Genomic DNA, 56,544 nt, shown 5'->3' with positions numbered 1-56,544 from the left:
CAGCGTCAGGGCGACCACGACATTGGTGGGGTCGAGGATGCCCGTGCCGAGCACCAGGGGCATCAGGATGAACAACGCCAGGCTGGGGATCGTGTAGAGCAGGCCTGCCAGCGCGACCAGCGGGGTGTACAGCGCCGGGACGCGACGGGCCAGCCAGCCCAGCGGCAGCGCCAGCAACAGCCCGAACACCAACGGCAGCGCGGCGAGCCGGGCATGGTTGCCCATCAGCTCGGCCACCTGCGGCACATGGTCGAGGAACCAGTTCATGCGCTGGCCCCCTCCGCCGGGGTCCGCTCGATCTGGTCAAGCACCTCGTGGGCCAGCACGGTGCCCAGCAGGGCACCCTCTTCGTCGACGACCACGCCGCGGCGGCTGGGGGACGACAGGGCAGCGTCCAGCGCCGAGCGCAGGGAGCCGCCGCGACGGGCAACCGTCCCGCCTCGGTGCAGGTGCGTGCGGGTGATCGTCCCGGGCGCGGTCGCGGGTTCCGTCCAGCCCATCGGACGGTTGTCCTCGTCGACCACGAGCAGCCACTTCTGGTTCCCGGCGACGCGGCGTGCGGTCTCGGCGTCGGAGTCGAGCAGCACCGTCGGTTCGGGATTGATGGGAAGGTCGGGGACGTGGGCGAAGGCGAGCCCGCGGTAACCGCGGTCGCGGCCGATGAAGTCGGCGACGAAGTCGTCCACCGGGTCGGTGAGCAGTTTGTGCGGCGGGCCGATCTGGGAGACGGTTCCACCAACGCGCAGCACGGCCACCTGGTCACCGAGCTTGACCGCCTCGTCGATGTCGTGGGTGACGAACAGGATCGTCTTGCCGATGTCCGCCTGCAGCCGCAGGAACTCATCCTGCAACTGCTCGCGCACCTGTGGGTCGACGGCGCTGAAGGGCTCGTCCATCAACATCACGGGCGGGTCCGCGGCCAGCGCACGGGCCACGCCGACGCGCTGCTGCTGGCCACCCGACAACTGCGAGGGGTAGCGTCGCGCGAGCTTGGGGTCGAGGCCGACGCGTTCCATCAGCTCCATCGCGTGCGATCGCGCGGGCGCCTTCCCGACGCCGAGCAGCCGCGGGACCGTGGTGATGTTGTCGAGGATGGTGCGGTGCGGGAACAGTCCCCCGCTCTGGATCACGTAGCCGATGCCCCGGCGCAACTGGCTGGCGTCCATCGTGGCGGTGTCCACGCCGTCCACCTCGATGGTGCCGCTGGTGGGCTCGATCATCCGGTTCACCATGCGCAGCGAGGTGGTCTTGCCGCAGCCCGAGGGGCCGACGAAGACCGTGATCTGGCCGGTGGGCGCCGTCAGATCGAGGCCCCCGACGGCGGTCGTGCCGTCCGGGTAGACCTTCGTGACGTCGGTGAAACGGATCATCGCGGGCGGCCTCCTGGTGGGTGGGCGCCGACAGACCGCCTGGGGAGTGGCTTGGCCGCCGGTTCCCCGAGCGTACCGTCAGCGCGCGTGCGTCCGCTCGTCTGCGCTGAGAGCACAGGGCTACTTGCCGCCCTTGCCCTCCTTGTCCTTGCCGCCCTCACCGGTCTGCAGCGCGGCCACGAAGGCCTCCTGGGGCACCTCCACGCGTCCGACCATCTTCATGCGCTTCTTGCCCTCCTTCTGCTTCTCCAGCAGCTTGCGCTTGCGGCTGATGTCGCCGCCGTAGCACTTCGCCAGCACGTCCTTGCGGATGGCACGGATGGTCTCGCGGGCGATCACCCGGGAGCCGATGGCGGCCTGGATGGGCACCTCGAACTGCTGGCGCGGGATCAGCTCACGCAGCTTCGCGGCCATCGCGACGCCGTACGCATAGGCCTTGTCCTTGTGCACGATCGCGCTGAAGGCGTCGACCGGCTCGCCGTGCAGCAGGATGTCGACCTTGACCAGGTCGGCAGCCTCCTCGCCGGCGACGTCGTAGTCGAGGGAGGCATAGCCCTTCGTGCGGCTCTTCAGGGCGTCGAAGAAGTCGAAGACGATCTCGCCCATCGGCAGCACGTAGCGGATCTCGACGCGGTCCTCGGACAGGTAGTCCATCCCGGTCTGGATGCCTCGCTTGGTCTGGCAGAGCTCCATGATCGTGCCGATGTACTCGGTCGGCGTCAGGATCGTCGCCTTCGCGACCGGCTCGTAGACCTTGTCGACCTTGCCCTCGGGGAACTCGGACGGGTTGGTGACGATGAACTCCTTGCCGTCGTCCATCACGACCCGGTAGACCACGTTGGGCGCGGTGGAGATGAGGTCCAGGTTGAACTCGCGCTCCAGGCGCTCGCGGACGATCTCCATGTGCAGCAGCCCGAGGAAGCCGACGCGGAAGCCGAAGCCCAGGGCGCCGGAGGTCTCGGGCTCATAGGTCAGCGCGGCGTCGTTGAGCTGGAGCTTCTCCAGCGCCTCGCGCAGTTCGGGGAAGTCATTGCCGTCGATCGGGTACAGGCCCGCGAAGACCATCGGGTTCGGGTGGCGATAACCACCCAGGTCCTGCTGGGCAGGTCGAAGGGACGTTGTCACCGTGTCGCCCACGCGGGACTGGCGGACGTCCTTCACACCCGTGATCAGGTAGCCGACCTCGCCGACGCCCAGCGCGCCGGAGCGGATCGGCTCGGGGCTGATGACGCCCACCTCGAGCACCTCGTGGGTGGCCCGGGTGCTCATCATGAGGATCTTCTCGCGGTGGTTGATCTCCCCGTCGACGACGCGGATGTAGGTGACCACGCCGCGGTAGGTGTCATAGACCGAGTCGAAGATCAGCGCGCGGGCCGGGGCGGTGGCATCACCGACGGGGGCGGGGATCTGCGCGACGATCTGGTCCAGCAGTCCGGGGACGCCCTCGCCGGTCTTCGCCGAGACCCGGAGCACGTCCTCGGGGTCGCAGCCGACCAGGCCGGCCAGCTCGGCCGCGTACTTCTCGGGCTGCGCCCCGGGCAGGTCGATCTTGTTCAGCACGGGGATGATCGTGAGGTCGTTCTCCATGGCCAGGTAGAGGTTCGCCAGCGTCTGGGCCTCGATGCCCTGGGCGGCGTCGACCAGCAGCACGGCACCCTCGCAGGCGGCCAACGAACGGGAGACCTCGTAGGTGAAGTCGACGTGGCCAGGGGTGTCGATCATGTTGAGCACGTGCACCTCGCCGTCCACCGTCCACGGCATGCGAACGGCCTGCGACTTGATGGTGATGCCGCGCTCGCGCTCGATGTCCATCCGGTCGAGGTACTGGGCGCGCATCGCGCGGGGGTCCACGACCTCGGTCAGCTGCAGCATCCGATCGGCCAACGTCGACTTGCCGTGGTCGATGTGGGCGATGATGCAGAAGTTGCGGATGATCCCAGGTGCGGTCGAACCCGGCTGTGGCGCGCTCAAGGCACTCCTGTTCGTCGTGGTGCAGGTGTTCGCGGCGAGGCTGCTGCGGTGGTGGTCCCGATGGGACGACACATCTTCTCATGCCCGCACAACTTCCCCGTCCCCGCCGGGCGGCCCGCCTGCGGGAGTCGAGAGAGGCCGGACCCGGCCCGCGTCGAGCAGCCCGACCACGAGTTGGCCGTCGCACACCCACGCCACGTGTGCCAGCCAGCCCACCGCACCGCGTTGCCAAGCGACCAACACCCCCGCGCACGGCTCTTCGGCGTCGACGTCGACCTCGACGTGACGCCCTGCCCCGCGAGTGGCGTCGGCGCGCTGGCCCAAGGCCCCCAGCTCTGATCGGACTCTGCTCGACATGCCCCCGACGCTAGGCCCCGCCTCCGACGGTGCCTGTTCGAAACGGTGCCTGTTCGAAACGATGCCTGTACAAGGGCGATGCCAGACACGGACCACGCTGCGCAGCATCACCCCTAGGCTTCCGCCATGCGTGAGGACGAACTCGACCAGCTGATCACCAAGGCCCTGGGCACGGGCCCGGAGGCAACCACCTTCCGGCTCCGGTGGAACCGTTGGTCTCCCGCGCTGGAACAGTGCCTCGCCGCCGCCTACTCGGGCAGCCTCGAGGAGACGCTGCAGCGCGTGCTCGAGCTGACGCTCGCTGCCGCGGCACGCCGCCCCGAAGACCTGCGCGTGCTGGACGAGCAGCGCCTGCTCAACCCCGACTGGCTGCAGCGCCCCGAGATGGTGGGCTATGTCTGCTACACCGACCGCTTCGCGGGCACCCTGGCCGGCATCACCGACCACCTGGACCACCTGCGCGAACTGAATGTCGGCTACCTGCACCTGATGCCGCTGCTGATGCCCCGCGAGGGTGAGAACGATGGCGGTTACGCCGTGGCGGACTACACGCGCGTCCGCCCCGACCTCGGCACGATGGATGACCTGGAGAACCTCACCAGGACGTTGCGTGGGGAACACATCTCCTTGGTGGTCGACCTGGTGCTGAACCACGTCGCGCAGGAGCACGAGTGGGCCGACCGGGCCCGCGCCGGCGAGCAGCGCTACCTCGACTACTTCCTCACTTTCCCCGACCGCACCCAGCCGGACGAGTACGAGCGCACCCTGCCGGAGGTCTTCCCTGACTTCGCGCCGGGCAACTTCACCTTCGACGATGCCCTGCAGCGCTGGGTCTGGACGACCTTCAACTCCTATCAGTGGGACGTGAACTGGGCGAACCCGGACGTCTTCTGCGAGTATCTGGCGATCATCCTCGACCTGGCCAACCGGGGCGTCGAGGTGCTGCGTCTGGACGCGATAGCGTTCATCTGGAAGCAGCTGGGCACCACCTGCCAGAACCTGCCGACCGTTCACGACCTGACCGAGGCACTTCGCGCCGCCGCGCGCATCGTCGCCCCTGCCCTCGCCTTCAAGGCTGAGGCGATCGTCGCCCCTGACGACCTGATCCACTATCTGGGCACCGGCCGCCACACCGGCCAGGTCAGCGACATGGCTTACCACAACACCTTGATGGTGCAGCTTTGGAGCTCGCTGGCCAGCCGCGACGCAAGGTTGGCCGAGACCGCTCTGCGCCGGCTGCCGGCCAAGCCCACCTCGACCACCTGGGGCACCTATGTGCGCTGCCATGACGACATCGGTTGGGCGGTGATGGACGAGGACGCTGCCGCCGTCGGCCTCAACGGCCATGCCCACCGGCACTTCCTGTCCGACTTCTACTCCGGCGAGTTCCCGGGCAGCTTCGCCCGCGGTCTGGTCTTCCAGGCCAACCCGGCGACCGGTGACCGTCGGATCAGCGGCTCGCTCGCCTCACTGGCGGGTCTTGAGACCGCCGTCGAGTCCGGTGACCCCGGCGCGATCTCGTTCGCCGTGGACCGCATCTTGCTGCTGCACGCCGCCATCCTCGGCTGGGGCGGCGTGCCGCTGCTCTACATGGGCGACGAGCTCGGGCTGCCCAACGACGATGGTTTCGCTGCCGATCCGGCCCATGCCGCCGACAACCGGTGGGTGCATCGCCCGTCCATGCCCTGGGAACTGGTCGATGACATCCACGAAAAGCCGGACCAGCCCGCAGGTTGGGTCTTCCTGGGAATCCGACACCTGGTCGGCGTGCGCCGGCGCACTCCGCAGCTGCACGCCAGCGTGGAGTCGACGGTGCTGCCCAGCCCCGACCACCGGGTGCTGCTGGTGCTTCGCCAGCACCCGCTCGGCCCGGTGGTGCAGATGTACAACTTCGGTGAGGACGAGGTGTGGATCCCCGCGGGGACGGTCGGCGCGCACTGTGGAGCCGTGGCCGAGGAATTGATCAGCGGCGACCACTACGACCTGACCACCGGGCAGTTCAAGCTTTGGCCCCTTCAGGCGGCGTGGTTCGTTGCGCCACCTGTGTGACAGTGGTGGCTCCCGGGGCATCTGAGCGGTGCCCGGTGCGCACTTGGGTTGCGCATTTGGGCTGGGCCCCGGCTCGCTGGTAGTGTGTGCAGTCGCGTCCGCAGGGCGCACCAGATTTTGTTTCGATCTTTCTGATCCAGTCCAGTCCTAAGGATTTTCACGTGGCGAATATCAAGTCCCAGATGAAGCGCATCAAGACCAACGAGAAGGCGCGCCAGCGGAACAAGGCCGTCAAGTCGGGTCTGCGCACCGCCGTGCGCCGCTTCGAGGACGCCGTTGCCGCGGGCGACAGCACCAAGGTTTCCGAGCTGTCGCAGGCCGCCAACCGCATGCTCGACAAGGCCGTCTCCAAGGGCGTCATCCACAAGAACCAGGCCGCCAACCGCAAGTCCTCGATCTCCAAGAAGGCTGCGGCTCTCTGAACCATTCCCCTAGGGGTAACAACGACTTTTTCGACCTCAGGGGCGTGAGCTCCGGTCGGTCACACAGCCAGCGACTCGTCCCGACTGGGGGCCGGGCCGCTGGCTTTTGTCGTCAGGTGTGTCGCTGACAGGTGTGGGACAGCGCCAGTTCCCAGGTGACCAATGTCCCCTCGTGCTCGTCGATGCGCTCACCGATCGGCTTGAAGCCCGCCTTGCGCAGAACAGCCTGGGATGCGGCATTGCCGGTGCGCGTCTCGGCCGTGATGGTGCGCACGCCCTGCTTGCGAAGCTCATCCACCAGCACCCGGGTTGCGGCGGTGGCCGCCCCTCTGCCCTGGTGCGAAGGGTTCACGGCGTAACCGATCTCGACGGCGCCGTCCTGGTCGGCTGGCCCCTTGGTCCCGATCACCCCCACCGCCTCTCGGGCAGCCGCGTCGATGATCGTCCAGGTGCCATCCACCGGCATCCCGCGCGGGATACCGGCCAGGTAGAAGGGGAACAGAACCAGCAGGTCGCCTGGGTACTCGGCGCCGAAGTGCACCGGCCCGACGCCGTCCACGTCGATCGTGAAGTCGTCCTCGGCGAGCCGCCGCGCCACCGCGTCCGTGGTGAGCGGCGCGAGCACCAGGCCCGCTGCGACCAGACGTGTCACCGGCGCCCGGCCAGATGGGCCCGGTCCACCGCCAGCAGGAGTTGTTCGAGAGCGAACTCGGGGTCGCTGGCGGCGCCCTTGACCTGCGCATCGGCCTTCGCCACCGCCTGCAGGGCCTGCGAGACGGCGTCTGGTGACCAGCTGCGCGACTGGCGCGAGAGGTCTTTGACCTTCCACGGTGGGCAACCGATCTCCCGGGCCATCTCCCCCTCCGACATCCGGGCAGAGCGGACGTCGAAGTAGCGCCCCAGGCTGCGCAGGCTGCCTGCCAGCGCACTGGTGACCAGCACTGGTGCGACGCCGGTGTCCAGAGCCCACCGCAGCTTCTGCAGTGCGGGCCCGCGGTTGCCGGCCATGATGTCCTCGCAGACCGCAAAGCTGGTCACCTCGGCGCGACCGCCGAAGTAGCGCCCAACCACCTGGACGGTGATGGGCTGGCCGTCGTTGTCGCTCGCGAGCTGGGACAGCGCCCCCGCCAAGGTGCGCATGTCGCTACCGAGGGCATCGACGAGTGCCTCGGCGGCGGGCCGGTCGATCTGCACCTTGAGCCGGCGGGCCTCGTCAGTGACGAAGTCTGGCAGCTTCCAGGTCTTGGGGGCGATGGCCTCCACGACGGGGATCTTTGCCTTCTTGAGCTTGTCGAGCAGGCCCTTGCCCTTCTGGCCGCCGCCATGCACCAGCGTCAGGCAGAGATCCTCCGGCGGCGCAGAGGCGGTGGCGAGCACGATGCCGAAGAGGTCCTGGGAGAGGTTGGCCAGGTCGTCCACGACGACGACGTTGGACGAGCTGAACAGCGACCCACCGGTCAGTTCGGCGAAACGGTGCCCCTCCAGCTGGCCGGAGTCGACGCGCGAGAGCTCGGCGTCGGGACGCTCCCGGCGGGCGGAATGCACCCTGGCTGCGACGGCCCGTTCCGCCAACAGGCCCTCGGGGCCGAGCACCAGCGCGCAGGTTCCGAAGACGGGTTGTGCAGCCATGCGCCCAAGCATGCCAGCTGCCACCGACGCTTTCCGCCGCGTCCCCAGCCGGGCAGTCTCGCTCAGTCAGGCCCGGTCATGGGGCAGCCTTCTCGGTGCGCACCTCGAGCCGGTCTCCCGAGCGCCACATCGTGACCGTCCCCTCAAGATCGGTTCGTGCCACCGCCATCCCGCACCTGGACGCCAACCGCAGCGCCGCGGCCGCAGGGTGCCCGTAGTCATTGCGCAAACCCGCGCTGGCAACGGCCAGGCTCGCGCCCGAGTCGCACCAGAAGCGTTCGTCCTGCCGGGACGAGCCGTGGTGGGGCATCTTGAGCACCGACAGGCCGGGTGACCACCCTCGTGCCACGACAGCCTGCTGGGCGGTGGGCTCGGCGTCGCCCGGGATCACGACGCCGACGCCCTGCACCCGCGCCACGGCAATGATGGAGGTGTCGTTCTCTGCCGATGACTCACCCTCCCCGCTGCCGGCAAGCACCTGGCCCGCCGCCACCCCCGCCACCTCGAGGTGCACCTGTCCGACCTCCCAGCGCTGCCCGACGGACGCCACGTCGACGGGGATGCCACGAGCGCTTGCTGCCGCGCGCACCCGGTCAGCAGCAAAACCCGGGGAGGCGACGGGGTTCACCAGCAGTCGTCCAACATGCACGGCGCCGAGCACTGAGTCCAGCCCGGAGACATGGTCGTCGTGGAAATGGGTCAGCACCAGCAAGGGCAGGGACGTGACCCCGAGCGCGCGCAAGCACCGGACCACGCCCTCGCCGTCCGGTCCCGTGTCGACGAGCACGCCGTGGCCCGGGGCCGCCCGCAGCAGCGTTGCGTCGCCCTGGCCCACGTCGCAGAAGGCCACCTGCCATGGTCCGGGGAAGCCCGCCGGACGCGGCTGGTGCCAGCAGCCCCACACCAACGCCACGGCCAACCCCAGACAGGCCCAGCGCCGCGAGAGCAGCCCGGGCACCCATCCCTGCACCAGCAGACAAACGACCGTGAGCAGGGTGAGCGCCACCGGGCTCGTCGGCCACCGCCAAGCCGCCGCCGGGAGCGCCGCCCCGACCTGGGCGATCCAGATGACCGGTTGCACGCACCAACCACCGATGAAGCCGACGGCGGCGGCTGGCCAAGGGTGGACCAGGCCGAGCAGCGCAGCCACCAGCCCCAGCACGGTCGCCGGACCCACCATCGGCGCCGCCAGCGCGTTGGCTGCCAACCCGACGACGCTGAGCTGCCCGCTGATGGCGGTGACCACCGGTTGGGTTGCGAACTGGGCCGCCAGCGGGACGGCGATGCTCTCGGCCAGCCAGTGGGGTGCCCAGCCCATGGCGCGGGTCCAGTCACCGGCCCACCACAGGATGCCCACGGTGGCCAGTGTCGACAGCGCGAAGCCGAGCGAGCGCGCCAGCCAGGGGTCGACCAGCACCAGGACGGCGACGGCCACGCAGGCGTGCCGCAGGCCGCGGGCCCTCCCCCCGGCCACGCCGAGACCGGCCAGAGCGACCAGACCCATTGCGGCGGCGCGCACGACGGATGGCTCAGCCCGGCAGATCACGACGAATGCGACGACCCCGCCGATGGACATCCCGCGCACCCACCAACCCCGCAGGCCGACCCAGCGAGCTGATGCGAGCAGGAAGACCAGGGTGAGGGACAGGTTGGATCCGCTGACGGCCGTGAGGTGGGTGAGGCCGGTGGTCTTGAAGTCGGCCACCAGGTCGGCGTCGAGTCCGGAGGTGTCGCCCACCACCAGGGAAGGCAGCAGCGCTGCTTGGTTCGCAGGGTTGTGGCTTGCCGCGCGGCGCAAGCCAGCGCGAAAGCGGTTGACCTGCCGGGCTCCCCAGCCGGGCGCGCGGATCTGCTGTGGTGATGCGGTCACGGTGACCAGCGCCACTTCACGGGCACCCGGGTCGGCTGCCCGCAACCGTCCGTCCAGCTGGACGCGGGAGCCGACGGCGAGGTGCGCCAGCGCCTCGCCGCGCTCCCCGGAGGCCCTGAGCACCACCGGAACCCGTTGCCGCACCCGATTGCCGCGCGCGTCCCCGTGGACGGTCGTGGCAGGCACCAGCACCGACTCGGGGATCGGTCCGCGTCGTGGGATCCGCCGCGGATCACTGGTGATGTCGACGACCAACTGGCCGACGGCCCCCTGTTCGGCGAGTCGGTGAATGGGCGAGTGCGCCAACTGTTCCTGACGCAGCAGGGACACGCCCGATGCCAGCAGCAAGGCCCCCACCATCGCCACCACCTGCCAGCGTCGCCCTCGGAGCAAGCAGGCACCGACCACAGCCGCGGCCAGGATCACCAACGCCGCGGCCCAGGTGGGCGCCAGACCCCACCAGGCTCCGGCCCAGGCGGCGATGGCCACCGGGACGAGGCGGAGGTCCAAGGGCTCGGCCTCCTGCGCAACAGGTGCGGGGCGTCCGTCCTCAGACCCTGACATGGTCGGCCAACTGGGCATAGGTCTTGGGCCCGATGCCGTCCACCTCCTGCAACTCCTCCACCCGGCTGAACTTCTGGTGTTCATCGCGCCAGTCGAGGATCCGCTGTGCGGTGACCGGTCCCACTCCCGGCAGCCCATCCAATTGCTCCGAGGTAGCGGTGTTCAGGTTGACCTTCACTTCCGCGGCCGAAGCAGCGTTCGTTCCGCTGCCGGGCTCCGATCCGGACTGCCCCGGGACGGCAGCTACCTCGCCCGGGTGCCGGACCTCGCCCCGCGGTTCCTGCTTGGTGCCGATCACCACCTGGTCACCGTCTAGGAGCGGAGCCGCCAGGTTAAGCTCGCCCGGCGCCGCCTTCGACGTGAACCCACCGGCGGTGGCTATCGCGTCGGCGACCCGAGCGCCCGCCACCAACCGGACCACGCCCGGACGCCGCACGGCTCCCAGAACGTGGACCCGCAATGGCGCCTGGCTCGCGGTCGCCGAGGGAACCGGGGTGGAACCCATGGAGGCCGACGCCGACGCTGCGGTGGCCGCCGGGCCGGTGCTGCCTGGGTCCAGCGGGACGGCACTCAGCGGCACGCTGCGGCTGCCAGCGCGCAGGACGAAGACCCCGACCAGCAGGCAGACGAGCAGCGCCACCACGCCGAGCGCCCGCGCGTGCTGGCGCCCGAAGGTGACGGCCCGACCAAGCTGCGGCGACCGATCAGCCAGCGACGGCCTTGGTTCGTCCTCGACCTCGTCCGGCTGCAACTCGTCCAGCAACCACTGCTCGGCCAGCCAGTCATCCTCCTCCGCGCCGGCATACCTCGGGCCGCGGTGGGTGGCCGGTCTGCCAGCTCGCAGGTACTCCATCCGGGCCCGGTTGTAGTCGTCGGCGCGGGCGCTGCTCACCGCTCCCACCCGAGGCGGTCTGACACATTGAGTGGGCCGGGCAGGCCGAAGACCATCGCTGCGCGGCTCTCCTCCCAGACCTGGGGCGACAGGGCCTGACGGTTCACGTCCGAGAGCAGGTGCGCGAGCGAGCAGGTGGGGTCGAGGTCCAGCGCACGTTCGATGGCTGCGACCATCACCGCCCCCTGACCGGACACCCAGCTGGCGCAGCCGAGCAGCAACACCGGAACCAACGCCCACTCGGAGGGCGTGACTGCCACGATCCTCGACCAGAGCGACAGGTGTCCTTCTGCATGGGCACGGTCCATCGCCAGCCAGACGGCGTCACGGACGTCGACGTCCTGCACCATCACCACCAGGGCCGCCACCTGGTCCAGCGGCAGGTCCCCCGGCCGCTCCATCAGCTGACGTGCCAACCCCACCGCGTCGGCCGGACGCACATGACGCCCGTCCCAGGCCCGCTCGACCGCGTCGAACACCGCCGGGTCGACGGCGTCGGGGCCCAGGACGGCCCGCACGGCGTCGTCGCGGCTGCCGGCGACGCCGAGCCCGGCCAGCACCGCCTCGGCCGCCGCCCTGCCGTGCGCCAGCTCCTCGGTGCGACCGGCGCCCCACCCGTCCCGGGACCACCAGCGGTCAGAGGTGACCACCACCGAGTCCAGCAGGTGCTCGGCGCCAACCCACACTTCCGCCAATCCCAGCGCGTACTCGGCCAGCTCGGCGTCGTCTGTCCACGCCATCAGGGCGACCTTCGGGTCCCGTACCTGCTCGAAGGGCGGCATGAAGGCCTCGTAGGCATCGACGACGTCGTCGAAGGCGGCCAGCGGCATCGCCGCGGTGACGGCCAGCCGGCGCCCCGAGAGAACCACGGCCACCAGCCTTTCCTCGGGTTGGTAGCCGAGCAGGTAGGGCGCGATCGCGAGGAAGTCCTCGGTGTCGTGCAGGGTGAGGCGGGCCTGGGCGGATTCGGTCGTCGTCGTCATACCTCTACCAATAGGAATTCGCCTCGGGCTCCCACCACCAGCGCACATGGGCTGTGGACAATTCCTCCATCGCCCTGTGGGCTGTGGACAACCGGGCGTTACGCTGGCGCAATGAGCACCCCGCAGTCCGGCAACCAGAACACCTGGCCCCCGCAGGGCTCGGGGCAGCCCCCACAGCAACCCCAACAGCAACAGCCGCAACCACTCCCACCCGGCCAGCAGCCCTACGGCACCTACTCGGCGCCCTACCAGTCACGTCCGACCGGCCAGGACCCGCAGGGTGCCTACCAGCAGTCGACGTGGACCCCGCAGCCGCAGCAGCCCTTCACTCCCCCGAGCCAGCCGCACAACCCCGGCACCCCCTTCCAGGCCACCGAGCACCGCTCGGTCAGCATCGACGACTTCAAGCAGCCCAACAGCCGTCGTCCGCTGTGGCTGGGCCTGCTGGTGCTGCTCGCGGTGGGTGCGATCCTGGCGGCCATGTTCAAGTTCGGGGGCTCTTCACCCAGCGCCCCGGAGACCCCGACGCCCACTCCGACGGCCCGGGCCAGCACGTCGGCTGCCAGCGCGCCCACGAGCGTCGCTGCGACCCGCTCGGTCCCGTTCACCAACTCCACCGACCGGTCCAGTGGCACCTTCGAGATCCTCAACTACCGCTGGAGCGGCAATGTGCTCACCCTCAGCGTCCGGGTGACCCTCGACCAGGGGAACCAGCGTCTGGGCTTCTTCGCGCTCGACAACACCACGACCACCGACTACGACCCGGACGAGGTGCCGGATTCGTTGCAGGGACGACAGATCAGCGCTGGGGAGACGGTGACCGGCACCGTCCAGTTCACCAAGGACCCGGGCACCACGACCATCTTCTTCACCGATTCCGGTGGCCGTCAGGTGGCTGCGCTCAAGGTGACGGGCTGAGGTTCCGCAGCGCGAAAACGTCGTCCATGACCGCCAACAGCCGCGCCCGCGGGTCCCGCCACCGATCTACACCCTGGATTGTGAAGAACCGGTCCATGGCGCGGCTCGCAGTGTCTGCATGGGAGCAATTGACGACTATCTGATCCCGCATCTTCGACCGCTCCACCCGTCCGTCGCTGAGGCTCACAACCAGCACTGCTCGCAGTCGCTGTCGATGTCGATGAGCCAGGGCTCCTCGGTGGGTTGGTACGTGCCGTACGGAGAGGGTTGCTCCACGCCTCCCCGTACCGGACCAAACCGCAACGAGAGGGCCTCAGCGATTCTCCCAAGCGTCGGGGGCCTTGAGGGCCTCCTCGACGGCGGCAGGGAAGTCACCGCGCAGCACGTCGGCCAGGCTCGTCCCGTCGAGGACGGAGCGCACGCTCGACCGGACCGCAACCCAGACCGTCCGCAGGTGGGTGGCGGCGCCGTCGTAGGTCATGGCCTGGGGGCGTTCCCCCCGCACCTCGGCGAGCGGCCCGTCGACGGCACGGATCACGGCACCGATGGAGATCTGCGTCGCCGGCCGGGCGAGGAGATAGCCACCGCCGGCACCCATCCTGCTCACGACGAGCTCGGCCCGTCGCAGGTCGGCGAGGATCGCCTCGAGGAACTTGCGCGGCAACTCCTGCTCGTCGGCGAGCCGGACGACCGAGACCGGGGTTCCTCCGTCGGCGGCTGCGGCCAAGGTGAGCATGGCGCGCACCGCGTAATCGGATCGGGCCGAGATGTCCATGCCCTCAGTATGGCGGGCTGGGATCGCCGGTGGTGACCACGTCCTGAGACATCACGTGTCGCTGCTTGACCAACAGCAGGGGGTTCCCTGAAACTCCTACTTGTTACGTGGGACATATGGACCACGGAGCGCCGCACACTCCTCACGGAAAAGAGTCCTTGGTATGCGCAAGTTAGTCCTCCTGGCCATCGTCGGCCTGCTCGCCCAGCTCGTCGACGGATCGCTCGGCATGGCGTACGGCGTCACGACGACCACGCTGCTGCTCGCGATCGGGACCAACCCCGTCGCCGCCTCGGCCACCGTCCACCTCGCGGAGATCGGCACGACCCTCGTCTCCGGTGCCTCGCACTGGCGCTTCGGCAACGTCGACTGGACGGTCGTGCTCAAGATCGGCCTCCCCGGGGCAGTCGGCGCCTTCGCCGGCGCCACCTTCCTCGCCAGCCTCGACACCTCGACGGCCAAGCCGTTCATGTCGGGCATCCTGCTCGCGCTGGGGCTCTACGTCCTGCTGCGTTTCACCTTCAAGGGGCTGCGCAAGGACCGCATCGGCACCCCGCTGCGCAAGCGTTTCCTCGCTCCCCTGGGACTTTTCGGCGGCTTCGTCGACGCGACCGGTGGCGGCGGTTGGGGGCCTGTCGGCACCCCGGCGATCCTCGCCAGCGGCCGGCTGGAGCCGCGCAAGGTCATCGGCTCGATCGACGCCAGCGAGTTCCTCATCTCGGTCGCCGCGAGCATCGGCTTCCTCGCCGCCCTCGGCTCTCAGGGCATCAACTTCTCCTGGGTCGCGATGCTCTTCATCGGCGGGGCGATCGCCGCACCGATCGCTGCCTGGCTCGTGCGCGCGATCCCTCCACGGATCCTCGGCTCGCTGGTCGGTGGCCTCATCGTCCTGACCAACTCCAGGACGATCATGGGCAAGGACGGCCTCGCCTTGGACGACGCCGCGAAGTGGGTCGTCTACGGCCTCGTGTGGGCCGGATGGATCGCCGCTGTCGCCTACAGCGTGCGGGCGTTTCGGGCCGAGGTGGCCGCCGAGACGCCCGCGCCCAGCGGCAGCGACGAGCGCGAGCTCGTCGGCCAACCCGCCTGAGTGACGGGAGTAGTCCTTCCTGTCCACGATTCCCAGATCATCTCGCCTCCCAGCACCAGGTGCTGGTTGCAGCGTGCCCAGGAACCGGGGTCAGGCCCCGCCCCGTCCACGATCGCTTCCGAGCGAGTCGAGTACGTCCAGGAGCTGTTGCCGGATCACTGCCCCACGCTCTGCAAACCCACGCTGTTGCCTCACGTACTCAGCCCGTCCACCCGGAGTCTCGACCTCAACTGGCCCGTAGCCCCAATCGGCCAGGTCATAAGGACTGGCGCGCATGTCCAGCTCTCGAATGTCACGGGCCAGCATGAAAGCGTCAAGCACCAGCTCTGAGCTGTACACGGGAACCAGCTTGCAGGCAATCTTGCCGTAGAGGTCCATGTTCGCGTGCAGACACCCCGGCTGGTCCAGCTCGGGCTGTGACTCGCGCGTCGGCGCCGACAGGTTCAGCGGCACCGCGTCGTCGGTGAAGAAGCGGAAGGCGTCGAAGTGCGAGCAGCGCAGCCCGACCGACTCCACCGCCGATGCCACCTCCTCCGGTGACAGTCGCAGGCCCAGGTAGGGGTGGCGAGTCTGGTCGGGCCGCAGGTGGTAGACCATCGCCCACTCGTGCATCCCAAAACAGCCCAGCTGGGCCGGGCGGCTGGCGGTGCCACGCAGCAGCTTCCGCGTCCATTCCAGGGTGCCAGCGCGACGCGCGATGAAACCCTCGACGTCGACCTGGCTGTGGGCTGCCTCGTGCACGTAGAACTTCACGCCCGCGAACGCGCCATCCGGGTCGTCCAGCACGACGCCCACCCCGGGATGCCACGCCTCCAGCTGCCCCGGACGCAGGTTGTAGTACTCGAACAGGAAGTCCTCGACCGGGTGCTTCTCGCCCCGGCTCCGGCGTCGCTGAACCGACGCCAGCAACCCGTGGGCCCGGGAACGGTGCTGCTCACGCGCAGCCTGCCACACCTGTGACGGGAGTACCGGCCGAGCAAAGGCCTCGTCAGTCACTCTCAGACGACCTCGACGTTGGGGTAGTCGGGCTCCCACATCGCCTCGTGCACCTGTTGGACGAGGTTGTCGAGCTCGGCGCGGGCCAGTCCCTCGTCCTTGGCCGTCTGAGCGACCGCCATCGCCACCCGCGCGGAGACCGAGCGCAGCTTGTCCATGCTGGGCAGCAGGGAAGCGCCAGGAGCACGGTCCGTCACGACGGAGGCCACGGCCTCGGCGGACGCGGCGATCATGGCATCGCTAACCCGGGAGGCCCGTGCCACGGCCACACCCAGGCCCAGTCCGGGGAACACCAGGGCATTGTTGGCCTGGGCGATGTGGTGCGTCACCCCGTCGTACTCGACGGGCTCGAACGGCGAGCCGGTGGCGATCAGGGCCCTGCCCCGGGTCCAACGAAGCAGGTCGGCCGGGGTCGCCTCCGACAGGGAGGTCGGGTTCGACAGCGGCATGATGATCGGACGCTCGCAGTGCGCGTGCATCTCTCGCACGATGGCCTCGGAGAAGGCACCGGGCTGCGCCGAGGTACCGATCATGATCGTCGGCTGCACATTGCGCACCACGTCCGCCAGTTCGTACCGGCCCGGATGGTCGAGCGTCCACCCTTCCAGCTCGTCGGATCTGCGCGCGAAGGGCTTCTGGAAGTCGCGGAGTCTCGAGCCCTCCCGCAGCAGGCCGCCCGAGCCGAGCCCCCAGAAGTGCCTCAGCGCCTCCTCGCGGCTCATGCCCTCGGAGACCATCTCCTCCACCAGCAGGTTCGCGATGCCGGCACCTGCGGTGCCTGCGCCGTGGACGACGAGCCGATGGTCCGACAGCTTCGTCCGGCTCCGCTTGACCGCGCTCAGCACGGCGGCGACGACGACGGCTGCCGTGCCCTGGATGTCGTCGTTGAAGGTACAGATCTGTTCGCGGTACTTCTCGAGGATGCGGTGGGCGTTGTTGGCGCCGAAGTCCTCCCAATGGATCATCGCGTTCGGGTAGAGGGCGGTCACCGACTGCACGAAGCGGTCCACGAACTCGTCGTAACGCGCATCTCGAACCCGCGAATGGCGAACCCCGAGATAGGACTCGTCGTTGAGTAGGTCGAGGTTGTCGGTGCCCACGTCCAACACCACCGGGAGCGCACGGTTGGGGTGGATGCCGGCCGCGGCCGTGTACACCGACAGCTTGCCGATGGTGATGGCGACGCCTCCAACGCCCTGGTCACCGATGCCGAGAATGCCCTCCGAGTCGGTGACGACCACCAGGTCGACGTCCTCGCAGCCGTGGCCGTAGCTCTTCAGACCGGGGTTGATGCCATCCGGGTCGTCGATGTTGAGGTAGATGCCGCGCGGCCGGTGGTACCAGTGGCTGTAGGTCTCGATCGCGGCGCCGATGGTCGGCGTGTAGACGATCGGCAGCATCTCCTCGATGTGCTCGGTCAGCAGGCGGTAGAACAGCGTCTCGTTCCGCTCCTGCATGGTGTTCATGTAGACGTACTTGCTCAAGTCGTCCGGCTGGGATGAGAACTGCGCGTACACCCGCTTGAGCTGCTTGGCCATCGTCATGACATTCGGCGGCAGCAGGGCGTTGATCCCCAGCGCGATGCGCTGCTCGCGGGTGAAGGCGGTGCCCAGGTTCGTCAGCGGGTTCGTCAGCACCTCCCGACCACGGGCCTTGATGCGCAGTGTGTAGCCATCGGGGCCGTGTACGTACTCGAAACTCTGGGGCATGCCCGTCAGCCTAGGGCGCTCGATCAGTTGCGACGCCCGGGGTTCGGCGGGACGATGTCGCTGTTGGGGTCTGGTTCCTCCTGCTGGATGCGGTCCTCGATCGTTTCAGAGGTGGTCAGGTCATCGGTGACGATCTCCTCGTCCAGTGGGACGACGCCATCGAGGCGAGCATCGGAGCGCTTCGAGTCGTCCAGTTGGACGGCCAGGTCGACTCCGTCGTCCAGCGCGTCCTGTGTGCTCTGGGACTGCTCCCAGTCGCTTCTGATCTCGGCCTCCTCCAGCACGTCACTCGACGGGTCCATGGGCTCCAGGTCATCGTTCAACTGATCGGTCATGACCTCCACTGTGGCCAAGCCATCGCCGAGGCCACCAGAACTTTCGCAGGTGGCGGAAGGATTTTCTTCCTCCCCTCGCCCAAAGGGGTACATGCTTGGTTCAGGCCCCGAGCCAACCCGGGCCGGCAAGCGAACAGGAGCCCATCGATGGACCATCTTGCAGACATCAAGAAGTACGCCTCGACAGTCGACGACACCGTCGTCGCGAACATGGAGAAGACCTACCGACTCGTGCTCAGTCGCCCCGACAGCGCGACGGTCTCGGAAGGTGACACCGGCGAGCTCAAGGCCGTGCGCGAGAACTTCGTGAAGAAGAAGCTGGGTGTCTCCGAGAGTGACGAAGCGATCGACAAGGCCATCATGGACGTCGTGAAGAAAATCCCGGGCCGAAACTCGCGACTCACCGTCTACTACCTGCTCGCCGAGCACTACGGCAAGCTGGACATGTTCCGCTGATCCCGTCGATCCCGATTGTGGGCGAAGGCCCCCGCGAGGGGGCCTTCGTCGTTCCCGGGCACGACTTGGCTGCCGATCAGTTCGAGAAACGCCCCGCATATGAGTCCAGGGCCGAGTCCAACAGTTCCAGTACCCGGACGGCTGCCGCGAGGTCGGTATCGCTGATCGTGGTGAGCGCCAAGACCTCCACGCCGTGCAAGCCCGAGGTCAGGCGAGCCACCACCTGCGTGCCCTCGGCCGTCAGCAGTACCCGCGCGCGCCGTCGATCGTCCGGGTCACGCTCGGAGACGACCAGTCCGGCCCGCGACAGCCGTTCGACCAGGTAGGTCACCGCCCCGCTGGACAGCTCCAGGAATTTGGCCAGGTCGCCGGGTGTCAGGTGGGCCGCCCCCTCATCCTCAGCGGTCTTCAGCTGCATGAGCGCACGCAGGTCCGACAACACCAAGCCGTTGGCCCCTGCGAACCGGCTGATCGCGCGCAGGTTCCGGGCGCTGGCCGCGTTCAGACGGTCATGCAGCTGGGATTCGAGGTGTCTTCTGTCGCTGGTAGCCATGATTCGTCCACTCTATGGAGATGTCGACAAAGGGCCTCGACATGGGGCCCTGGTTACTCCATCTGCGTAATGGGTGGAGCACATCAGCGCGTGTTCCGTCTCGACGGCGACCGGCTGGACCATGACATGGGGATGGCGGGCGGCGGGCAGCCCGTGCAGGTGCACCGACCTCCGCCGGGCACCCCCGAGCGCGCCTCGGGGCCGGGGCGCGCCCGCGAGGGGCGGGCGAAGGCTCAGATCAGGCCGTGCTCCTCGAGGAGGTGGCCGATTTCCCCGTGCTCGAGCCTGCCGCGCAGGTAGCCGCGCAGCGCGGCCGGGCCGGGCATCTCCACCTTCTTGCCGTCGCGCATGCGCGACGAGGCCTCGAGCAGGTCGCGCACATCGTACGTGGAGCCCCAGGTCTCCGGCACGCCGCGCTCCACGTCGAGGAGTTCGTAGACGGCCTCCATGCCGGTGCGCACCGAGTACTCGGTCGTGAAGATCGTGTCGCGGCCGGTCTCCGCGAACTGCCCGAGGAACGCGAAGTTCGCCGCTCCCTCCGGCACGACCTGCGGCCGGTCACCCGCGCGGCGGGGCATGAAGAAGCTCGTCACGTAGGGCATCATGACCGGCACGCACCGGGCGCCGGTCGCCGCGAGCTCTGGGATCTCCTCGACGGGCACGCCCAGGTGGTAGAGCCACTCCTGGGTGATCTCCTCGCCGGTGCACTGCGCCAGGGGCTTCTTCACGTAGTCGCCGTCGACGTCGACGAACAGTCCGTAGACCCAGACGACGATCTGATCCTTCGGCTGCTTCTTGAAATGCGGCTGGCGATTGACCGTCCAACTCAGCAGCCAGGAGGAGTCCTCGGCGGTGACGATGCCGCCGGTGACCACGCGGCCACTGAACGGATCGCGCTCGGCGATGCGCTCGATGTAGGCCGGGATGCGCTCATCGAGCGTCGTGACGGTGGCCGACTCCCACTTCGTCTCCTCGATCGTCGAGCAGAAGACCTCCGGGCGCCCGAACGCCGGGTCCTTCTTCGCGATGCGCTTCCACAGGTCCCAGGCCGGGGCCGGGCCCTCGTTGAGCACTGCGGGCGTGTGATGGTCGCCGTCATCGGAGTTGTCCACGAGCGAGCCGATCGTCATCAGCGCGAGGTCGTGCTCACCGAGCTCGATGGTCTCCTCGGCGCCGTCGCGGCGGCAGCGGATCGCGGTGGCGCGGATCTCGCCGTTGCGGTGGGCGAAGTCCACATCGAGGACCTCGGTGCCGGAGCGGAAGACGACGCCGTGCTCGGTGAGGTAGTGCATGAGTGGCAGGACGAAGGACTCGTACTGGTTGTACTTCGTGAACTTCAGCGCCGTGAAGTCGGGCAGCCCGCCGATGTGGTGGATGAAGCGGTGGAGGTAGAGCTTGAACTCGAGCGCGGAGTGCCACTCCTCGAAGGCGAACATCGTCCGCCAGTACATCCAGAACGGCGAGTCGAGGAACTCGCGGCCCATCACCTCGTCGATGCGCTTGCCCTCCATCTCGGAGCGCTCGGCGAGGAAGATCTTCAACAGGTCCTTCTGCGCCCGCTTCGGCAGGTCGAAGCGGCCCTCGTGGCCGGCGTCCTCGCCCCGGCGCACGGTGGCGCGGCGCAGCGAGTAGTTGGGGTCGTCCTTGTTGAGCCAGTAGAACTCGTCGAGCACGGAGGCGTCCTCGAGCTCGAGGGAGGGGATGGAGCGCATCATGTCCCACAGGCACTCCATGTGGTTCTCCAGCTCCCGGCCGCCGCGGATGACGAAGCCCTTCTCCGGGACGTCGAGGCCGTCGAGCGCACCGCCGGCGATCTCGCCCTTCTCGAGGATCGTGACGTTGGCGCCGGGGACCCCGGCGTCGCGGATGAGGAAGACGGCCGCCGCGAGCCCGGCCAGCCCGCTGCCGACGATGTAGGCCTTCGTCTCCTGCGCGTGCTGTGCGGGGCGGGGACGCGCGAACGCCTCGTAGTTACCTGCCGTGTGCTGCATGGTTCATCCTTCCCGACGCGTGCCGGATGCCGGTCATCCGGCTCATCACCGAGTCTACTCAGGATTGAGTCTTCTACAATGGGGGGATGGGTACCCGGGATGACACGATGCTGGTGCGATCGGCGACACCGGGCAGGCGCGAGCGGGCGAAGGCGGAGAAGCGCGCCCGCATTCTCGCTGCGGCGCGCGCGCTGTTCGAGGAGCGCGGGTTCGAGCGCACCTCGATGAGCGAGGTCGCGCGCGCAGCGGATGTGGCTGAGGGGACTGTCTTCCTGTACGCCGCGACGAAGGCGGAGCTGCTCATGATGGTCGTCGATGCACTGTGGGGAGCTCACGAGCACGCGACGACCACCGCTGCGCGCTCCGCGTTCGCCGCGCCCAGCGGGGCCGGCACCGCGCCGGTGGGCGGGGAGACCGCGGCCCAGATCGCGACGATCATCTCGCCGCTCGTCACCGCGATGCGGCGCTGGCCGGAGCCCGCGACGTGGGTCGCCCGCGAGATCCTCTTCGGTGCGGACATGCCGCACCGCCGCCACGTCCTCGACCGCGTCGCCAACCTCGAAGAGCAGATCGCCGCGCGCCTGCGGGATGGCCGAGCCGACGCTTCAGGTGCGCTCGGAGCGGCGCGGGACGGTGCGACAGGCACCGCCGGCGATGCACCCGGTGCGGTTGCGGAAGCTGGCGCCCGGCTCATCGTCGCAGGGGCGCTGGCCGAGCTCAACCGCTCCCGGCAGAAGCGAATCAGCGGGGAGAACATTGACGAGGCGCTGCGCCGCCTTGTCGACCTCGTGGTGGCGGGAGCGAGCGCGGCCCGTTGACCCGAAAGCCGCCCTCGATGCGTGGCTTGCCGGACAGGGGCGGCCTGTCTGGCCATTCCACAGACGTGGGCACAGAACCTGGGCGCTTCAGGCGAGCAAGCGACCCAGAGTCCTCGCCCACACCAGCATCGATGCCCCGGCCGAAGTCACCGCAGAAACAAAACTGCCCCGCCATCAGGCGGGGCCAGTCTCGATTTTGCCATCTTGTGTGGAGCTAAGGGGATTCGAACCCCTGGCCTCTTCCATGCCATGGAAGCGCGCTACCAACTGCGCCATAGCCCCTTGTGAAACTGTCTTTGCGGAGAACTTCTCTCCCCTTGGGACTCGAAGAACACTACACCGTGTTCGCGGGTGGTGCCAAATCGAGACCTCAGAGGGTCCGCTGCTGCGGGGGAACCATGCCCTGACCCTCGCGCAGAGGTGTCTCCGACTCGTCCTGGTCAGGCTCAGGTTCGACGACCTTGAGGTCGATCTGGGGGCAGTCCTTCCAGAGACGTTCGAGCGAGTAGAGCTCTCGCTCCTCGGAGTGCTGGACGTGCACGACGACGTCCAGGTAGTCGAGCAGCACCCAGCGGTTCTCCCGGTCGCCCTCGCGGCGGACGGGCTTGAGACCGTGGGCCAACAAGGCCTCCTCGACGCCGTCGACGACGGCACCGACCTGACGCTCGTTGGAGGCGGAAGCGACCAAGAAGATGTCGGTGATCGCGAGCGCCTGCGAGACGTCGAAGGCGACCAGGTTCGATGCCTTCTTGTCGGAAGCTGCCTGCGCGGCGAGACGAGCGGTGGAGATGGCGATTTCGGTGGCGCTCACGTGGTGGGACCTTCGTTCGGATAGGCGGCCAAGGCGGCCAGTTCGTCGGGCGTGGCAGAGGAGTCGACGTGCGCCAGTAGCGGCTCGGAGCGGCCCCGGACGGAGCCGTACAGGCCCCGCTTGGCGATGTACTGGACGATGCCGTCGGGCACCAGGTACCAGATGGGCATGCCCTCGCGGATGCGATCGCGGCAGGCGGTGGACGAGATGGCCATGGCCGGCACCTCGAGCAGGGTGACCTTGTCAGCCGGGAGGTGGGTGATGTCGTTTTCCCCCAGCGGGACGCCGGGCCGACTGACACCGATGAAGTGCGCGAGGTCGAACAACTCGTCCGCACCGTGCCAGGTGAGAATCTTCGCCAGCGCGTCCGCACCGGTGATGAAGAAGAGGTCGACGCTGTCGCCACGCAAGCGACGCAGGTCCTTGAGGGTGTCCACGGTGTAGGTGTTGCCCTCACGGTCGATGTCGACGCGGGAGACGGAGAAGCGCGGGTTGGAGGCCGTCGCGACGACCGTCATCAGGTAGCGGTCCTCCGCCTCGGAGACGTCGCGTCCGGCCTTCTGCCACGGCACGCCGGTGGGCACGAAGACGACCTCGTCCAGCCCGAAGCGAGCCGCGACCTCGCTGGCGGCCACGAGGTGGCCGTGATGGATGGGGTCGAAGGTGCCACCCATCACGCCCAGGCGCCAGCGGCGACCATCCGCCTCGGCGGCCGCCGCGAGCGCCGTGGGTTCTGCCATCAGCTGTGCGGGCGGTTGTGGCCAACCTGGCGGACGAACGACAGCGCCCCCAGCAGCAGCAGGAGCATGACGAGACCGGCGACCCAGGTTGGGATCTCGGATTCGAGAAGCATCATGGACATGGCGGCAGCCTAGCGAAGTTCTGTTCAGGCGCGCGTCTGTCCCTCACCGATGAGCACGTACTTCGTGGCCGTCATCTCCGGCAGCGCCATCGGGCCACGGGCATGCAGCTTCTGGGTGGAGATGCCGATCTCCGCACCGAAGCCGAACTCACCGCCATCGACGAAGCGGGATGAGGCGTTCACCAGCACCGCCGCCGCGTCGACCTCCACCGTGAACCGGTTGGCAGCGCGGGTGTCGTTGGTGATGATCGTCTCCGAGTGGCCGGAGCTGTGCTCACGAATGTGCTCGATCGCCTGGTCGATGTCGTCGACGACGCGCACGGCCAGGTCCAGTGAGAGGTATTCGGCGTCGTACTCGGTCTCGGTCGCGGGGATGACGGCCTCGGAGAAAGCGCACACAGCCTCATCGCCGTGCACGGTCACCCCCGCGCCAGCCAGCGCGTCCAGTGCCTTGGGGACGAACTCGTCCGCGATCTCCTGGTCGACCAGCAGGGTTTCGAGTGCATTGCACACGCTCGGGCGTTGCGTCTTGGCGTTCAGCATGATCTCGATCGCCATCTGCTGATCGGCGGACCTCTCGACGAAGAGGTGGCAGTTTCCGGTGCCGGTCTCGATCACCGGCACGGTGGAGTTCTGGACGACATGGTTGATCAGCCCGGCGCCTCCGCGGGGGACGAGCAGGTCAACCAGTCCGCGGGCGGTCATCATCTCGGTGGTGACCTCGCGACCGCCCTCAACCAGGCAGACCGCGTTGGCGTCGACGCCGACCGATTCGAGCCCGGCGCGCAGCGCGGCGATGGTGGCCCGGTTCGAGTTCAGTGCGGACGACGAGCCGCGAAGCAGCGCCGCATTGCCGGACTTGAGACAGATGCCTGCGGCGTCGGCGGTGACATTGGGGCGGGCTTCGTAGATGATCCCGATCACGCCGAAGGGCACCCGAACCTGGCTGATCCGCACGCCTGCGGGGGTGGTGAAACCGCGCACGATGTCGCCGACCGGGTCGGGCAGCGCGGCCAGCTCCCGCAGCCCGGCGACCATGCCTGCCACCCGGGACTCGTCCAGCCGCAGGCGGTCGACCAGCGAGGCCTCCGTCCCTGCCGCGGTCGCGGTGGCGACGTCCACCGCATTGGCCGCCAGGACGTCGGAGGTGGCAGCAGACAGGGCATCGGCCATCGCGTGCAGGGCGGCATCCTTGCGGCCACGGTTCAAGGTGACGAGCTGGCGGGCAGCGGTGCTGGCCAGGTGGGCCTGGTCGGTGAAGGTCGACATGCGCCCAAGAGTAGGTGGACGAGGGGCCTGCGCGGCACTGCGTTCACGGTTCAGCCCGGCCGCCAGGCCATAGGCTGCCAGGCATGGAATCCGCGCCCGTCTGGCCCCGACCCACTCCCATGATCGGTGACGCCAGCAGCGCCCGGCAGCGCAGCGAGGACCCGCGTGGCTGGCAGATGGACCAGACGACCCGCGCCGCCCTGCGCCGGGTGATCGAGGCGCGGCGCGACATCCGCCGGTTCCGGCCCGACCCGGTGCCCGAGGGGGTGCTGCGGCAGGTGATCGAGGCCGGGCACGCCGGGCCCAGCGTCGGGCACTCCCAGCCCTGGCGCTTCCTGGTGGTCAGGGACCCCGCGCTGCGGGACGCGGCCGCGGCGATGGCCGACCGGCAACGCCTTCGGCAGGCGGCCATGATGACCTCCGAGCGCGGCCAGCACCTCTTGGACCTCAAGCTCGAGGGATTGCGCGAGGCACCTGTGGGCCTGGTCGTCGCCTGCGATCGTCGCACCCCGGCCACCGGAGTGCTGGGTCGGGCCACCTTCGTCGATGCGGACCTGTGGAGTTGCGCGGCGGCCATCGAGAACATGTGGCTGACTGCCCGCGCCGAAGGCCTGGGCATGGGCTGGGTGACGCTCTTCGAACCGGACGAACTGGCCGGGTTGCTCGGCCTGCCCGAGGGCGTTGAGACCCTGGGATGGTTGTGCATCGGGTGGCCCGACGAACTCCCTCCCTCCCCCGGGCTGGAACGGCTGGCCTGGTCGAAGAAGCTCCCGCTGGACGACCTGATCCTGCACGACAGGTGGCCATCCGATGAACCCACCAGCCCGCCGAATGCGCTGTCGCGAGAGCAACCAGACGTCGTCGCCCCGGCGCCACCCCGGGTGGTGGCGGCGACCGACCAGGCCGACCAGCTGCTCAGCCCTACCGGTTCCCTGGGAGTGCTCGACCGGGCGTTGAACCGGGTTGAGGCCATCCACGGCGGACGGGTGAGCGGCGGCACCTTGGTGCTGGTCGGCGCCGACCATCCCGTCGTCGCCCATGGCATCAGTGCCTTCGCGCCGTCGGTCACCCATGACGTGCTGGCCGCCAGCGTCGCCGGCAGCGGAATGGGTGTGGTGACGGCGCAGGGCGCTGGCCTGTCGAGCATCGTGGTGGACGCTGGCGTTGCGCGCCCCGTCGAGGGCGCACGCCAGGCTCGTCCCAGCGGCCCACGGGGTGATCTCGTCTCGTCTGACGGCTTGATGCACGAAGACGCGCAATCACTTCTCCAGCAGGGCATCCAGATCGGCACTGAGGTTGCTTCGGCCGGCCTGGTGGTGTTGGGAGAGGTGGGGATCGGGAACACCACCGTGGCGGCGGCGCTCGCGTCCGCCCTGCTGGGGTTCGGTGCGCAGGAGGTCGTCGGGCAGGGAGCCGGGTCCGACTCCGACATGGTCGCGCGCAAGGTCGAGGTGGTACAGGCCGCAGTTGATCGCTGGCGGGTGCTCCCTGACGCCGCCGAGCCCATCAGCCTGCTGGCTGCCTTGGGCGGTGGGGAGTTCGCCGTGCTCACCGGAGTCGTGCTGGGTGCCGCGCAGGCAGGTGCGGCGATCGTCCTGGACGGCTTGGCGGCCTCCGTTCCCGCCTTGCTGGCGTGCCGCCTGCAACCTTCGGTGCAGGGTTACCTCGTGGCCGGACAGGCCAGCCGGGAGATGGGTCACCAGCAGGTGCTCCAGGCGCTCGGGCTCGAGCCCCTGCTCCACCTGCGGCTGCGCTGCGGAGAGGGTGTGGGCGCCTGCCTGGCAGCGTCCATGTTGCTCCAGGGGGAACGGATGAGGGCACTGACCGCACGCACCTGTTGACCCTGCCGCACCGCCTGCGCCCAGGAACTACTGTTGAGGGCATGGCCAGATCACACCGTCACTCCTCGAAGGTCTCCATCATCGGCGCGGGGGCCGTGGGCACCTCGCTTGCCTACGCCTGCTTGATCCGCGGCTCAGCCAACGTGATCAGCATCTACGACATCGCATCCCAGAAGGTGCAGGCCGAGGTCAAGGACCTCTCCCACGGTACCCAGTTCACCCATTCCGTCGTCATGGGGGGCGACGACATCTCCGTCGTCAAGGACTCCTCGGTGGTGGTCATCACCGCTGGCGCCCGCCAGCAGCCGGGCCAGACCCGCCTCGACCTCGCCGCGACCAACACGAAGATCCTCGAGAAGTTGATGCCGCAGCTCGTCGAACAGGCACCCAATGCCCTCTACGTGCTCGTCACCAACCCCTGTGACGTGCTCACCGTGGTTGCCCAGAAGGTCTCCGGGCTGCCCACCGCGCAGGTCTTTTCCACCGGCACCATGCTGGACACCTCACGCCTTCGCTGGCTGATCGCCAACAAGGTCAAGGTCTCGCAGTCGAACGTCCACGCGACGATCGTCGGCGAGCACGGTGACTCCGAGTTCCCGGTCTGGTCGAGCGCGCACATCTCGTCGGTCCCGATCCGTGACTGGGTCTACGCCGGACGACGTCCCTTCAGCGACCAGGTGCTCGCCGACCTCGCCCACGAGGCGGCCCACGCCGCCTACGAGGTGATCGAGGGCAAGGGCGCCACCAACTACGCGATCGGCCTGGCTGGCGCACGTCTCGTGGAGGCACTGCTCTCCCCCACCCGCACCGTGCTGCCGTTGTCGAGCGTGGTGGACGGCTACTACGGCCTGCACGACGTCGCGCTCAGCCTGCCCACCCTGGTCAGCTCCGCGGGCATCGAGCGGGTGCTGGAGGTTCCGATGGACGCCTCCGAGGTGTCGTCCCTGCTGTCGTCGGCCGACCAGCTGCGCGGCACCCTGTCGACCCTGGGCTACTGAGCCGAAACGTCAGCGGGCCGACGGCCGCGCGCGCCCGTGCGTCGCAGTAGGGCGAGCGCCACCGCTACCAGGCACGACACGCCCAGCGAGCCGGCGGAGAACAACACTGATGACCTGCGGCAGGACGCTGGCGAAGTCGCCGACGGCGCAGATCCAGCCGAACAGGGCCAGCGCGGCGGGTCAGTCCTTCTGGCCGACGGAGGCCACGCGGGGGCGACGGGGGCGGGTGAGGAGCACCAGCACGTCGCGATGCACCACCTCGCGTTCGTACTGCACACCGAGTGACTCGGCGAGATCGTGGGAGTTGCGCCCGAGCATGGCGGGGAGCTCCTCGGACGAGAAGCCCACCAGCCCACGGGCGATCACCCTGCCCTCAGCGGTTACCAGGTCGACCGGGTCCCCCGCCACGAAGTCACCGTCGATGCTGGTGACGCCAGCGGCCAGCAGGGAGGCCTTGCGCTCGGTGACGGCCCGGACGGCACCGGCATCCAGCACCAGGCGTCCGCGGGAGTGGCTGGCGTGCGCCAGCCACAACAACCGGCGGGGACGGCGCTTGCCAGTGGCCTCGAACCAGGTGCCGACGTCTTGGCCCTGCACCGCTGCCCTGGCCTCGGAGGCGGCAGCCAACACCACCGGGATCCCTGCGCTGGTGGCGATCCGAGCGGCCTGGAGCTTGGTGGTCATGCCCCCTGTCCCGATGCCGGTGCCGGCGCGATGGGTGTCGACCTCGAGGGCGTTGATGTCGGCCACGACGCCGATCCGCTCGGCGCCGGGTTCGCTGGGGTGGGCGCTGTAAAGGGCGTCCACGTCGCTGAGCAGCACCAACGCATCGGCGCGGATCTGCTGGGCCACCAGGGCCGCCAACCGGTCGTTGTCACCAAAGCGGATCTCATGGGTCGCGACGGTGTCGTTCTCGTTGACGATCGGGATCGCTTGCAGCTTCAGCAACCGGGCGAAGGTGCGCAGCGCATTCCGGTATGAAGCCTGCCGGGTCAGGTCGTCCACGGTGAGCAGCACCTGCCCGACCCGGAAGCCGTGCTGGCCGAAGCGCTGGGTGTACTCGTTGATCAGCAGGCCCTGACCCACCGAGGCCGCCGCCTGTTGGCTGGCCAGGTCACGCGGACGCTTCGTGAAGCCCAGCGGGGCCAGACCGGCCGCGATGGCGCCCGAACTGATCAGCACCACCTGACAGCCACGCGCCCGCACGTCCGCCACCGCGTCCACCAGCCGCTGCACCCGGGCGGGGTCGATCCCGCCCTCGGCCGTGGTCAGGGACGACGAACCGACCTTGACCACGATCCGCTCGGCGTGGCGGATGGCCTCGCGACTCATTCCAGCCCCGGCTCGCGCTCATGCGCAGGAGCCGTCGGTGCCTCCTCGTCGAAGACCTCGTCGAAGTCGGCACGGACGGCCTGCACCGGCGCGACGTCGTCGTCCTCGTCGTCCTCCCAGGCACCCATGGCCGCGTTGACGACGCGCCAGGCGTCGCGGTGCATCCCGCCGCGGCGTTCCTGGTAGTCGGCGTCCTCCTGACGGCGACGCGCCGCGGACGGACGCTCGTGCTCCAGGCGGGAATCCTCACCGCGGCGGGCCAGGATCTCGGCGCCGATCTCCACCTGCGGGGCGAAGTCGAACACGACCGGGTCGTCGCCACCTCCGATGGCGACCGCGTCCCCGGTGACCGCGCCAAGCTCGAGCAGCTTCTCCTCGACGCCAAGCCGGTTCAGCCGGTCGGCAAGGTAGCCGACGGCCTCGGCATTGTTGAAGTCGGTCTGGCGCACCCAGCGGGCGGTCTTCTCGCCCTCGACGCGCCACACGAAGCCGCCGTCGCCGTCACCCATCCGGCGGATGGTGAAGGGGGTCTTGTCCGCGACCGGCTTGGGGCTGATGACGATGCGCCTGGGTGCGGGGGCCGGCAGGGTGGCCCGGCGCGCGGCGACCAGTTCGGCCATGGCGAAGGTGAGCTCCTGCAGGCCCTCCCCCGACTTGGTGGAGATGACGAAGGTCTTCAGGCCGCGGGCCTCCACGTCGGCCTTGACCATGTCGGCCAGTTCGTGCGCGTCGGGGATGTCGACCTTGTTGAGCGCCACCAGTCGCGGCCGGTCCGCCAGGCCACCGTGCTCGGTCAGCTCGCGCTCGATGACGTCGAGGTCGGTCAGCGGGTCACGTCCGGGCTCATAGGTGGCGCAGTCGACGACGTGGACGATCGCCTGACAGCGCTCGATGTGGCGCAGGAAGTCGAAACCGAGCCCACGGCCCTGGCTTGCGCCCTCGATCAGGCCCGGAACGTCGGCGACGGTGTACGTGGTCTCGCCGGCCACCACGACCCCCAGGTTCGGGACCAGCGTGGTGAAGGGGTAGTCGGCGATCTTCGGACGGGCACGGCTGATAGCGGCGATCAGCGACGACTTGCCGGCCGAGGGGAAACCCACCAGGCCGACGTCGGCGACGACCTTCAGCTCCAGCTGGATGCGTCGGCTCTCGCCTTCCTCGCCCAGCAGCGCGAATCCCGGAGCCTTGCGGGATGAGGACGCGAGGGCGGAGTTGCCCAGGCCGCCCCTTCCACCCTGCGCGACGACGACCTCCTCGATGTCACCGGTCAGGTCGGCCAGCTGCTCACCGGTGTCGGCGTCGACGACGATCGTCCCCTCGGGGACTGGGAGGACTGTGTCCTCGCCCCGGGAACCGTTGCGGTGGTCGCCCATGCCCGGCTGGCCATTTGGGGCCTTGCGGGTGCTGATGCGGTGGTAGTCGACCAGCGTGGTGACCTGCGGGTCGATGCGCAGCACGACCGAGCCGCCGTCACCACCATTGCCACCGTCGGGGCCACCCAGTGGCTTGAACTTCTCGCGGTGCACGGATGCGCAGCCATGACCGCCGTTTCCGGCAGCGACGTTCAGCGTCACACGGTCGACGAAGGAGGGAATGGCCATGGGTCTTGCTTTCTGCTGGAGGCCGGGCGTCGGTCGCGACACCCGGGACCCCCGGAGTCTACCGGGGGTGGACGAAGCAAAGGGGCGGCTCCCGGCTGGGAGCCGCCCCTCGGCGGTTGTTCAGAGCGTCATTCCGCGGCGGTCGCCACGGGCTGGACGTTGATCACGCGACGACCACGCCGGGTGCCGAACTCGACATTGCCCTCGACCAGGGCGAACAGGGTGTCGTCGCCACCGCGACCGACACCGTCACCGGGGTGGAAGTGGGTGCCACGCTGGCGGACGATGATCTCGCCCGCGTTGACGAGCTCGCCACCGAAGCGCTTGACGCCGAGGCGCTGCGCGTTCGAGTCGCGACCATTCTTGGAGGACGATGCGCCCTTCTTGTGTGCCATATCTGCCTACCTCAGCCCTTGATTCCGGTGATCTTGACCTGGGTGTACTGCTGACGGTGACCCTGGCGCTTCTTGTAACCGGTCTTGTTCTTGTACTTCATGATGCGGATCTTCGGACCCTTGGCGCCACCGAGAACCTCGGCGGTGACCTGGGCCTTGCCGAGGGCATCCTTGTCAGAGGTGACCGAGTCGCCATCGACCAGCAGCAGCGGGGTCAGCTCGACCTTCTCGCCAACCTCGGCCGACACCTTGTCGATCTCGACAATGTCATCCACGGCAACCTTGTGCTGGCGGCCGCCACTGCGCACGATCGCGTACACGCCTGACCTACTCTCGTTCGTCTACTGGGAAAAGTTCAGCCGACCGGAGGCCAGCTGGAGTCTGTGCGGGTGAGTTCCAGGACGTCCAACGACCTGACCCAAACCGACTGCCAACTCTACCCGCGGGCCAGGACAGGGTCAAACCGGCCCCGGCCGCCGCGAGTCGTCAGCCGGCGGGACGACTCAGTTGTTGTTCCGTCCACGCCCCCGACGCCCGTGGGAACGCTCCCCACCATCGGCCGGTGCCTGGGTCTCCACGGGGTGATCGTGGCGAACGTAGCCCCGTCCACCGCAGCGGTCGCACTCCTCGGTGAAGGCCTCCGCCAGGCCGGTACCGATCTTCTTGCGGGTCATCTGCACCAGGCCCAGCGAGGTCACCTCGGCCACCTGGTGGCGGGTGCGGTCACGTCCAAGGCACTCGACGAGGCGACGCAGCAGCAGCTCACGGTTGCTGGGCAACACCATGTCGATGAAGTCGACGACGATGATGCCGCCGATGTCACGCAGGCGCAGCTGGCGGACGATCTCCTCGGCCGCCTCCAGGTTGTTGGAGGTGACCGTGGCCTCGAGGTTGCCGCCGGAGCCGGTGAACTTGCCGGTGTTGACGTCGATGACCGTCATGGCCTCGGTGCGGTCGATGACCAGGGAACCGCCACTGGGCAGGTACACCTTGCGCTCCAGTGCCTTGGCGATCTGTTCGTCCAGGCGGTGCTGGGAGAAGGGGTCGCCCTGCTCGGGGTCCCAGCGCACCAGCCGCTCCGCGAGGTGCGGGGCGACATGGGTGACGTAGCCGTTGATGGCCTCGTAGGCGTCGTCCGGGCCGCCGTTGCCGGCGACGACGAGCTCGCTGAAGTCCTCGGTGAACAGGTCTCGCACGATCCGGACGGTGAGGTCGGGCTCGGCGTACAGCTGCTGCGGAGCGCTGCCCTGCTTCTTGCGCTCGATGACCTCCCACTGCGCCTTGAGGCGGTTCACATCGCGGACGAGTTCCCCCTCGCTCGCGCCCTCGGCAGCCGTGCGGACGATGACCGAGGCCTCGTCGCCGATCAGGTCACCGAGGATGTCCTTGAGGCGGTTGCGCTCGGTGTCGGCCAGCTTGCGGCTGATGCCGGACAGGTGACCGCCCGGGGAGTAGACGACATAGCGTCCCGGCAGTGAGATGTGGCTGGTGAGGCGGGCGCCCTTGGCGCCAACCGGGTCCTTGGAGACCTGGACGAGCACGGTCTGGCCGCTCTTCAGCACCTTCTCGACGGCCTTGTCCTGGCCGGCGGCACCGAAGCCCGCCCAGTCGATCTCACCGGCATAGAGCACGGCATTGCGGCCACGGCCGATGTCGATGAAGGCGGCCTCCATGCTGGGCAGCACGTTCTGCACGCGGCCCAGGTAGATGTTGCCGATCAGGGACGAGCTGGACGCGCGATCGACGTAGTGCTCGACCAGGATCCCGTCCTCGATCACGGCGATCTGGGTGTACTCGTCGCCTTGGCGGATCACCATCCGGCGCTCCACCGACTCACGGCGGGCGAGGAACTCGGCCTCGGACAGGATCGGCGCGCGACGGCGACCGGCGGCACGGCCCTCACGACGGCGCTGCTTCTTGGCCTCCATGCGGGTGGAGCCGTCGATGCCGGTCACCTCGTCGGCAGCGCTGCGGCTGCGGCGGGGCTCGCGGACGCGCACGACGACCTCGGACGGGTCGTCCTCGGAACCGGCGGTGTCCTCGCCACGACGACGGCGACGACGGCGGCGACGACGACCGGAGCTGTCCGTGTCGTCGGACTCCTCCGAGCTGGCCTCCTCAACGGCGGTGTCGTCGGTCTCGGATTCGTCCTCGTCGGAATCACCATCGACCGCGGAGTCGTCGTCCTGCCCACGGCGGCGACGACGACCCCCCCTGCGGCGCCGACGGCGGCGATTGCCACCCTCGTCGTCCGACCAGGACTCAACCTCGGCCTCGGCCTCGGCCTCGACCTCGGCCGCATCCAGCATCTCGTCGGTGACCTCGACCTCGGGGGCGTCCACCTCGGCGGTCTCGGTGGCGACGGTGTCAGCCTCGGGGATCTCTCCCTGCTCATCCTCGACGACGGGCCCGTCGCTGGCGGGCTGGTCGTCCGAGGCCTGCTGGGCCTGGGGCTCCAGGAAGGAGGGTGCGGCGATGGAGGCGGCCAACGACTGCAACGCGGCCGCCTTGTCGATCTCACCGTCCTGGCCCACGGCCACGGCGAAAGGATTGGCAACTGCCTTCGACACGCGACGGCCACGACGGGGACGCTCAGCTGCAGCCGCAGCGGCGGCGGCCAGGGCGGCGTCGACCTCGGACTGGCCGGTCTGCTCAGCAGCGACAGTCGGCTGCTCCAACGGTGGCTCGGCTGCCTGTGCATCAGCCGTGGCGCCGCGCGAACGGGTCGAGCGCTCGGAGCGGGTGGCGCGCGTCCGACGGGCGCGGGACGGACGGCTTGCCTCAGTGGCGTCGCCGGTGGGCTCGGTGGCGGAGGTCTCTGTCTGGGCGACCGGGACCGGAAGCTCGGCGATCGGGGTGGGCGGCGCGGCCTTGCGGGTGGCGCGGCGGCTGCGGCGCGGGGGCTCGGCGACCGGTGCGGCCTCGACGACGGGCTGCGCCGGGGCAGACTCGGCGGCGGCCGTGGTCACCGGCACCTCGGCCGGCGCTGCGACCTCCTTGGGCGGGCCGGCGGGACGGGACGCGGCGCGGCGGCGACGCGGCGGGGTTGCGGGAACCTCTTCCGCCTCCGTGGCAGGGCCGTCGGTGGGCGTGTTCTCATCGAGCATGCGTGCTCCTCAGCACCCGAACGCGGGTGCGGTTCGTCAGCCGTGACGCGTCACGGCCAAAAGCTGGCGGTTCGGCTCGAAGCCCTCCCCCGCGGTCGACGCGTGTCGTCGCGGTTGGGTGGCTTCCAGGAGCCGAGCGGGCGTCGCGGGGTCGCGATGCCTACCTGTGGGCCAGTATGTCACACCATCAAGAGATCGTCGGGGAACCCGCCTGTGGGCGCTGCCAACCCTGACCCATCGGATCACGCAGTTCACCCTCGACCAGTTCGCCCTGGCGCAGCCGCGTCAGCATGGCCGGTCGCTCCACCGCGAGCACCGGACGCAGCTGGCGCAGCGCACCCACGACATCGTCGGGACGCACCAGTGGGGTGGTGTGTGCAAGCAGCATCGACAGCGTTGCCGGGGCGCTGACGTGCAGCCCCATCACGGCGACGCGGACGTCGAAGGTGCGCATCCCGGTCTTGGTCATTCGGCTGGCATCGAACTGCTCAGCGGCCAACAGTTCGTCCACGGCCTCGCGCAGTGCTTCGTCGTCGATGTCGCCAGCACCCACCGAGTCGAGTTCTACGCGCCACTGGGAGGCTGTGAGCACATCGGCCAGAGCCTTGCGGTCGCTGACCACCACGGACAGGATGTCGAGCCCCGGGGGCAGCGCCTCGTCCAGCGCCACGCGCACCCGATCAGGGTCGCAGATCTGGCACAGGCCGATCTCGAGGTACTCCCCCTCCGTTGCGGCGGAGGTAGGCGAGGCATTGGCGTAGCTCAGCCGGGGGTGGGGGTTGAACCCCGAGGAGTAGGCCATCGGGACGTCCGCGCGGCGAAGCGCTCGCTCGAAGGCTCGTCCGAAGTCACGGGTGGACGTGAAACGGGCCGGCCCTCGCTTGGCGTACTCCACACGGAGCCACAAGACGGGCGGGGCCTGCTGTTCGGGTTGGGTTCGAGCCACCGCGACAGCCTACCGGGCGCCGACCTGGCTGCCCGGCTGAAGAGTTGCCAACACCGCCCGGATGAACCCCTGCGCGCATCTAGCCTGTGGGCACGGGGGCAGCGTCGCCCCGCGTCCCGAGGAGATGACCATGAACCACAAGTCCACCCTGGCAGCTGTTTTCGGCGGGGCCCTGCTGGCCGGCAGCCTGCTCGCCCCGACGGCACAGGCAGCGACCCCCCTCACGCCGGATGGCTGGGCCGCCGCCATCATCGGGCCGACCGGCAAGACCACGGGCCGCCAGCTCGTGATGGTGTCCCCCACCGGCGCGCAGTACACCGTGCGCAGCGTGGGTGCCTCCTGGCACGTCCTGCAGCTCAGCAAGGACGGACGCAAGGTGCTGCTGATCGGCGTCACGCCCGACGACCAGTACCGCTACGCCGTCGTCGACCGGACGCGCAACACCTGGACCAGCGTCGGCGTCGGACCCGATCAGGTGGCGGTCGACAAGCTCAGTTCGGCCGCCGTCATCGTCTGGCCCGAGGACGGCACCGTGGCCCGGCGGAAGGTCGGCACCAAGGTGCTCACCACCTACCGGCTGAACACCACGGGCACGTGGCAGCAGTCCCCGGACGGTTGGAAGGTGGTCGCCGAAACCGGCAAGAAGTTCGTGGTCTTCAACACCACGACCGGCGCAAAGCTGCGGACCCTGTGGTTGCCGTCCACCAACTACTCCTCCTGTGACATGGGCCACTGGGACAGCAACACCACCTTCACGGCCACGTGCTTCCCGAAGACCCTGCCCGGCCCCACGGTCGTCTTCCGCTACTCCACCGCGGGCGGATCCCCGGTGCGTCTGACCAACTCGACGCTCGTCAAGAGCGCCTCCCCCAAGATCCTGCTCGACTCCTGGAGTACCGCCAAGGGGCAGGTCGTGATGGGAGCGATCGGCTACACCGAGGATCCGGGCATCTTCGGGAGGGTCGCCAACTCGAAGGTCACCTGGCTCGCACCGGCCACCAAGTGCGCCGCCCCGATCGACGTCGTGGGGACCAGCCTGTACCAACTGACCGGCCCCTACTGCCAGGGCACGTCCAAGGCCCTCAGCCGGCACGACCTGGCCACCGCGAAGACCACGGTGCTGGCGGGAGGTACCAGGAACCCCGGCCAGGAGCTCGACTCATTCGCGATCCAGAACGCGCAGGAAGCCTGGTGATGACGGCCCGTGGGGCCAGGATGGCTGGCACGGCCCTCCTGGCCTCCGTCCTGGCAGCGGGCTCGTTGGCCGGCACCGCACCGCGTGCCCAAGGACTGCCTCCGGCGGCGGCTGCGGGTTGGTCCGTCGTCGTTCTGGGCGCCCCGGACACGGGCGCCAGCGCGAAGCGGGTGCTCACACTCGTCTCCCCCGGCGGCCAGCAGTACCCGATCCGGGTCATCGACAGCACGTGGCAACTGGTAGACGTCACGCCGGACGGCCGCAAGGTGCTGATGTACAGCGACATCGGGGGCGTTCCGCAATATGCGGTCGTGAGCGCGGGGGGCGGGATGCAGACGGTCGTCGCGACCGGGGCGAGGTTCAGCGGCCCTGCCGGGGACCGGTTGGTGGAGGTCGGGGATTCCGGCTTGGGCACCAGCGCCCGAAAGATCACCCTGACCGGCCGTACCGTCTTCAGACTCCCCGTCCCCTACCCCCGCGTCGTCACACCCAACCCGGACGCGACGCTGCTGCTGGAGGACACCTGGACCACTGACACCGTGGCCAGCAATGCCACCGGCACCACCCTCAGACGAGTCGGGCGCCCAGCCGGTGGGTACGCGTCCTGCGGGGCAGCTCATTGGAGCAGCAGTACGACCTTCACCCAGAGCTGCCTGAGGTCCGACGGACGACGGGCCGTCTACCGCTTCTCGACGACGGGTGTCGCGCCGGTACGACTGACCGCGCCCGCCCTGGACCGGATGGGGGTCGTCGACTCCTGGACGATCTCCGGTCGCCAGGTCGTCCGGGCCACGGCCGGTGGCGACCGCTTCGCCGTCGTGAGGGGCGCCCGCCTGTCCAGCTACAACCCCAGGACGACGGGTGTCGCGCCCCTGGGCGTGGTGGGCGGTTCGCTGTTCTACAGCGGATCGACGCTGGTCAGGGTGAGTGCCATCACCGGCGCGACCACGACCTTGGCCGGCGGCGCGCGTAACCCGGGTCAACTCGTCCGCGACGCCCTGGTAATCGGGGGCGGTGCCATCTGAGCGGCGGCGGGGCAACTGAGCGGGGTCGGGGATCCGAGCGGCGCCCATGGCGCGGGCCTGCCAGCGCTCAGGCGCTGGTGGCGGCCCCGAGGTCGCGGGCGACGACCTGCAGCGGGATCAGCGTCCGTCCCGTGGGCCCGATCTGGATCTCGGTGTCCATCTGCGGGCACACACCGCAGTCGTAACACGGCGTCCAGCGGCAGTCCTCGACCTCGGCGCCGTCGATGGCGTCCTGGTAATCCTCCCAGAGCCAGTCGCGGTCCAGACCGGAGTCGAGGTGGTCCCAGGGCAACACCTCGGCGTAGTCACGCTCACGCGTGGTGTACCAGGCGATGTCGACGCCGAAGGGTGCCAGCGCGGCATTGCCCTGCTCTACCCAGCGGTCGTAGCTGAAGTGCTCACTCCACCCATCGAAGGTGCCGCCGTCGCGCCAGACCGCCTCGAGCACCTTGCCGATGCGACGGTCGCCGCGGCTCAGCAGGCCCTCGATCTGGCCGGGCTTGCCGTCGTGGTAGCGCATGCCGATCGCCTTGCCGAACTGCTTGTCGGCGCGCACCGCCTCGCGCAGGATCTGCAGCCGGTGGTCGATCACCTCCGGTGAGGCCTGGGCCGCCCACTGGAAGGGGGTGTGGCTCTTGGGCACGAAGCCGCCGATGGAGATGGTGCAGCGGATGTCTCGGGTGCCGGCGACCTGACGTCCGGTCTCGATGACCCGACGTGCCATGCCGGCGATCGCCAGCACGTCCTCGTCGGTCTCGGTGGGCAACCCACACATGAAATAGAGCTTCACCTGCCGCCAGCCATTGCCGAAGGCGGTGGCGACGGTGTTGATCAGGTCGTCCTCGCTGACCATCTTGTTGATCACCTTGCGCATCCGCTCACTGCCGCCCTCGGGGGCAAAGGTCAGACCGGAGCGACGCCCGTTGCGGGAGAGCTCGTTGGCGAGGTCGATGTTGAAGGCGTCCACGCGGGTAGAGGGCAACGAGAGCGAGACATTGCTGCCCTCATATCGGTCGGCGAGCTGCTTGGTGACGTCCTTGATCTCGGAGTGGTCGGCCGAGCTCAGGGAGAGCAGGCCCACCTCCTCAAGTCCGGTGGCCTGCAGGCCGGCGGCGACCATCGAGCCGATGGTCTCGATGTTGCGCTCCCGCACGGGACGGGTGATCATCCCGGCCTGGCAGAAGCGGCAGCCGCGGGTGCAGCCGCGGAAGATCTCCACCGAGTAGCGCTCGTGCACCGTCTCCGCGAGCGGCACCAGCGGCTTCTTGGGGTAGGGCCACGCGTCGAGGTCCATCAGGGTGTGCTTGCGCACCTGGAAGGGGACGCCGGGACGGTTCGGCGCGACGCGCTGGATGCGCCCGTCGGGCAGGTAGGTGACGTCATAGAACTTCGGGACGTAGACCGCGCCGGTCGTGGCCAGGCGCATCAGCAGTCCGTCGCGACCCTCGGGACGGCCCTCGGCCTTCCACTCGCGGATGATGTCGGAGATGTGGAGGGCGGCCTCCTCCCCGTCGCCCAAGACCGCGGCGTCGATGAAGTCGGCGATCGGCTCAGGGTTGAAGGCGGCGTGCCCGCCGGCCAGGACGATCGGGTCGTGCTCGCGGCGTTCGGACGCGTGGATCGGCAGCCCGGCCAGGTCGAGCGCATTGAGCATGTTCGTGTAGGTGAGCTCGGTGGAGAAGCTCAGACCCAGCACGTCGAAGGCGCCGACGGGGCGGTGCGCGTCGAGGGTGAACTGGGGAATCTGGTGGGCGCGCATCAGCTTCTCGAGGTCCGGCCACACCGCGTAGGTGCGCTCGGCGAGGATCCAGTCGCGCTCGTTGAGGATCTCGTAGAGGATCGCGACGCCCTGGTTGGGCTGGCCGACCTCGTAGGCGTCGGGGTACATCAGGGCCCAACGGACGTCGACGTCGTCCCAGTTCTTGACGACGCAGTTGTGCTCGCCGCCCACGTACTGGATGGGCTTGCTGACCTGCGCGAGCAGGGGTTCGAGCCGCCCGAACAGGGACTCTGGCGCGGTGGAGGTGAGCTGCTCAGTCATGGTCCGTCGATTGTAGGTGAGCTTTCCCACAACTCACGATCCCCGAACCCTGGACCCTGTCCGTTCCCCGAGCGTGTCCAGGGGTCAGGGCTGTGGTTCCATCACCACATCCGCGACGGAAGTGCGTCCATAGGCCCACATCATCAGCTCGGCCGGCTCGCCGGTGACGACGACGCCGGCGGGCTTGTCGACCACCATCGACGTGCCGCCGTTGACCCGGCGCAGCACCAAGCCTGTCGGACGGCGCCAGTTCAGCTGCCGCGCCGCCCTCTGCACCCGCGCCCACAGCGCGTCCTGCAGTTCGGCCGCGTACTGGCGCCGCGGCAGGTCGTGCGCACGCCGAACGTCCTCGGTGTGGACGAACCACTCCCCGATCGCATGCAGGTTGCCGGCCCGCGGGTCCAGGGGCATGCACGCGAAGGTGGACGGGCCGTTGCGCAGGCGTCCGACGAGTTCGGCGAAGGGCCAACGCTTCTTGGTGGCCGCCAAGGTGTCGATGCTGGGCACCACCAAACCGGCCCAACTCGGGGAGGGGTGGTCGAGCACCCACAGGTGTGCTGCCAGATCGTGCGCCGTCCAACCCTCGCACAGGGTCGAGGACGCCGCGTCGACGGATGCCAGCGCATCACACGCCGCGTCCCGCTGTTCGTCCCGCAGCCGGACGCGGTCTGATGCCACCGACCTGCTCATGACAGCGCGGGCTGGTTCTTGGCCCCGAGACGTTGGGGCTGGAGCGCCGCGGCCGGGGCGGTGGCGCGGATGATCTGCTGACGGCGTGCCTGCCACTCAACCAGCGCCAGACCGATCAGCGGGACGACGACGCCGATCAGCACTGAGGCGTCGGCCGTACCGGCCTCGCGGTTGAACATGTCGGAGATGTCGCTGAACGGGAGGCTCGCCTCGCTGAGCAGGTTGTTGACGGCGTGCATCGCGATCGCCGCCTCCAACCCGCCGGTGCGCCAGGTCATGATGCACGCGATGGCACCGAAGCAGAAGTAGAAGAGGTTCAGCCAGGGGTCACCGGCGCCGTGCGCAAGCATGAACAGGCAGGAGCTGAAGATCAGGCCCACCAGCAGTCCGAGCGTCCGGTTCTTGAAGAAGGAGGCTGCGGCGCGGTTGAGCAGACCGCGGAATCCGTACTCCTCACCGGCCGCCTGTAGTGGTGTGGTGATCAGGATGGTTGCGAGCAGGAACCAGGTGTCATTGTTGATCTTCAGGCCGAGACCTTCATCAGACTGCGAGATGGCCCACCACTCGATGCCGATGTAGACCAACCACAGCGGCAACAGCAGGCCCACGCAGCGCGCGAACCAGCCCCAGCGGAAGCCGCCCACCACGCCGGTGAGCCACTTCGGACGCTGCCCCGTCACCCACCACGCGATCAACATGGAGATCGGGATCAGGCTCGCGAGCGAGACATTGTTGGCGGCGAAGAAGGCGGGCGTGGTGCTCTGCCCCAGTTCCTCCATCGCCTGGTCGAGCGGCACGCGTCCGCTCGCTGCATCGGCGGCCATCGCAACGATCAGCGCGACGGTCTGTGAGACCAGAAACAGCACCAGCGCCAGCACCGTGGCCACCACCGGGCGCCACCAGCTCCAGCGCGGCGAACGCCAGAACTCCTGGTACTGCCGAAGCTGGACGGGTAGCGGTTCCGCCTTGGTGGGCAGTTGCCACTGGGGTGCAGGCGCTGGCCACTGACCCTGCTGCGGGTACTGACCCTGCTGCGCGTACTGGCCCTGCTGGACGAATTGACCCTGCGGCGGGTACTGCCATTGCACGGGCTGGTTCTGCACGGGTGGTTCCCACTGCGGAAAACCCGAGCCCTGCTGAGGACCGTTCGGTGGATTGGTCATCGAAACCTCACAGGTTCGGGAACCAGATGGCGATCTCGCGCTCGGCTGATTCCGGGGCGTCGGAGGCGTGCACCAGGTTTCGGTTCGTGAACAGCGAGAAGTCGCCGCGGATCGTCCCAGGGGCGGCGACGGCCGAGTCGGTGATGCCGTGCAGGGAACGGACGGCCTCGATGGCGCACTCCCCCTCGAGCACCAGTGAGACCAGCGGACCGGAGGTGACGAACTGCTCCAACCCGGGGTAGTAGTCACGGCCGACGTGCTCGGCATAGTGCGCCTGGGCCGTCGCGACGTCGGCAGTGCGGAGCTCGAGGGCGACGATCCGGAGGCCCTTGGCCTCGTAGCGGGAGACGATCTCGCCCACCAGGCGACGCTCGACGGCGTCAGGCTTCAACAGGACGAGGGTGCGCTGCGATGCGGTCATGTCCCGAGACTACTAGGAGGAATACCACTTGGGCATCGCCCGGCGGACGACCTCTGCCTCGACCTCAGGCGCGGAACTGGGCCTGGTCGGCCTCGATCTTGCGTCCCAGCAGGAAGCTGACGATCCAGATCACCGCCAGGATCGCGCCCATCAGGTACATCCCGGGGGTCAGCAGCCCCAGCAGGACACCGGCCACCTGCGTCGCCCAGGCCAGCCACCAGCCCCAGGGCTTGCGCAGCACGCCGCAGGAGACCAGCGCCATCAGGCAGGCGATCACGACCCAGACCGCCGCATGGGCGGGGTGTGCGGAATCGACCATGATCATCACGGGGTAGGCGAGGGCGAAGATCAGCACCTCGAAGGCCAGCAGCGTCACCAGCGCCCGGTTCATCGGGTTGTCGTTGCGGAGCCTCACCACTCGTCCTCTTCGTCGTCCATCCGCCGGCTGACGGGAATGTACTGCTCGTCGGCCTCTTCCGCCCGGCTGGCACCGGGGCCCTTGAACAGGGCACGCACCTCGCCGGCGAGGATCACGGAGCCCGCGACGACGACGCCACCCCCGGTGCCGGCCAGGTCGGCGAACTCCATCGCCATGTCGATGGCCGCCGTGACATTGGGCGCCTGGGAGACACACTCGGCGCCGAAGGCACCGATGGCGCGGTCGGCCAGCTCCTCGACGGCCATGCCCCGGTCGGTGGAGCTGACCTTGGTGACGATGATGCGGTCCATGTGCTCGGCGAAGATCGAGAGCACCTCGTCCACGGCCTTGTCGGCCATCATCGCGACGACGCCGACGGTGGGCGTCAGGTCGAAGTTCTCGTCCAGCGCGGCCATCGTCGCGCGGGCGCCGTGCGGGTTGTGGCAGGTGTCGAGGACCACCGGCGGCGACTTGCGGATGAGCTCAAGCCGGGCGGGCGCCTCGACGGCCGCAAAGCCGTCCACGACCACCTCGGGCTGCAGCGCGCGTCCGCCGAGCAGTGCCTCGACCGCAGCCAGCGCCAAGGCGGCATTGCGGGCCATGTGCTCGCCGTAGACGGGCAGGTGGATGTCGCCGACCGGGCCTTCGGCGCCGTTGATGCGCAACAGCTGCCCACCAACGGCCTGGGTGCGCTCCAGCAGGGCGAAGTCTCGCCCCTCCAGCACCATCCGGGCGCCCACCTCGGTGCAGCGCTCCAGCAGAACGGCTGCAGCCTCGGGCTGCTGGCCGGCGATGACGGCGGTCGCGCCCTGTTTGATGACCCCGGCCTTCTCGCCCGCGATCTCCTCGATCGTGTCGCCAAGGATGTGCATGTGGTCAAGGTCGATCGGGCAGACCACGGCGACCTGCGCCTCGACGACACTCGTCGCATCCCAGGAGCCGCCCAACCCGACCTCGACGACCATCACGTCGACCGGTGCGTCGGCGAAGGCGGCGTAGGCCAGCCCAGTCATCACCTCGAAGAAGGTCATCGACACACCGTCCAGCTGCTGCGCGTCGACCATCTCGACGTAGGGACGGATGTCATCCCACAGCTCGTCGAAGCGCTGATGGCTGATCGGATCGCCGTCGATGCAGATCCGCTCGGTGAGGTCGACCAGGTGCGGGGACGAGAATCGTCCGGTCCGTAGCCCGTTCGAGCGCAGCAGCGCGTCGACCATGATGGCCGTCGACCCCTTGCCGTTGGTGCCTGCGATCTGGATCGCGGGGGCGGACTTCTCGGGGTTGCCCAACAGGTCGCACAGGGCTTTGATGCGGGCCAGTGAGGGGGCGATGCGGTGCTCGGGCCAGCGGCCGATGAGCTGGGCGACGATCTCGTCGTGGGCGTTGGTCATGGTGCGCCCAAGACTACCGGCGCCCCCGGGCGGTGTTGTCCTGCCCGGTTATGATGCGCCTGTGATTGAAGCAAGCCAGCGCACCTGGCGGGACTGGGTCGGCCTGGCAGCGCGACTCATCCTGGGCGGTGCACTGTTCTATGCCGGCGCGGCCAAGGTGATGCATCCCGACCAGAGCGTGCTCGCGGTGCGGGCCTATCAGTTGGACTTCATCCCCTATGAGCTGCAGAAGCTCATTGGCTACGGGCTGCCCATCTTCGAGTTGATGTTGGGCCTACTGGTGCTGGCCGGAATCTTCACCCGCGTCACCGCGGCGACCGGTGCCGTGCTGATGCTCGTGTTCATCGCCGGCATCGCCAGCGTCTGGGCCCGTGGCCTGTCGATCGACTGCGGCTGCTTCGGCGGCGGCGGACAGACCGACGACCCCCAGTACTTCACCGAGATCATCCGCGACTCGGTCTTCGCGCTGTCCGGCCTCTGGCTGGTCTGGCGCCCTCGTACCCCCTTCAGCGTGGACAACTGGCTCTTCCGCCCAATCACCACCTCCCACCTGGCCGAGACCACCGACCTGGACGACGAACTCGTCCGAGAGGACATCCGATGAGCAAGAAGACCGAAACCACCTCGGGCGCCACGTCTGCGCAGAACCGCCGCGAACAGCTGCGCCTGAAGCAGGAGGCCGAGGCGCGTCAGCAACGCACCATGCGCATCATCGGCATCGCGGCCGCCCTCCTCGCGCTGGTGGTCGTCGCCGTCGTGGGTGTGGTCCTCGTGCAGAACAACCGCAACAAGGTGGAGGCGGCCAGCGCGCAGGGCACCCCGGTGAACGCGAACGCGGACAAATCCGGCATCGTCGTCAACCCGGGCAAGGCCAAGAGCGGCGCGCCGGTGGTGACCGTCTACCTCGACTACCAGTGCCCCATCTGCAAGCAGGCCGAGACGACCGTCGGACCGGCGCTGGAGGCCTTGGCAGAGAAGGGCGACATCAGCCTGGAGTACCGGACGATGAAGTTCATGGACACCAATCTGTCCAACACCGCCTCGACCCGCGCGGCCGTGGCCGCTGCCTGCTCCGACAACCAGGGCGTCTACGCCAAGTACCACGACGAGGTCTACGCCAACCAGGCCCAGCAGGAGGTCCAGGGTTCCGAGGGCTACAGCGACAAGCTGCTCAAGGAGACCATCCCCGCAGCCGTGGGCCTGAGTGGCGAGAAGCTCACCAGCTTCCAGCAGTGCTACGACGCCCAGGCGACCCTCGACTTCGTCAAGGGCACAGACGACAAGGCTGGAGCAGCGGGCGTCACGTCCACCCCGACCTTCAAGGTCAACGACAACCAGATCGACTGGACCACCCTGGGCACCACCGAGGAGTCCGCGCTGGCCGCCATCAAGGCCGCGGCCTGATCGCTCCGGGCTGAGTCGAGCATGAGCGCCCGCAAGTCGTCAGCCGCCAAGGCCGCCCGGCGAGACGAACTCCGTCGCGAGGCCCTGCGCCAGCAGCAGGCAGCCGAGGTGGCCGAGCAGCGCCGCCGCCGCCTGATCGGCATCGGAATGGCCGTGGCAGCGATCGTGCTGACCACTGTCCTGGCCACGGTTTGGCTCACGCGCGACAAGCCCGCCGACTTGACCGCCGCCACCACGCCCCCGCACGCGAACGCGGACGACTCCGGCATCGTCGTGAACCCGGGAACGTCGAAGGTGGGCGTCCCGGTGGTCGCCCTCTACGTCGACTACCAGTGCCCCAACTGCAAGGAACTTGAGTCGAATATCGGCGCCAACCTGCTGTCGCTGGCCGACAAGGGCGACATCACGCTCGAGTACCGGACGATGACCTTCATGGACACGAACCTGCGCAACTCCGCGTCCACCCGGGCCGCGGTCGGCGCCGCCTGCGCGGACTGGGCCGGCGTCTACGCGAAGTACCACGACGCCGTGTTCGCCCGCCAAGCAGCCGAGGAGGTCCAGGGCTCGGAGGGCTACTCCGACGCCCTGCTGCGTGACGAGATCCCGGAGCAGCTGGGCGTGGGTGGGGCGAAGCTCACCAGCTACCAGCAGTGCTACGACCAACGAACCAGCGAGGCCTTCGTCCAGACAACGGACGACGCGGCCGGAGCGGCGGGCGTGACCGGGACCCCCACCGTCCATGTCGACGGGAAGAGCCTTGAGTGGTTGGACCAGTCCACCCACGCCTTCCTGCCGTGGGCCTCGGGTGGGCAGAGCGACGCGACCGTGCTCGCGGCGATCACCGCGGCCGGATAGTCGTTCGGAGCCACCTCGAGCGTTCACTAAGCTGTGCCGCATGAACTCCATGCCCGAGCAGACCGTGACCGCGACGACCCCGATCCGGGGTCAGGTACCGGACAAGCCGGCACTGGAGGGCCTCGAGACCAAATGGTCACAGTCCTGGCAGGACGAGCAGACCTACACCTTTCGTCGTCCCGAGCTTGACCTCACCGACGCTGCCAGCCGCGCGGCTGCCCGCGCGCAGGTCTTCTCGATCGACACCCCGCCGCCGACCGTGTCCGGTTCGCTGCACGTCGGCCATGTGTTCAGCTACACCCACACCGACGTCATTGCGCGCTACCAGCGAATGACCGGCAAGCAGGTCTTCTATCCGATGGGCTGGGACGACAACGGCCTGCCCACCGAGCGTCGCGTGCAGAACTTCTACGGCGTGCGCTGCGACCCTTCCGTGCCTTATGACCCCGACTTCACTCCCCCGGCCAAGCCGGACCCCAAGAAGCAGGTGCCGATCAGCCGCCGCAACTTCGTGGCACTGTGCCACGAGCTGACCGCGACCGACGAGCAGGTGTTCGAGAACCTGTGGCGCAGAGTTGGCCTGTCGGTGGACTGGAACGAGCTCTACACCACCATCGGCGACGAGTCCCAGCGCATTGCACAGCTGGCCTTCCTGCGCAACTTCTCTCGCGGTGAGGCCTACCTGTCGGAGGCCCCGACAATGTGGGATGTCAGCTTCCAGACCGCTGTTGCCCAGGCTGAGCTGGAGGCCCGTGACTATCCCGGCGCCTACCACCGCATCGGCTTCAGCCGTCCGGACGGCGAGAAGGTCTGGATCGAGACCACTCGTCCGGAACTGATCCCGTCGGTCTGTGCCCTGATCGCGCACCCGGACGACGAGCGCTACCAGCCACTGTTCGGCACCACTGTGAAGTCTCCTGTCTTCAATGTGGAGATCCCAGTGCTGGCGCACCCCGCCGCCGAGAAGGACAAGGGCGCCGGCATCGCCATGTGCTGCACCTTCGGCGACCTCACCGACGTGATCTGGTGGCGCGAGCTCCAGCTCCCGATGCGCACCATCATCAACCGCGACGGACGACTGCAGGCCGAGACCCCCGAGTGGCTGGTCGACGCTTCCTTCTATCCGGAGATGGCCACCAAGACCACCTTCAGCGCGCGGGCCGCGATCGTCGACAAGCTGCGCGAGACCGGGGAGATGGACGGCGAGCCGAAGCCCACCCAGCGCATGGCGAACTTCTACGAGAAGGGCGACAAGCCCCTGGAGATCGTCTCGACCCGCCAGTGGTACATCGCCAACGGCGGCCGGGACGAGGCTCTCAAGGCCAAGCTGGTGGCCCGCGGCAACGAGATCGCATGGACCCCCGAGCACATGAAGCACAGGTACGACAACTGGGTCGGCGGCCTGAACGGTGACTGGCTGATCAGCCGCCAGCGCTTCTTCGGCGTGCCCTTCCCGGTCTGGTACCCCACCGACGCTGAGGGTGAGCCGGACTACACGCGTCCGATCACCGCCGACGAGGCCAGCCTGCCGGTCGACCCCTCCTCCGATGCCCCCGCTGGGTACCAGGAGTCGCAGCGCAACCAGCCGAACGGCTTCATCGCCGACCCGGACGTGATGGACACCTGGGCGACCAGCTCCCTGTCCCCGGAGCTCGCCACGGGCTGGCAGCGCGACGAGGAACTGTTCGCGCTGACCTTCCCGATGGACATCGCCCCGCAGGCGCACGACATCATCCGCACCTGGCTGTTCAGCCGCGTGGTGCGCTCGAACTTCGAGTTCGACCAGGTGCCGTGGAGGCGCGCCACCATCTCGGGCTTCGTGGTCGACCCCGACCGCAAGAAGATGAGCAAGTCCAAGGGAAATGTCGTCGTCCCGACCGAGATCCTCGACAAGTACGGAGCCGACGCGGTGCGCTGGCGTGCCGCGATGGCCCGGCCGGGACTGGACTCCCCCTTCGACGAGACCCAGATGAAGGTCGGACGTCGTCTGGCGATGAAGGTGCTCAACGCCTCCAAGTTCGTGCTGGGCATGAGCGGCGATGCAGGGCGCCCCTCCACGACGGCCGAGCTTGTCGAGGCACCGGTCGACCTGGCCATGCTCGCCGGCCTGCGCGGCGTGGTCGAGAAGGCCACCGAGAGCTTCGAGCGCTACGACTACACCGGCGGCCTGGAAGCGGCCGAGGGCTTCTTCTGGAGCTTCTGCGACGACTACCTCGAGACGGTCAAGGAGCGCGCCTACGGCTCGCAGGGCGAGGCCGCCGCTGCCAGCGCCCAGACAGCGCTGCGCAGCGCGCTGGACGTCATGCTGCGCCTGTTCGCGCCCTTCCTGCCCTTCGTCACCGAGGAGGTCTGGAGCTGGTTCAAGGACGGGTCGGTGCACACCGCCGCCTGGCCCACCACCGACGAGCTGCCCGCCTCCGGTGACCCGCGGCTACTGGCTGACCTCGCCACCGCGCTGATCGCGCTGCGCGGCGCGAAGTCGAACGCCAAGGTGTCCATGAAGACTGAGGTGACCCGCGCAGAGTTCGTAGGCCAGGCCGATGTGCTGGTTCGTCTCAAGGCATTCGAGGCTGATCTGGGGGCGGTGGGACGCATCACCGGAGAGGTGGTCTGGACGGTCGCAGAGCAGCCACTGTCGGTGGAGGTCAAGCTGGCGGAGCAGGCCTGATGAAGGCCGTCGCCATCGATCTGGACGGGACGCTGCTGCGCACGGGCGCCACCTTCGACACTGACCGTTTCGAGCGGGTGCTGGATGCGTGCCTGGCGCAGGGCGTCCACGTCGTCATCGCGTCCGGGCGGCAGTACCTGTCGATGAAGAAGATGTTCGCCCGTCCCGACCTGCTCGCCTTCGTCAGCGACAACGGGGCCGTCGTGGTGGACGTCGACGCGGAGCAGGTCCGGGTGGCGACCGTCGAGCCTGAGGTGCTGGCCCACGCCGTGGCCCTGGTGGACGAGCACGCGGAACTCCGGGCGGTGGCCAGTGGTCCCGACGGGGCCTGGCTGCGCAAGGACTCCCCAAAGATCATGATCAAGGCGATGCACTCGGCCTACGAGAACGTCGGCATGGTCGACTCGCTGACCCAGATCGACGGCCCGGTCGTGAAGCTGCACTTGATCACGCACGAGGGACAGTCCTGGCGTCTGGCCGAGCAGTTGTCCGCCAGCCTCGACGAGCACCTCGTCCCGGTGACCACCGGGCACCAGGGCATCGACCTGATCGTCCCGGGCCGGCACAAGCGCTGGGGCCTGCAGGCCCTGCTGGACCGCTGGGACGTCGACTGGGACGACGTGGTGGCCTTCGGCGACTCGGGCAACGACGTGGAGATGCTCGCCGCTGCGGGCACCAGCTACGCGATGGCCAAGGCCGAGGAGTCCGCGATCGCCGTGGCGACGCACCGCGCCGGGTCCAACGAGGAGGCCGGCGTGCTGGTCGTCCTCGAGGACCTGCTCGGCATCAGCTGAGGTTGGTCCCCAGCTTCTTGGCCTGCGTCAGCAGCGCCTTCTCCAGCACCGGCGACAGCGCCTTGGCGTAGGTGGCGGTGATGTGTGATCCCTGGCGATAGGTCAGGATTCCGCCGACGACGGGCTGGCAGGTCTCGGTGCGGCAGATCCACGGGTCCATGTTGATGTAGCCCTCATCGGCACCGTCCTCGGCCGCCGCGTCGACCATGGCGCGCAGCGCGGCGCTGCCGTTGCCTGCCTTGGGGGGGAAGGTGCAGGCGGTGGCGTAGTCGTCCGGGTGACCGGCGACGCAGCGGTAGACCTCCATGCCCGGGCTCTGCGTGTCCGAGAGGGCCACGAGCGGGATCTTGAGCGCCCCGACCTTCTTGGCGTTGGCGCGCAGGCCGGTCAGCAGGTCGGCTGCATTCGGGTCTCGGCCATCGAGGGAGGCCGTCGACTCGCCCGTGCTGGTGATGACGAGGTCCAGGCCCTTCTCGGCGGCGATGGCCTTGGCGACGTTGGCGCTCCACTCGCGGCACTGGGGGTAGTCCTTGCCCGCTTCGCTCTGCTGGTCGGCGTCAGCCCAGGCACACGCCGACTTGGTGTAGGTGATGATCTGCCAGCCGCGGTCGTCCCCGATCGCGTCGAGGGCCGGCAGCCATTGCAGCACCTTCGAGTCGCCGACCAGGACGACCTTGGTGTTGGCCCCCTTGGTACCGAATCGACAGCGCAGGGCGGTGGTCTCGTCCACCCCTGCCTGGCAACCCTTGGCGTAGGCCTCGGGCAGGTCCTCGTCCGCGAGCGCAGGATTGGGCACGATCTCGGCGTAGGGGGTGACCTCGGACGAGGCTCCCGGCGTCGGAACGCCGGAGGGAAGACTCTGGACGGTCGACGTCCGGGCCGCCGCCTCGAACTGGAGCCCCAGATGGGACAGCGCCAGCCCGGCGATGGTGCCGATGGCCGCGAGGTTGAGGCCGACGGACAGGACGATGCCCGGGTTCTTCTTGCCCCACGCGCCGTGGCGGATGGGGTTCTCGAGGAAGCGGTTGGTCAACCACGCGGGGATGATCGAGACAAGCGCCAACAGCGTCCCCTGCCACCAGCTCAAGCCGTTCCAGCGCAGTGCGGCGATGGCGATGATCGGCCAGTGCCACAGGTACAGCGAGTACGACAGGCCACCCAGCCAGACCAGCGGCGCCTTGCCCAACCAGCGCACCGGTCCGGCAGCCCCGGCGCTGGCGCCACCCGCGATCACCGCTGCGGTGCCCAGGGTGGGGACGAGCGCTGCTGCGCCCGGCCACGGAGTGCGGGTGGAGAAGACGAAGGCGGTCAGGGCCACGGCCGCCAGGCCGCCCCAGGCGATCGCGCGTCCGACCTCGGGCCTGAGGCGGTCCCAGACCCCGGCCAGCACGGCGGTGAGGGCGCCCAGTCCGAGCTCCCACAGGCGGGTGGTGGTGACGAAGTAGGCGTCGGCCGGCGACTTGGCGGTGTACCACAGCGACCACGCCAACGACGGGATGGTGATGGCCAGCAGGCCGAGCAGCAGCATGGGGCGCGGTACACGGTGCAACCGTCGGGCCACCAGCGCGAACAGCAGGATCACCACGGGCCAGACGAAGTAGAACTGCTCCTCCACGGCCAGTGACCAGAAGTGCTGCGCCGGGCTGGCGAGCTGTCCCTCGGCCAGGTAGTCGATCGACTGCGAGGCCAGCCGCCAGTTGACGAGGTTCATCGCCGACCAGGTGATGTCGCCGCCGATGCGCGCCCAGTCCATCCGGGAAACCAGCAGCTTGGTGGCCAGTGCGGTAGAGGCCAGGACGAGCGTGGCCGCAGGCAGCAACCGGCGGATGCGGCGGGCCCAGAACTGGGCCAGGTTCACCCGTCCGGTCTTCTCCACCTCGCGGATCAGCACGCCGGTGATCAGGAAGCCTGAGATGACGAAGAAGACGTCCACGCCGGCGAAGCCACCCCGCACCACGGGAATGCCTGCGTGATACAGCAGCACGAGGCCGACGGCCACTGCGCGCAAGCCCTCGATGTCGGGGCGGAAGCGGGGTGCGGCCGGAGCCGGCTCGGCAGTACGGCGGGGAAGTTCGGTCATCGGGTCTCCGGTTGGGGATGTCGACCCAAGATAACGTCCCACCCCCTGCCTCGGCCGAGGCAACGCCGTGTGGGGCAAGCAACACACTCTAGTGTGTGACTGTCGCGGAGCATTCGTCCGTTGACCGCTGCGGCCCGAGTTGGGGCCGACGACAGGAGGAACCGGGATGTATCGACGCACCACTGCCTGGGTGCGCAGCCTGCTGGGCATCGTGGTCATCGGCCTGCTGGCCATGATCGCACCGCTCGCGGCTCCACTGGCCCACGCCGACGACACCCACCCTGCCCAGGGCAAGCACTATGTGATCGGCACCGACACCACCTTCGCACCCTTCGAGATGCGCGACCCCAAGACCGGGCAGATGGTCGGCATCGACATGGACCTGATCCGCGCCATCGCCAAGGACCAGGGATTCACCATCGACATCAAGTCCCTCGGCTTCGACGCCGCCGTCCAAGCCCTCAAGGCAGGACAGGTCGACGCCGTCATGGCCGGCATGTCCATCACCGACGAACGCAAGAAGACCTTGGACTTCACCGACGGCTACTTCGAGTCCGGGCTCCAGGTCGCGGTCGCGAAGGGATCGTCCATCACCTCACTGGACGGTCTCAAGGGCCAGCGAGTCGCCGTGAAGAACGGGACTGCCGGCGCGGACTACGCCAAGTCGATCGCCGCACAATACGGATTCTCGACGGTCTCCTTCACCGATACCTCCAACATGATCAACGATGTCAAGGTCGGCAACTCCGCCGCCTTCATCGACGACTACCCCGTCGTGCTCTACGGCATCCAACAGGGCAGCGGCATGCAGGTGGTCGGCGACAAGGTCAAGGGCAACTCCTACGGCGTTGCCGTCCAGAAGGGCCAGGACGCAGAACTTGTCCAGGCCTTCAACCTCGGCCTGGCCGAGATGAAGTCGGACGGTAGTTACGACAGCTTGGTCGGCAAGTACCTGGGAACCGGGCTGGCCGTGGCCAACGACACGGACAAGCCCGCCCAAGGCAAGCACTATGTCATCGGCACCGACACCACCTTCGCGCCCTTCGAGATGCGCGACCCCAAGACCGGCGAGATGGTCGGCATCGACATGGACCTGATCCGCGCCATCGCCAAGGACCAGGGCTTCACCATCGACATCAAGTCCCTCGGCTTCGACGCCGCCGTCCAAGCCCTCAAGGCAGGACAGGTCGACGCCGTCATGGCCGGCATGTCCATCACCGACGAACGCAAGAAGACCTTGGACTTCACCGACGGCTACTTCGAGTCCGGGCTCCAAGTGGCTGTCGCCGAGGGTTCCTCGATCGCCAGCCTGGACGACTTGAAGGGGAAGAAGGTGGCGGTCAAGAACGGAACCGCCGGCGCGGACTACGCCAAGTCGATCTCGGGACAGTACGGCTTCACGACCACCTCCTTCAGTGACACCTCCAACATGATCAACGACGTCAAGGTCGGCAACTCCGCCGCCTTCATCGACGACTACCCCGTCGTGCTCTACGGCATCCAACAGGGCAGCGGCATGCAGGTGGTCGGCGACAAGGTCAAGGGCAACTCCTACGGCGTCGCGGTCAACAAGGGACAGCACCCCGAACTCGTCCAGGCCTTCAACATCGGTCTGAACAACCTCAAGGCCAGCGGCCAGTACCAGACCATCAACGAGACCTACCTCGGCTCAACCGCCACCCAACGCGACGGTTTCTGGCAGATATTGCGCCAGTCGCTGCCGTCCATGCTGCGTGGTCTCGGGACGACCGTGCTGGCCACGGCGTGCGCCCTGCTGGGCGCCACCGTCCTTGGCCTGGTCTTCGGCATGTTCAAGGTGGGCGGCAACCGCGTCCTGAGGTTCCTGGCGAACACCTACGTCAACATCTTCCGCGGGACTCCGCTGCTGGTGCAGCTCTTCTTCATCTACTTCACGGTCCCGCCACTGCTGACCAAACTCGTGGGGCACCACGTCGGGCTGGGTGCCTTCACAGCGGGCGTCTTGGCCCTCGGCCTGAATGCTGGCGCCTACATGACCGAGATCGTGCGAGGGGGCATCCAGTCGGTTGACCCCGGACAACTGGAGGCGGCTCGTTCGCTGGGGCTGTCGTACGGGACCTCGATGCGCAAGGTCGTCGTCCCCCAGGCCGTGAAGATCGCCACTCCGAGTTTCATCAACCAGTTCATCATCACTTTGAAGGACACCTCGCTGGTTGCGGTCATCGGCCTGGCCGAACTCACCTACCAGGGCCAGCAGATCATCGCCACCAACCTTCGCTCCGAGTTGTGGTTCGTGATCGGGCTGCTGTACTTCATCGTGATCATGGCGCTGACCTGGCTCAGTAACCTCGTGGACAGGAAGGTCAACAAGTGAGCAGCAACCAGACCCGGGACGAGCTCATTGTCCATGCAGACACCTCCGTCCTGATCACGGACCGCAAGGTCGCCATCAAGGTGCGTGACCTCAAGAAGGCCTATGGCGAGCACGTCGTACTGAGCCACATCGACCTGGACGTGCACGAGGGCGAGGTCATCGCCATCATCGGCCCCTCGGGTGCTGGCAAGTCGACCCTGCTGCGCTGTTTCAACAAGCTCGAGGACGTCACCGAGGGCCACATCATCGTCAACGGGGTGGACCTCGTCGCGAAGGACACCAACCTCGACACCGTGCGCCAGAACATCGGCATGGTCTTCCAGCACTTCAACCTCTTCCCGCACATGAGCGTGATCGACAACGTCATGCTCGCTCCCCGCGAGCTGGGCAAGGGGCCGTCCGCGGAGATCCGCGAGCGCGCCCTGGCGTTGCTGGACCGCGTGGGGCTGGCCGAGAAGGCCGATGCCATGCCCAACAAGCTCTCCGGTGGGCAGAAGCAGCGGGTGGCCATTGCGCGGGCCCTGGCCATGCGTCCGTCCATCATGTTGTTCGACGAGGCCACCAGTGCGCTGGACCCGGAGATGGTGGGCGAGGTGCTGGCCGTCATCCGCGGTCTCGCCGAGGAGGGGATGACGATGGTGCTGGTCACCCACGAGATGGGCTTCGCCCGTGAGGTCGCCGACCGGGTGCTGTTCATGGCGGACGGCGTGATCAAGGAGCAGGGCTCACCTGCCGAGCTCTTCGGCAATCCCCAGGACCCCCGCACCAAGGACTTCTTGAACAAGGTGCTGTGAGTCCTGCCAGAGGGACCCCTCGGCAGGATCTGGGACCGTGGTTACGTAGGTTCCCCGAGCTTGTCGAGGATCCCTCCGGCCCGCTTCGGCTACATGTCGGACTCGTTCACTAGGCTCGCGCCATGCCGAGTTTCCGAGCGCAGTTCGAGGTGCTGGGCCTCCACCCGGGCCACCGTCCGCCCGAGGTGGAGGAGACCTTGGTCACCGCCATCGCGGAGAACTTCCACGTCGACTCCCGGGAGATCGACGTGGTTGCCGGGACGCCCCGGGTGACGGTGAGGTTCACCGTGCCCGATGCCAGCGGTTCAGAAGAAGAGGAGCTTGCCGTGATGGCGCGCGATGCGGCCCTCGAGGCGATCGAACCCGTGGCCCAGATCGGACGCCACTGGCTACTGGTGCGCTCCGGTGGTCGATGGGCACCCGTGGCATAGGCGCGGCGCGCCCAGTCGGCCGGTGTAATCAGTCGCAGTTGTCGCAGACGCCCGTCAGGGACATCTGCATGAAGCAGTTCGGGCAGATGTTGCCGCGCAGCGGTTCGGGGTTGGCGGGGCGCTTGGCCGTGGTGGGAGCGGCTCTTTTCACCCCGGCTGCTCGCGGCGCCTTCACGGCGCTGGCAGCGGGTGCTTCCTCCAACGTTCCCGCCCACCTGTGGTGGGCGGCCATGCGTTGGGCCGCGGCATGCTGTTCGAGGTCCCCATCCGGGATGGGGATGCGGGCAAACCTGAGCACTTCCTCCCAAGCCGGGCCGACCGTGCCATCACGGCGGACGACAAAGGCCGGCAGCAATGGTTCGCCGCGATCGGCGTTGTGCTTGGCGATGACGCCAAGTAGCGGACCGATCCACTTGCTGGCCGATTGCTTGGTGGCGATGCCGGTGCGCTGCTGCACGGTACGGGCGAGTGTCGCAGTGTCGATCGCTCCGCGCTGGCGGGAGGCCGTTGCCACGAGCACCTCGTGCGCGGCCTGGGCCCAGGCACGCACCGCGCTGACCTGGTCGATGAATTCTCCGTCAGCGCCTACCGGCATGCTCCACTCCCTGTTCTCCCGACCCGCGAACCGCTCTCGGGCCCGGAAGATTCTAGCTGGCTGCGGTGGGCCCGGCGACCGCCGCACATTTGGGTGCTGCACTGATCCCAAGCGCTTCCCACACCTGTGAGGGTGGGATGGATTCGCTATTGGCAAGGGCTTTTTCGCTCACGGCGGGAAGTCTTGCGATCATTCTTTCGACTCTTCTAACGTCGAGTTGTCGACAAACAGCGCGGCACAGCGGCACGGCCACCCGGCAACGGCGGGCCAACCGCAACCGATCGACCGGGCCTCGCCCGGAGAGAAAGGACTCACCATGACTGATGACTTCACCTCCCAGAACAGCACCCACGACTACGACCGCTTCTACGGCGCCACCGTCGTCGACCAGAACGGCGACAAGGTTGGCGACGTCGGCCAGGTCTATCTCGACGACCAGACTGGCCGCCCCACTTGGGTAACGGTCAAGACCGGGCTCTTCGGCATGAAGGAGACCTTCGTGCCGCTGGACGCGCAGGAGGTCGCCGCTGGTGACGAGATCCGCGTGCCCTATACCAAGGACTTCATCAAGGGCGCCCCCGGCGTCGACCCCGATGGCCACATCGAGGAGTCGCAGGAAGCCGAGTTGTACGCCTATTACAACCGTCAGGACGAGTACTCGACCGGACGTGAGTTCGTCGACACCGACCGCGACGTCGTCGCCGACCGGGGTGTCGCCGACCGCGACGTCAACCTGGACCGCGACGCGAACCTGGACCGTGACGCCAACCTGGACCGTGACGCCAATGGCAACGCCGACGAGCTCGTGGCCCGCGAGGAGCGCCTGAACGTCGGCACTGAGCGCGTCGAGGCTGGCCGTGCGCGTCTGCGCAAGCACGTCATCACCGAGACCCAGACCGTGACCGTCCCCGTGACCCGCGAGGAGGTTGTCGTGGAGCGCGTGCCGCTCGACGGCTCCGAGGACGTCCGCGGAGATCTGGTCGACGCGGAGACCGAGGTCGTGCTACACGAGGAGCGACCGGTCGTCAGCACGGAGACCGTCGCCACCGAGAAGGTGCGCCTCGACACCCGCGAGGTGACCGAGAACGAGACCATCCAGGCCCAGGTGCGCAAGGAGCACATCGAGGTGGACGGCGACGAGCTCGGTGGCGACCTGCGTGAGGGCGTGGACGCTGACAAGCGTTCCTTCGGCGACAAGCTGCGCGACGGCGTCGAGGACGTCAAGGACGACCTCAAGGATCGCACTGACCGCATCTGACCCGTCAGGGCGCGGGAGAACAACGACTCCAGCACAAGACACAGGGAGCGGGCCC

The 56,544-nt window shown here is 68.4% G+C and carries 52 protein-coding genes and 1 tRNA gene (1 of these 53 running past the window's edge); 20 read left to right on the top strand and 33 right to left on the bottom strand.

The window, feature by feature from the left end; genetic code table 11:
• The 3 genes from ABD089_RS02800 to lepA form a co-directional block, all read right to left on the bottom strand.
• On the bottom strand, positions 1-267 hold the 5' portion of the coding sequence (locus ABD089_RS02800) for an ABC transporter permease (protein ID WP_343884686.1). 390 nt of this gene lie to the left of the window's left edge; only the first 267 of its 657 coding nucleotides appear in the window; its start codon is at positions 265-267; the stop codon falls past the left edge of the window.
• The gene (locus tag ABD089_RS02795) at positions 264-1,370 is read right to left on the bottom strand and encodes an ABC transporter ATP-binding protein (protein ID WP_343884685.1); all 1,107 of its coding nucleotides are present in this window, start codon (positions 1,368-1,370) and stop codon (positions 264-266) included. Before ABD089_RS02795 ends, ABD089_RS02800 begins: the two co-directional genes overlap by 4 nt.
• 120 nt (positions 1,371-1,490) lie before the next feature.
• Entirely contained in the window at positions 1,491-3,341 is a 1,851-nt protein-coding gene (lepA, locus tag ABD089_RS02790; protein WP_343884684.1) for a translation elongation factor 4, read from the bottom strand.
• 48 nt (positions 3,342-3,389) lie between these two features.
• Here lepA and ABD089_RS02785 point away from each other — a divergent pair, with 48 nt between their 5' ends.
• The 3 genes from ABD089_RS02785 (at position 3,390) to rpsT (ending at position 6,169) form a co-directional block, all read left to right on the top strand.
• Positions 3,390-3,680, top strand: a complete 291-nt coding sequence (locus tag ABD089_RS02785; RefSeq protein ID WP_343884683.1) for a hypothetical protein — start codon at positions 3,390-3,392, stop codon at positions 3,678-3,680.
• 144 nt (positions 3,681-3,824) lie between these two features.
• Entirely contained in the window at positions 3,825-5,747 is a 1,923-nt protein-coding gene (locus tag ABD089_RS02780) for an alpha-amylase family protein (RefSeq protein ID WP_343884682.1), read from the top strand.
• Positions 5,748-5,908: 161 nt separating this feature from the next.
• Positions 5,909-6,169, top strand: coding sequence for a 30S ribosomal protein S20 (gene rpsT / locus ABD089_RS02775; RefSeq protein ID WP_343884681.1), 261 nt, complete (start codon positions 5,909-5,911; stop codon positions 6,167-6,169).
• Between the two features lie 112 nt (positions 6,170-6,281).
• Here the strand turns inward: rpsT and ABD089_RS02770 are convergent, their stop codons facing one another.
• The 5 genes from ABD089_RS02770 to ABD089_RS02750 all read right to left on the bottom strand — a co-directional run bounded on the left by ABD089_RS02770 (position 6,282) and on the right by ABD089_RS02750 (position 12,107).
• Entirely contained in the window at positions 6,282-6,821 is a 540-nt protein-coding gene (locus tag ABD089_RS02770) for a GNAT family N-acetyltransferase (protein WP_343884680.1), read from the bottom strand.
• Positions 6,818-7,798 carry a DNA polymerase III subunit delta gene (gene holA / locus ABD089_RS02765; RefSeq protein ID WP_343884679.1) on the bottom strand — a complete coding sequence of 327 codons (981 nt, stop codon included), beginning with the start codon at positions 7,796-7,798 and terminating at the stop codon, positions 6,818-6,820. Before holA ends, ABD089_RS02770 begins: the two co-directional genes overlap by 4 nt.
• Before the next feature lie 76 nt (positions 7,799-7,874).
• The gene (locus ABD089_RS02760; RefSeq protein WP_343884678.1) at positions 7,875-10,232 is read right to left on the bottom strand and encodes a ComEC/Rec2 family competence protein; all 2,358 of its coding nucleotides are present in this window, start codon (positions 10,230-10,232) and stop codon (positions 7,875-7,877) included.
• The gene (locus tag ABD089_RS02755; RefSeq protein WP_343884677.1) at positions 10,219-11,124 is read right to left on the bottom strand and encodes a ComEA family DNA-binding protein; all 906 of its coding nucleotides are present in this window, start codon (positions 11,122-11,124) and stop codon (positions 10,219-10,221) included. The genes ABD089_RS02760 and ABD089_RS02755 overlap by 14 nt, the downstream gene beginning before the upstream one ends.
• Positions 11,121-12,107, bottom strand: a complete 987-nt coding sequence (locus tag ABD089_RS02750; RefSeq protein WP_343884676.1) for a DUF4192 domain-containing protein — start codon at positions 12,105-12,107, stop codon at positions 11,121-11,123. Before ABD089_RS02750 ends, ABD089_RS02755 begins: the two co-directional genes overlap by 4 nt.
• 111 nt (positions 12,108-12,218) lie before the next feature.
• On the opposite strand from ABD089_RS02750, the gene ABD089_RS02745 reads away from it, so the two are divergent.
• The gene (locus ABD089_RS02745) at positions 12,219-13,025 is read left to right on the top strand and encodes a hypothetical protein (protein WP_343884675.1); all 807 of its coding nucleotides are present in this window, start codon (positions 12,219-12,221) and stop codon (positions 13,023-13,025) included.
• 313 nt (positions 13,026-13,338) lie between these two features.
• Here the strand turns inward: ABD089_RS02745 and ABD089_RS02740 are convergent, their stop codons facing one another.
• Positions 13,339-13,800, bottom strand: coding sequence for an RrF2 family transcriptional regulator (locus ABD089_RS02740; RefSeq protein WP_343884674.1), 462 nt, complete (start codon positions 13,798-13,800; stop codon positions 13,339-13,341).
• Positions 13,801-13,963: 163 nt separating this feature from the next.
• On the opposite strand from ABD089_RS02740, the gene ABD089_RS02735 reads away from it, so the two are divergent.
• Positions 13,964-14,890 carry a sulfite exporter TauE/SafE family protein gene (locus ABD089_RS02735; protein ID WP_343884673.1) on the top strand — a complete coding sequence of 309 codons (927 nt, stop codon included), beginning with the start codon at positions 13,964-13,966 and terminating at the stop codon, positions 14,888-14,890.
• Positions 14,891-14,980: 90 nt separating this feature from the next.
• Here ABD089_RS02735 and ABD089_RS02730 read toward each other — a convergent pair whose 3' ends face one another.
• From ABD089_RS02730 to ABD089_RS02720, 3 genes are read right to left on the bottom strand one after another with little or no spacing between them, the layout of a single operon-like run.
• Positions 14,981-15,886 carry a 3-methyladenine DNA glycosylase gene (locus ABD089_RS02730; RefSeq protein ID WP_343884672.1) on the bottom strand — a complete coding sequence of 302 codons (906 nt, stop codon included), beginning with the start codon at positions 15,884-15,886 and terminating at the stop codon, positions 14,981-14,983.
• A 2-nt stretch (positions 15,887-15,888) separates the two neighbouring features.
• On the bottom strand, positions 15,889-17,595 hold the full coding sequence (locus tag ABD089_RS02725) for an NAD-dependent malic enzyme (RefSeq protein ID WP_343884671.1): 1,707 nt from the start codon (positions 17,593-17,595) through the stop codon (positions 15,889-15,891).
• Between the two features lie 23 nt (positions 17,596-17,618).
• Positions 17,619-17,930: a hypothetical protein gene (locus ABD089_RS02720; protein WP_343884670.1), complete on the bottom strand. Its 312-nt coding sequence runs from the start codon at positions 17,928-17,930 to the stop codon at positions 17,619-17,621.
• Positions 17,931-18,077: 147 nt separating this feature from the next.
• Here ABD089_RS02720 and ABD089_RS02715 point away from each other — a divergent pair, with 147 nt between their 5' ends.
• Complete coding sequence (locus ABD089_RS02715; protein WP_343884669.1) at positions 18,078-18,386, top strand: DUF2853 family protein; 309 nt, start codon at positions 18,078-18,080, stop codon at positions 18,384-18,386.
• Positions 18,387-18,462: 76 nt separating this feature from the next.
• On the opposite strand, the gene ABD089_RS02710 is transcribed toward ABD089_RS02715, so the two are convergent.
• Entirely contained in the window at positions 18,463-18,939 is a 477-nt protein-coding gene (locus ABD089_RS02710; RefSeq protein WP_343884667.1) for a MarR family winged helix-turn-helix transcriptional regulator, read from the bottom strand.
• A gap of 233 nt (positions 18,940-19,172) precedes the next feature.
• Positions 19,173-20,930: an oleate hydratase gene (locus ABD089_RS02705; RefSeq protein ID WP_343884666.1), complete on the bottom strand. Its 1,758-nt coding sequence runs from the start codon at positions 20,928-20,930 to the stop codon at positions 19,173-19,175.
• Between the two features lie 86 nt (positions 20,931-21,016).
• On the opposite strand from ABD089_RS02705, the gene ABD089_RS02700 reads away from it, so the two are divergent.
• On the top strand, positions 21,017-21,748 hold the full coding sequence (locus ABD089_RS02700) for a TetR/AcrR family transcriptional regulator (protein WP_343884665.1): 732 nt from the start codon (positions 21,017-21,019) through the stop codon (positions 21,746-21,748).
• Between the two features lie 209 nt (positions 21,749-21,957).
• Here ABD089_RS02700 and ABD089_RS02695 read toward each other — a convergent pair.
• The 5 genes from ABD089_RS02695 to ABD089_RS02675 form a co-directional block, all read right to left on the bottom strand.
• A tRNA-Ala gene (locus ABD089_RS02695) sits at positions 21,958-22,030 on the bottom strand.
• Positions 22,031-22,118: 88 nt separating this feature from the next.
• Positions 22,119-22,559, bottom strand: coding sequence for a ribosome silencing factor (rsfS, locus tag ABD089_RS02690; RefSeq protein ID WP_343884664.1), 441 nt, complete (start codon positions 22,557-22,559; stop codon positions 22,119-22,121).
• On the bottom strand, positions 22,556-23,299 hold the full coding sequence (gene nadD / locus ABD089_RS02685) for a nicotinate-nucleotide adenylyltransferase (RefSeq protein ID WP_343884662.1): 744 nt from the start codon (positions 23,297-23,299) through the stop codon (positions 22,556-22,558). Before nadD ends, rsfS begins: the two co-directional genes overlap by 4 nt.
• Positions 23,299-23,421: a hypothetical protein gene (locus ABD089_RS02680; protein WP_343884661.1), complete on the bottom strand. Its 123-nt coding sequence runs from the start codon at positions 23,419-23,421 to the stop codon at positions 23,299-23,301. The genes nadD and ABD089_RS02680 overlap by 1 nt, the downstream gene beginning before the upstream one ends.
• Before the next feature lie 24 nt (positions 23,422-23,445).
• A complete protein-coding gene (locus tag ABD089_RS02675) occupies positions 23,446-24,690 on the bottom strand; it encodes a glutamate-5-semialdehyde dehydrogenase (protein ID WP_343884660.1) in 1,245 nt (414 codons plus the stop codon).
• Positions 24,691-24,773: 83 nt separating this feature from the next.
• Here ABD089_RS02675 and bluB point away from each other — a divergent pair, with 83 nt between their 5' ends.
• The gene (gene bluB, locus ABD089_RS02670; RefSeq protein ID WP_343884659.1) at positions 24,774-26,531 is read left to right on the top strand and encodes a 5,6-dimethylbenzimidazole synthase; all 1,758 of its coding nucleotides are present in this window, start codon (positions 24,774-24,776) and stop codon (positions 26,529-26,531) included.
• A 41-nt stretch (positions 26,532-26,572) separates the two neighbouring features.
• The gene (locus ABD089_RS02665; RefSeq protein WP_343884658.1) at positions 26,573-27,529 is read left to right on the top strand and encodes an L-lactate dehydrogenase; all 957 of its coding nucleotides are present in this window, start codon (positions 26,573-26,575) and stop codon (positions 27,527-27,529) included.
• 180 nt (positions 27,530-27,709) lie between these two features.
• Here the strand turns inward: ABD089_RS02665 and proB are convergent, their stop codons facing one another.
• The 6 genes from proB to ABD089_RS02635 form a co-directional block, all read right to left on the bottom strand.
• Positions 27,710-28,861, bottom strand: a complete 1,152-nt coding sequence (gene proB / locus ABD089_RS02660) for a glutamate 5-kinase (protein ID WP_343884657.1) — start codon at positions 28,859-28,861, stop codon at positions 27,710-27,712.
• Positions 28,858-30,462, bottom strand: coding sequence for a GTPase ObgE (gene obgE / locus ABD089_RS02655; protein ID WP_343884656.1), 1,605 nt, complete (start codon positions 30,460-30,462; stop codon positions 28,858-28,860). The genes proB and obgE overlap by 4 nt, the downstream gene beginning before the upstream one ends.
• A gap of 128 nt (positions 30,463-30,590) precedes the next feature.
• Complete coding sequence (gene rpmA / locus ABD089_RS02650) at positions 30,591-30,857, bottom strand: 50S ribosomal protein L27 (protein ID WP_343884655.1); 267 nt, start codon at positions 30,855-30,857, stop codon at positions 30,591-30,593.
• Between the two features lie 11 nt (positions 30,858-30,868).
• Positions 30,869-31,177, bottom strand: a complete 309-nt coding sequence (rplU, locus tag ABD089_RS02645; RefSeq protein WP_343884654.1) for a 50S ribosomal protein L21 — start codon at positions 31,175-31,177, stop codon at positions 30,869-30,871.
• A gap of 183 nt (positions 31,178-31,360) precedes the next feature.
• Entirely contained in the window at positions 31,361-33,964 is a 2,604-nt protein-coding gene (locus tag ABD089_RS02640) for an Rne/Rng family ribonuclease (protein ID WP_343884653.1), read from the bottom strand.
• Positions 33,965-34,151: 187 nt separating this feature from the next.
• A complete protein-coding gene (locus ABD089_RS02635) occupies positions 34,152-34,910 on the bottom strand; it encodes a TIGR03936 family radical SAM-associated protein (protein ID WP_343884652.1) in 759 nt (252 codons plus the stop codon).
• 130 nt (positions 34,911-35,040) lie between these two features.
• On the opposite strand from ABD089_RS02635, the gene ABD089_RS02630 reads away from it, so the two are divergent.
• Positions 35,041-36,105 (top strand): hypothetical protein, encoded by a 1,065-nt coding sequence (locus ABD089_RS02630; RefSeq protein WP_343884651.1) that lies wholly within the window; start codon positions 35,041-35,043, stop codon positions 36,103-36,105.
• A 20-nt stretch (positions 36,106-36,125) separates the two neighbouring features.
• A complete protein-coding gene (locus tag ABD089_RS02625) occupies positions 36,126-37,130 on the top strand; it encodes a hypothetical protein (protein ID WP_343884650.1) in 1,005 nt (334 codons plus the stop codon).
• Between the two features lie 67 nt (positions 37,131-37,197).
• Here the strand turns inward: ABD089_RS02625 and ABD089_RS02620 are convergent, their stop codons facing one another.
• The 6 genes from ABD089_RS02620 to ABD089_RS02595 form a co-directional block, all read right to left on the bottom strand.
• Positions 37,198-39,171 (bottom strand): TIGR03960 family B12-binding radical SAM protein, encoded by a 1,974-nt coding sequence (locus tag ABD089_RS02620; RefSeq protein ID WP_343884648.1) that lies wholly within the window; start codon positions 39,169-39,171, stop codon positions 37,198-37,200.
• 84 nt (positions 39,172-39,255) lie between these two features.
• Positions 39,256-39,849 carry a maleylpyruvate isomerase family mycothiol-dependent enzyme gene (locus ABD089_RS02615; RefSeq protein WP_343884647.1) on the bottom strand — a complete coding sequence of 198 codons (594 nt, stop codon included), beginning with the start codon at positions 39,847-39,849 and terminating at the stop codon, positions 39,256-39,258.
• Positions 39,850-39,857: 8 nt separating this feature from the next.
• On the bottom strand, positions 39,858-40,964 hold the full coding sequence (locus ABD089_RS02610; RefSeq protein ID WP_343884646.1) for a CPBP family intramembrane glutamic endopeptidase: 1,107 nt from the start codon (positions 40,962-40,964) through the stop codon (positions 39,858-39,860).
• 67 nt (positions 40,965-41,031) lie between these two features.
• Positions 41,032-41,445 carry a nucleoside-diphosphate kinase gene (gene ndk, locus ABD089_RS02605; protein ID WP_343884645.1) on the bottom strand — a complete coding sequence of 138 codons (414 nt, stop codon included), beginning with the start codon at positions 41,443-41,445 and terminating at the stop codon, positions 41,032-41,034.
• Between the two features lie 64 nt (positions 41,446-41,509).
• On the bottom strand, positions 41,510-41,860 hold the full coding sequence (locus tag ABD089_RS02600) for a DUF4233 domain-containing protein (RefSeq protein ID WP_343884644.1): 351 nt from the start codon (positions 41,858-41,860) through the stop codon (positions 41,510-41,512).
• Positions 41,857-43,257 carry a bifunctional folylpolyglutamate synthase/dihydrofolate synthase gene (locus tag ABD089_RS02595; RefSeq protein ID WP_343884643.1) on the bottom strand — a complete coding sequence of 467 codons (1,401 nt, stop codon included), beginning with the start codon at positions 43,255-43,257 and terminating at the stop codon, positions 41,857-41,859. Before ABD089_RS02595 ends, ABD089_RS02600 begins: the two co-directional genes overlap by 4 nt.
• Before the next feature lie 61 nt (positions 43,258-43,318).
• Between ABD089_RS02595 and ABD089_RS02590 the strand changes: the two genes are divergently transcribed.
• The 5 genes from ABD089_RS02590 to ABD089_RS02570 are packed head-to-tail and all read left to right on the top strand — an operon-like array spanning position 43,319 to position 48,978.
• Positions 43,319-43,861: a DoxX family protein gene (locus ABD089_RS02590; RefSeq protein ID WP_343884642.1), complete on the top strand. Its 543-nt coding sequence runs from the start codon at positions 43,319-43,321 to the stop codon at positions 43,859-43,861.
• The gene (locus ABD089_RS02585; RefSeq protein ID WP_343884641.1) at positions 43,858-44,661 is read left to right on the top strand and encodes a DsbA family protein; all 804 of its coding nucleotides are present in this window, start codon (positions 43,858-43,860) and stop codon (positions 44,659-44,661) included. Before ABD089_RS02590 ends, ABD089_RS02585 begins: the two co-directional genes overlap by 4 nt.
• 21 nt (positions 44,662-44,682) lie before the next feature.
• Positions 44,683-45,516 carry a DsbA family protein gene (locus ABD089_RS02580; protein ID WP_343884640.1) on the top strand — a complete coding sequence of 278 codons (834 nt, stop codon included), beginning with the start codon at positions 44,683-44,685 and terminating at the stop codon, positions 45,514-45,516.
• 40 nt (positions 45,517-45,556) lie between these two features.
• Positions 45,557-48,184, top strand: a complete 2,628-nt coding sequence (gene valS, locus ABD089_RS02575) for a valine--tRNA ligase (RefSeq protein WP_343884639.1) — start codon at positions 45,557-45,559, stop codon at positions 48,182-48,184.
• A complete protein-coding gene (locus tag ABD089_RS02570; RefSeq protein WP_343884638.1) occupies positions 48,184-48,978 on the top strand; it encodes a Cof-type HAD-IIB family hydrolase in 795 nt (264 codons plus the stop codon). Before valS ends, ABD089_RS02570 begins: the two co-directional genes overlap by 1 nt.
• Here ABD089_RS02570 and ABD089_RS02565 read toward each other — a convergent pair.
• Complete coding sequence (locus ABD089_RS02565) at positions 48,971-51,058, bottom strand: acyltransferase family protein (RefSeq protein WP_343884637.1); 2,088 nt, start codon at positions 51,056-51,058, stop codon at positions 48,971-48,973. The two genes, ABD089_RS02570 and ABD089_RS02565, sit on opposite strands and share 8 nt — an antisense overlap.
• A 166-nt stretch (positions 51,059-51,224) precedes the next feature.
• Here ABD089_RS02565 and ABD089_RS02560 point away from each other — a divergent pair, with 166 nt between their 5' ends.
• From ABD089_RS02560 to ABD089_RS02550, 3 genes are all read left to right on the top strand, one after another.
• Positions 51,225-53,411 carry an ABC transporter substrate-binding protein/permease gene (locus ABD089_RS02560; protein WP_343884636.1) on the top strand — a complete coding sequence of 729 codons (2,187 nt, stop codon included), beginning with the start codon at positions 51,225-51,227 and terminating at the stop codon, positions 53,409-53,411.
• Positions 53,412-53,437: 26 nt separating this feature from the next.
• Entirely contained in the window at positions 53,438-54,205 is a 768-nt protein-coding gene (locus tag ABD089_RS02555; RefSeq protein ID WP_425560018.1) for an amino acid ABC transporter ATP-binding protein, read from the top strand.
• A 122-nt stretch (positions 54,206-54,327) separates the two neighbouring features.
• A complete protein-coding gene (locus ABD089_RS02550; protein WP_343884635.1) occupies positions 54,328-54,636 on the top strand; it encodes a hypothetical protein in 309 nt (102 codons plus the stop codon).
• Positions 54,637-54,664: 28 nt separating this feature from the next.
• Here ABD089_RS02550 and ABD089_RS02545 read toward each other — a convergent pair whose 3' ends face one another.
• Positions 54,665-55,231 carry a hypothetical protein gene (locus ABD089_RS02545; protein ID WP_343884634.1) on the bottom strand — a complete coding sequence of 189 codons (567 nt, stop codon included), beginning with the start codon at positions 55,229-55,231 and terminating at the stop codon, positions 54,665-54,667.
• A 316-nt stretch (positions 55,232-55,547) separates the two neighbouring features.
• On the opposite strand from ABD089_RS02545, the gene ABD089_RS02540 reads away from it, so the two are divergent.
• On the top strand, positions 55,548-56,489 hold the full coding sequence (locus ABD089_RS02540) for a PRC and DUF2382 domain-containing protein (protein WP_343884633.1): 942 nt from the start codon (positions 55,548-55,550) through the stop codon (positions 56,487-56,489).
• Positions 56,490-56,544 lie beyond the last annotated feature (55 nt).

The sequence above is a fragment of the Luteococcus sanguinis genome, from assembly GCF_039527675.1.
In the GTDB taxonomy this organism is placed as follows: Bacteria; Actinomycetota; Actinomycetes; order Propionibacteriales; family Propionibacteriaceae; genus Luteococcus; species Luteococcus sanguinis.
This window is presented reverse-complemented; position numbering and strand designations above follow the sequence as displayed.

What these genes read in the sequence shown, in the direction of transcription:
- ABD089_RS02795 (WP_343884685.1), bottom strand. Translation starts at nt 1,370, where the DNA reads ATGATCCGTTTCACCGACGTCACGAAGGTCTACCCGGACGGCACGACC.
- ABD089_RS02780 (WP_343884682.1), top strand. Translation starts at nt 3,825, where the DNA reads ATGCGTGAGGACGAACTCGACCAGCTGATCACCAAGGCCCTGGGCACG.
- holA (WP_343884679.1), bottom strand. Translation starts at nt 7,798, where the DNA reads ATGGCTGCACAACCCGTCTTCGGAACCTGCGCGCTGGTGCTCGGCCCC.
- ABD089_RS02760 (WP_343884678.1), bottom strand. Translation starts at nt 10,232, where the DNA reads ATGTCAGGGTCTGAGGACGGACGCCCCGCACCTGTTGCGCAGGAGGCC.
- ABD089_RS02750 (WP_343884676.1), bottom strand. Translation starts at nt 12,107, where the DNA reads ATGACGACGACGACCGAATCCGCCCAGGCCCGCCTCACCCTGCACGAC.
- ABD089_RS02745 (WP_343884675.1), top strand. Translation starts at nt 12,219, where the DNA reads ATGAGCACCCCGCAGTCCGGCAACCAGAACACCTGGCCCCCGCAGGGC.
- ABD089_RS02740 (WP_343884674.1), bottom strand. Translation starts at nt 13,800, where the DNA reads ATGGACATCTCGGCCCGATCCGATTACGCGGTGCGCGCCATGCTCACC.
- ABD089_RS02735 (WP_343884673.1), top strand. Translation starts at nt 13,964, where the DNA reads ATGCGCAAGTTAGTCCTCCTGGCCATCGTCGGCCTGCTCGCCCAGCTC.
- ABD089_RS02725 (WP_343884671.1), bottom strand. Translation starts at nt 17,595, where the DNA reads ATGCCCCAGAGTTTCGAGTACGTACACGGCCCCGATGGCTACACACTG.
- ABD089_RS02720 (WP_343884670.1), bottom strand. Translation starts at nt 17,930, where the DNA reads ATGACCGATCAGTTGAACGATGACCTGGAGCCCATGGACCCGTCGAGT.
- ABD089_RS02715 (WP_343884669.1), top strand. Translation starts at nt 18,078, where the DNA reads ATGGACCATCTTGCAGACATCAAGAAGTACGCCTCGACAGTCGACGAC.
- ABD089_RS02710 (WP_343884667.1), bottom strand. Translation starts at nt 18,939, where the DNA reads ATGGCTACCAGCGACAGAAGACACCTCGAATCCCAGCTGCATGACCGT.
- ABD089_RS02705 (WP_343884666.1), bottom strand. Translation starts at nt 20,930, where the DNA reads ATGCAGCACACGGCAGGTAACTACGAGGCGTTCGCGCGTCCCCGCCCC.
- ABD089_RS02700 (WP_343884665.1), top strand. Translation starts at nt 21,017, where the DNA reads ATGGGTACCCGGGATGACACGATGCTGGTGCGATCGGCGACACCGGGC.
- nadD (WP_343884662.1), bottom strand. Translation starts at nt 23,299, where the DNA reads ATGGCAGAACCCACGGCGCTCGCGGCGGCCGCCGAGGCGGATGGTCGC.
- ABD089_RS02680 (WP_343884661.1), bottom strand. Translation starts at nt 23,421, where the DNA reads ATGTCCATGATGCTTCTCGAATCCGAGATCCCAACCTGGGTCGCCGGT.
- ABD089_RS02675 (WP_343884660.1), bottom strand. Translation starts at nt 24,690, where the DNA reads ATGTCGACCTTCACCGACCAGGCCCACCTGGCCAGCACCGCTGCCCGC.
- bluB (WP_343884659.1), top strand. Translation starts at nt 24,774, where the DNA reads ATGGAATCCGCGCCCGTCTGGCCCCGACCCACTCCCATGATCGGTGAC.
- ABD089_RS02665 (WP_343884658.1), top strand. Translation starts at nt 26,573, where the DNA reads ATGGCCAGATCACACCGTCACTCCTCGAAGGTCTCCATCATCGGCGCG.
- proB (WP_343884657.1), bottom strand. Translation starts at nt 28,861, where the DNA reads ATGAGTCGCGAGGCCATCCGCCACGCCGAGCGGATCGTGGTCAAGGTC.
- obgE (WP_343884656.1), bottom strand. Translation starts at nt 30,462, where the DNA reads ATGGCCATTCCCTCCTTCGTCGACCGTGTGACGCTGAACGTCGCTGCC.
- rpmA (WP_343884655.1), bottom strand. Translation starts at nt 30,857, where the DNA reads ATGGCACACAAGAAGGGCGCATCGTCCTCCAAGAATGGTCGCGACTCG.
- ABD089_RS02640 (WP_343884653.1), bottom strand. Translation starts at nt 33,964, where the DNA reads ATGCTCGATGAGAACACGCCCACCGACGGCCCTGCCACGGAGGCGGAA.
- ABD089_RS02630 (WP_343884651.1), top strand. Translation starts at nt 35,041, where the DNA reads ATGAACCACAAGTCCACCCTGGCAGCTGTTTTCGGCGGGGCCCTGCTG.
- ABD089_RS02625 (WP_343884650.1), top strand. Translation starts at nt 36,126, where the DNA reads ATGGCTGGCACGGCCCTCCTGGCCTCCGTCCTGGCAGCGGGCTCGTTG.
- ABD089_RS02620 (WP_343884648.1), bottom strand. Translation starts at nt 39,171, where the DNA reads ATGACTGAGCAGCTCACCTCCACCGCGCCAGAGTCCCTGTTCGGGCGG.
- ndk (WP_343884645.1), bottom strand. Translation starts at nt 41,445, where the DNA reads ATGACCGCATCGCAGCGCACCCTCGTCCTGTTGAAGCCTGACGCCGTC.
- ABD089_RS02595 (WP_343884643.1), bottom strand. Translation starts at nt 43,257, where the DNA reads ATGACCAACGCCCACGACGAGATCGTCGCCCAGCTCATCGGCCGCTGG.
- ABD089_RS02585 (WP_343884641.1), top strand. Translation starts at nt 43,858, where the DNA reads ATGAGCAAGAAGACCGAAACCACCTCGGGCGCCACGTCTGCGCAGAAC.
- ABD089_RS02580 (WP_343884640.1), top strand. Translation starts at nt 44,683, where the DNA reads ATGAGCGCCCGCAAGTCGTCAGCCGCCAAGGCCGCCCGGCGAGACGAA.
- valS (WP_343884639.1), top strand. Translation starts at nt 45,557, where the DNA reads ATGAACTCCATGCCCGAGCAGACCGTGACCGCGACGACCCCGATCCGG.
- ABD089_RS02570 (WP_343884638.1), top strand. Translation starts at nt 48,184, where the DNA reads ATGAAGGCCGTCGCCATCGATCTGGACGGGACGCTGCTGCGCACGGGC.
- ABD089_RS02565 (WP_343884637.1), bottom strand. Translation starts at nt 51,058, where the DNA reads ATGACCGAACTTCCCCGCCGTACTGCCGAGCCGGCTCCGGCCGCACCC.
- ABD089_RS02560 (WP_343884636.1), top strand. Translation starts at nt 51,225, where the DNA reads ATGTATCGACGCACCACTGCCTGGGTGCGCAGCCTGCTGGGCATCGTG.
- ABD089_RS02550 (WP_343884635.1), top strand. Translation starts at nt 54,328, where the DNA reads ATGCCGAGTTTCCGAGCGCAGTTCGAGGTGCTGGGCCTCCACCCGGGC.
- ABD089_RS02545 (WP_343884634.1), bottom strand. Translation starts at nt 55,231, where the DNA reads ATGCCGGTAGGCGCTGACGGAGAATTCATCGACCAGGTCAGCGCGGTG.
- ABD089_RS02540 (WP_343884633.1), top strand. Translation starts at nt 55,548, where the DNA reads ATGACTGATGACTTCACCTCCCAGAACAGCACCCACGACTACGACCGC.